We start from the raw sequence: 57,671 nt of genomic DNA on the forward strand, positions 1-57,671 counted from the left end.
AGCAACGGGGCTCACCTCTTCCCATCCCGAACAGAGTAGTTAAGCCCGTTAGCGCAGATGGTACTGCTATCATTGTGGGAGAGTATGTCGCCGCCTTCTTCTTGAAAACCCTTTATCCAAAAGATAAGGGGTTTTTTTATGCCCAAAAATCATCCAAATACTCCAAATGCAACTCAATAATAAAGCAGCCCCAAAGGCTGCTTTATTTGTTTAATATGAGTGATTAATCTACGGAGTGGGTAGATCACCCTCGCCTTTAATAGGCAATTTAGATTTACCTATTAGAAATTTATCTACATGATGCGCCGCCTCACGGCCTTCAGAAATGGCCCAGACGATCAAAGACTGACCTCTTCTCATATCTCCGGCTACAAAAATATTCTTCACATTCGTGCTATAATCTTTTTTGCCTTTTATGTTAGTCCTTTCGTCTATTTCCAAGCCTAGCTGTTCACCTAGGCTTTTTTCGGGACCGGTAAAACCCAGGGAAAGCAGGGCTAGGTCGCAGGGCCATTCCTTTTCAGTATTTGGAATTTCCTTTAACTCCGGTTTTTGACCAGGTTTTTTAATCCATTCTACTTGCACTGTTTTTAGAGCTTTTAAATTCCCAGAATTGTCCTTAATAAATTCCTTAGTTTGTATGCTCCAGTTTCTTTCCACACCCTCTTCGTGAGAAGAACTTGTCTTCAAAGTAAACGGCCAATAAGGCCATGGATTTTCATTTGATCTTTGTTCAGGAGGTAATGGCAGGATCTCAAAATTGGTCGCAGATTTTGCTCCATGTCTATTTGAAGTACCTACACAGTCTGATCCTGTATCGCCACCGCCAATTACAATTACATCTTTTCCCTTTGCATTAAGCCTGTCTTCAACATCATGCAATCCGTCAACTGCCTCGTTATTATGCTTCAGGAATTCCATCGCCTGTACCACTCCTTCAGCGTCAGAACCCGGAATTGGCAATTTTCGCCTTTCCGTGGCACCGCCACAAAGAACTACCGCATCAAAACTCTTTAATTCTTCTATTGAGTAATTTTTACCAACTTCAGTGTTCGGTTTAAATTCGATACCTTCAGCTTTCATCTGATCTAAACGACGATCTATCACCTGCTTCTCCATCTTAAAATCTGGAATACCATATCTAAGTAATCCTCCAATTTTTGCATCACGCTCAAAAACCGTCACATTGTGACCCGCGCGGTTCAACTGCTGGGCGGCGGCGAGTCCGGCAGGCCCTGAACCTACAACCGCAATTTTCTTATCGGTACGATGAGCCGGCGGTTCAGGCTTGATCCAGCCTTCTTTAAAACCTCGCTCTACAATATACTTCTCGATCATTTCAATGGCCACAGGAGGCTCTATAATGCCTAATACGCATGCCGATTCACATGGTGCCGGACACAACCTCCCGGTGAATTCCGGAAAATTGTTGGTCGCATGCAATATTTTTAAAGCTTTTTGCCATTCGTTACGATAAACGGCATCGTTGAAATCGGGGATCAAATTTCCCAACGGGCAACCGCTATGACAAAACGGAATACCGCAATCCATACATCTTCCACCTTGTTTTTTTAATTCTTCGGTAGGAAGCTCTTTATGAAATTCCTTATAATTTCTTACCCTTTCTTCGGGTTTTATATCTTCTTCCTCTTTGCGTTCGTATTCTAAAAATCCTCTTAATTCACCCATTCTTATGCAGTTTTAAGATCTACCTCTTCTTCTTTTTTCTTTTTCTCTTCCAATTGCTGAAGTGCCTTTTTATATTCTGTAGGCATCACTTTTATGAAATTCCCGGCATGTTCTTCCCAGTTATTCAGAATTTCTTTGGCAATGTCACTTTCGGTATATTGATAATGATTCACGATAAGTTCCTGAAGTTCCTGAAGATTTTCTTCGGAAGCTTCCTCGAACTCGATCATTTCCATATTAAAGTTGTTTCGGTCAATTTCATTACCTGGATCAAAAATGTAGGCTGTTCCGCCACTCATTCCGGCGGCAAAATTCCTTCCTATTTTTCCCAAAATCACCGCGACACCACCAGTCATATATTCGCAACCATGATCGCCAATGCCTTCGATTACGGCTTTTGCTCCTGAATTTCGTACACAAAAGCGTTCGCCTCCAATTCCGTTAATATAGGCTTCCCCAGAAATAGCTCCATAAAGAGCCACATTCCCAATGATGATATTTTCATTGGATTTGAAGGTCGCCTCTTTTGGTTTTCTAACCGAAAGTATTGCCCCAGAAAGTCCTTTTCCGAAATAATCATTAGAGTTTCCTTCGATATTCAAGTTGAGACCTTTGGCGGCAAATGCTCCAAAACTTTGCCCTGCTGAACCATTAAAGTTCAATGTTAAGGTGTTTTTAGGCAAACCTATGGCACCGTGGATCTTGGAAATCTCGTTGCTGATGATCGCTCCCGTGGTACGATTGGTATTGCTAATTGGGAAACTGAGCGTTACCGGCTCTTTTCGATAAATTGCCGGATGCGCCTGTTTTAAAATTTCAAAATCCAGCACACCATCTAGATTATGCAACTGCTTTTCGGTATTTGAAAGCGGCACGCCTTCCTTGAAATTCGGTTTATGCAGAATATTGGAAAGATCAATTCCTTGGGCTTTGTAATGTTTAATGGCTCGATTCATATCCAGTTTCTGGCATTGTCCCACCATTTCGTTCATATTTCTGAAGCCTAACTGGGCCATGATCTCCCGAAGTTCCTGGGCAATGAAATACATGAAATTGATCACATTTTCAGGAGTTCCTTTAAAGTTCTTCCGCAGTTCTTGATCCTGGGTAGCAATTCCTACCGGGCAGGTATTCAAATGGCAGGCGCGCATCATAATGCAACCGGTGGCCACCAGCGGAGCCGTAGAAAATCCAAATTCCTCTGCACCTAAAAGGCAGGCTATGGCAACATCCCTACCGGTTTTGAGTTGGCCGTCACATTCCACCACGATCCTGCTTCTAAGATTATTCAGCAATAAGGTTTGCTGGGCTTCGGCGATCCCCAATTCCCATGGCAAACCGGCATGTCGCAAGGAAGTGAGGGGAGAAGCCCCCGTTCCTCCATCGTAACCTGAAATTAAGACTACGTCAGCTTTTGCTTTCGCTACACCGGCGGCGATCGTACCCACACCAACTTTGGAAACCAGTTTTACGTTGATCCGCGCTTCACGATTGGCATTTTTCAAGTCAAAGATGAGCTGGGCTAAATCTTCAATAGAATAAATATCATGGTGCGGTGGTGGAGATATCAATCCAACATAAGGAGTAGAATTCCTGGTCTTTGCGATATCAGGATTTACCTTTGGTCCGGGCAACTGTCCGCCTTCACCAGGCTTAGCTCCCTGAGCCATTTTTATCTGAATCTCTTTAGCGTTGGTAAGATAATCGATGCTTACACCAAACCTTCCGGAAGCGACCTGCTTAATTGCCGAATTTCGCCAGTTCCCATTGATGTCTTTTTGAAAACGATCGGCATCCTCACCTCCTTCACCGGAATTGCTTTTTCCCTTGATGCGATTCATCGCAATGGCCAGATTTTCGTGCGCTTCCTTGCTGATGGAACCAAATGACATGGCACCAGTCTTGAATCGCTTTACGATTTCGGTCCATGGCTCAACTTCTTCAAGAGGAATTGGATTTAGCTCCTTAAATTTGAACATTCCGCGTAAGGTCATGAGCTTTTCGTTCTGCTCATTGATTATTCTGGAATATTCAGTATAGGTTTCATAACTGTTCTGCTTTACCGCCTGCTGAAGCTTGGCCACACTGGCCGGATTGAAAACATGGCGTTCCCCATTTCGTCTCCAGCGATAATCTCCACCCATTTCCAAATCGAGATCGGTTTCGGTTTCTGGGGGAAAGAAAGCATGCTGATAACGTTTCTGAACTTCTTTCTCTACTTCATATAGTCCGATACCTTCAATTCTGGTTGGAGTATTCGTGAAATATTTATTGACGAATTTCTTATTTAAACCTAAGATCTCGAAAATCTGGGATCCGCGGTAGGAGAGGAGTGTAGAAATACCAATTTTGTTCATGATCTTCACGATCCCTTTTCCGATGGCGACATTGAAATTTTCCACGGCCACTTCGGGATCCTGAACATCGATCTCTTTTCTATCAACAAGATCATAGATCACTTCGTTAACCATATATGGATTGATCGCACTTGCACCATATCCGAATAAAGCAGCGAAATGATGCGGCTCCCTTGGTTCAGCAGATTCTATCACGATACCGAAAGAAGATCTTCGGTTATGATCTTTGGCGCGATGGTGAACAAAGGAGCAGGCTAGAAGGGAAGGAATTGGAGCCAGTTTTGGACTCACATTCCTGTCTGAAAGAATGATGATATTACAGCCATCATCTACCGCAGCATTAATTTCGAGTATCATTTCTTCGAGCCTGTCCTCCAGCCCATTCATTCCTTTTTCAGCTTCGTAAAGCATGGAAATAGATTTGGCCTTAAAGCCGGGATAGTCAATATATTTAATTTTATCCAGGTCTTCATTGGAAATAACCGGATTCTGGATCTTCAGTTTTTTACATTGTTCGGGGATGATCTCGAACAAATTGATGTCTTCGCCTATGGAAAGGCTAATGTCGGTAACGATTTCCTCGCGGATTCCATCTAACGGCGGATTGGTTACCTGGGCGAACAATTGTTTGAAATAATTGAATAAAAGTTGAGGCTTATCTGAAAGTACCGCCAGCGGAATATCGATTCCCATAGAGCCGATGGCTTCTTTGGCTTTGGAAGCCATGGGAGAGATGATGGTAGATATGTCTTCGTAAGTATAGCCGAATAGTTTTAGTCGGGTGATATAGGGAATTTCCTCAACGGGAGTTTTATTACCCGTGTAGGGAACATTAGCCAGAGGAAGAAGGTTGTCTTTCAGCCAATCTTCGTAAGGCCTTTCAGAAACGATCTTTTTCTTTACTTCCTCATCTTCCACGATTCGGCCCTCTATCATATCTACCAGGAACATTCTTCCGGGTTCTAATCTACCATGCCGCAGCACATTTTCGGGTTTGATATCCAGGACTCCGGTTTCAGAAGACATGACCACATAACCGTCTTTGGTAACAGTGTAGCGGGAAGGCCTTAATCCATTTCGGTCTAAAAGTGCTCCGATATAATTTCCGTCTGTAAAAGGAATGGAGGCGGGCCCATCCCATGGTTCCATGATACAGGCATTATATTCATAAAAAGCTTTTTTCTGGTGGTTCATGGAAGGGTTCTTTTCCCAGGCTTCAGGAACCATCATCATTATGGCCTCGGGCAGGGATCTTCCGGTTTGCAAAAGAAGTTCCAGAGCCATATCCATAGAAGCTGAATCTGATTTTCCTTCCATGGTTACCGGCAGGATCTTTTTAATATCGTTTCCGAAGAGATCACTTTCCAGAAGCTCCTCCCGGGCTCTCATTCGGCTTAAATTCCCTCTCAATGTGTTGATCTCACCATTGTGGCACATATAGCGGAATGGCTGTGCCAGGTCCCAGGTAGGAAAGGTATTGGTAGAAAACCGCTGGTGTACCAGGGCAAGCTTGGTAATTAGATCAGGGTCGTTAAGGTCTTTATAATAATCATTGATGTCCTGAGGCATCAACAGTCCTTTATATATTAAGGTATTGGTGGAAAGACTTGAAAAATAGAAATAATCACTTTGAGAAAGTCCGGAGTTTTCAATGCTGTGCTCGGCGATCTTACGCGCTGTATAAAGTTTGGCATTGAAGCTATGCTTTTCCATATTTTCAGGAAGGGCTATAAAAACCTGTTCGATGGCAGGCTCTACCCGGCTGGCCATTTTTCCAAGGCAAGTACGATTTACCGGTACTTTTCGCCAGCCCAGGATCTCCAGCCCCTGATTTTGGATCTCTTTTTCAAAAGTAGATTTACAAAGATCTGCCTGATTGCCTACTTTGGGTAGAAAGACCATTCCTACGGCATATTCCCGAAAATTGGGTAATTCAAAATCGCACACTTTTTTAAAGAAGTCGTGAGGAACTTCGATGAGGATACCAGCCCCATCTCCCGTTTTGCCATCGGCGCTAACTGCACCTCGATGTTCCAGGCGTACCAGGATGTCTATGGCGTTATGTATAATTCTATTGCTGCGTTCGCCCTTTAAATTGCAAATAAATCCTGCACCGCAATTATCCCGTTCATTTAAAGGGGAGTAGAGTCCCTGTTCTTTCATTCTCATACGTGTTCAATCTAAATTATTCTTTTAAAGTTAAAGAAAAGCGAAAGAATTTTTAAGGGATCAACAGGCTTTAATTCAATATTTTAGGATTTCATATTTCAATAAATTTTTATTGAGAATTTAAAAATTAACCGGGCTTATTTTTATGAAAAGAGTAATGAATAAAGCTGAAAATTATAGCAGGTAGGGAAATCCCTGTTTTTTCGTATTCTTTAGTTTATCTACACCTATTGATTGAATTTTTTGTTAAATTTAACTGTCTGAAAATAAGATTGTTGGATAGTGAAATTTGTTTCTTGGAACTTGTTAAATTAGAATTAGCCTTCTTTTTTACGGCATGAACGAGTAAGCTTGATAATTTTATTTTTAATTACCCCTCATTTTGCAATAGCTTAACTTCATAAGCTTTTAGATTTTTTTTGAATTTCATGTTTATAAGGTGAATCAATTCACCTGGATTTTAGATTCTTCCCCCCGATTGATTCTGTATACAGGATATAAAAAAACCAGATTCTGAATATCTGGTTTGTTCTCTACTCGATTAATTAAGAATAGACATTTTTCCCCCAATTCTTACCTGGGCTAATTGAGTCCCTACATGCTACTGGCCTAACCTTAAATACTAATGATTATGAAAGAAGTTACTTTATTCAGGAAAATTTTCCTGAATTCACCTAAACAACGAACCCGAGGTGCCCTTAGAGTTTCTTTGTTTACTCTAATCGCCATTTTTTCATTCTCTAATATTCTTGGGCAGGGTACTCCGCCACTACCACCACCTGGAGATTGTGTCTCTCAGGATTTGCTGGTTGTTGAGGCCAGATTAGATGCACCTCAATGTGTAGAATGTGAAGAAGGTGATGAACAAAGTTTCCCTTTAATTTTATCAATAAACAATAAAACAGGTTCATTTAGACCGACATTTGCTTTTTTTGGGACACTCGAGGTGAGGGATGCAGAGGGTAATCTAATATCTTCTGAAACTATTTCCGGATGTAATGATACAGATGGTTTACTTCCAAATACCATTACAGAACTGCCTTATCCTCCTATTGAATACACCTGTGGGACTAGTTTAAAAATTACTAACCTATACCTGGCCTGGACCGATGCGTCTAAGGTTGATGATGATAGTAGTAAAAATAGTTGTGCGAATTTAACAACAAATACCACCTCTCAAGGATTTTTAGATATATCTCCTAAATGTGGAACCTTGGGTGAAATTAATGTTGATACTCCACTTTCTGGAGGAGTGAGTTCCACAGATTCAAGTTGTTTCCAGTTTGATGATGGAGAGCTGGAGGCATTACCAATTGGGGGGTTGGCTCCTTATACATATTTATGGAGCAATGGAGAAACTACAAAAACTATCACGGGCTTGTCGCCTGGTACTTATTTTGTTACCATTACAGATTCAAACGATTGTACCTATGATACTCAAGGTACTGTTGGCGAACCCACCGAATTGATTTCTACTGTTGAATCTGTTTCTCATGTAAGTTGTAATGGCTTCTCTGATGGTGCTATTGATATTAGTGTGACCGGCGGAACTCCGGAATATACTTATCTGTGGAATACAGGCGCGACTACCCAGGATTTGTCGGGAATCGCTGCAGGCACCTATTCTGTAACTGTTACCGATACCAATGGCTGTACTGACACCATAGAAGGTATTGAAGTAGGAGAGCCAGATGAGTTGGTGGCTAGTGTTGAAGCTATTTCTGATGTAAGTTGTAAAGGCTTCTCCGATGGTGCTATTGATATTAGTGTAACCGGTGGAACTCCGGAATATACTTATCTCTGGAATACAGGTGCGACTACCCAGGATTTGTCAGGAATCGCGGCAGGCACCTATTCTGTTACTGTTACTGATGCCAATGGCTGTACTGACACCATAGACGGAATCGAGGTAGGAGAACCAGATGAGTTGGTGGCCAGTGTTGAAACTATTTCTGATGTAAGCTGTAATGGCTTCTCTGATGGAGCTATTGATATTAGTGTAAGCGGCGGAACTCCGGAATATACTTATCTGTGGAATATAGGCGCGACTACTCAGGATTTATCGGGAATCGAGGCAGGTACTTATTCGGTACTTATAACCGATGCGAACGGGTGTATTTTTAACCTAAATGACATCGAGATAGGAGAACCAGATGAGTTGGTGGCTAGTGTAGAATCTGTTTCTGATGCCAGTTGTAATGGCTTCTCCGATGGTGCTATTGATATTAGTGTGACCGGTGGAACTCCGGAATATACTTATCTCTGGAATACAGGTGCGACTACCCAGGATTTGTCAGGAATCGCGGCAGGCACCTATTCTGTTACTGTTACTGATGCCAATGGCTGTACTGACACCATAGAAGGTATTGAAGTAGGAGAACCAGATGAGTTGGTGGCTAGTGTTGAAACTATTTCTGATGTAAGCTGTAATGGCTTCTCCGATGGTGCTATTGATATTAGTGTAACCGGCGGAACTCCGGAATATACCTATTTGTGGAATACAGGCGCGACTATCCAGGAATTATCGGGAATCGCGGCAGGTACCTATTCTGTTACTGTTACTGATGCCAATGGCTGTACTGACACCATAGAAGGTATTGAAGTAGGAGAGCCAGATGAGTTGGTGGCTAGTGTTGAATCTGTGACCAATGCGACCTGTAATGGTGAATTGGATGGCGCGATCGATATAAGTGTCACTGGCGGAACTCCGGAATATACTTACCTATGGAGTAATGGTGTAACTACCCAGGATCTTAGTGGTGTAGCCGCAGGACTTTATTCTGTAACTGTTACCGACGCCAATGGCTGTACAGATACGATCGAAAACATAGAAATTGAAGATCCTTCCACCCTTGAAGCAGAAGTGGTTTCGACTTCTGATGTAAGTTGTAATGGCTTCTCTGATGGAGCTATTGATATAAGTGTCACTGGCGGAACTCCGGAATATACCTATCTGTGGAATACAGGTGCGACTACCCAGGATTTGTCAGGAATCGAAGCAGGTACTTATTCGGTACTTATAACCGATGCGAACGGGTGTATTTTTAACCTGAATGACATCGAGGTAGGAGAACCAGATGAGTTGGTGGCTAGTGTAGAATCTGTTTCTGATGCCAGTTGTAATGGCTTCTCTGATGGAGCTATTGATATTAGTGTGACCGGCGGAACTCCGGAATATACTTATCTGTGGAATACAGGCGCGACTACCCAGGATTTATCGGGAATCGCGGCAGGCACTTATTCTGTTACTGTAACCGATGCTAACGGCTGTACTGACACCATAGAAGGTATTGAAGTAGGAGAACCAGATGAGTTGGTGGCTAGTGTAGAAACTATTTCTGATGCCAGCTGTAATGGCTTCTCCGATGGTGCTATTGATATTAGTGTAACCGGCGGAACTCCGGAATATACTTATCTGTGGAATACAGGCGCGACTACCCAGGATTTGTCGGGAATCGCTGCAGGCACCTATTCTGTAACTGTTACCGATACCAATGGCTGTACTGACACCATAGAAGGTATTGAAGTAGGAGAGCCAGATGAGTTGGTGGCTAGTGTTGAATCTGTGACCAATGCGACCTGTAATGGTGAATTGGATGGCGCGATCGATATAAGTGTCACTGGCGGAACTCCGGAATATACTTACCTATGGAGTAATGGTGTAACTACCCAGGATCTTATTGGTGTAGCCGCAGGACTTTATTCTGTAACTGTTACCGACGCCAATGGCTGTACAGATACGATCGAAAACATAGAAATTGAAGATCCTTCCACCCTTGAAGCAGAAGTGGTTTCGACTTCTGATGTAAGTTGTAATGGCTTCTCTGATGGAGCTATTGATATTAGTGTAAGCGGCGGAACTCCGGAATATACTTATCTGTGGAATACAGGTGCGACTACCCAGGATTTGTCGGGAATCGAGGCAGGTACTTATTCGGTACTTATAACCGATGCGAACGGATGTATTTTTAACCTAAATGACATCGAGGTAGGAGAACCAGATGAGTTGGTGGCTAGTGTAGAATCTGTTTCTGATGCCAGTTGTAATGGCTTCTCCGATGGTGCTATTGATATTAGTGTGACCGGCGGAACTCCGGAATATACTTATCTGTGGAATACAGGCGCGACTACCCAGGATTTATCGGGAATCGCGGCAGGCACTTATTCTGTTACTGTAACCGATACCAATGGCTGTACTGACACCATAGACGGAATCGAGGTAGGAGAACCAGATGAGTTGGTGGCTAGTGTAGAAACTATTTCTGATGCCAGCTGTAATGGCTTCTCCGATGGTGCTATTGATATTAGTGTAACCGGCGGAACTCCGGAATATACCTATTTGTGGAATACAGGCGCGACTACCCAGGATTTATCGGGAATCGCGGCAGGTACCTATTCTGTTACTGTTACTGATGCCAATGGCTGTACTGACACCATAGAAGGTATTGAAGTAGGAGAGCCAGATGAGTTGGTGGCTAGTGTTGAATCTGTGACCAATGCGACCTGTAATGGTGAATTGGATGGCGCGATCGGTATAAGTGTCACTGGCGGAACTCCAGAATATACTTACCTATGGAGTAATGGTGTAACTACCCAGGATCTTAGTGGTGTAGCCGCAGGACTTTATTCTGTAACTGTTACCGACGCCAATGGCTGTACCGATACGATCGAAAACATAGAAATTGAAGATCCTTCCACCCTTGAAGCAGAAGTGGTTTCGACTTCTGATGTAAGTTGTAATGGCTTCTCTGATGGAGCTATTGATATTAGTGTAAGCGGCGGAACTCCGGAATATACCTATCTGTGGAATACAGGTGCGACTATTCAGGATTTATCGGGAATCGAAGCAGGTACTTATTCGGTACTTATAACCGATGCGAACGGGTGTATTTTTAACCTGAATGACATCGAGATAGGAGAACCAGAATTTCTGGAAGTAGATGTTCAGGTACAGGATATTAGCTGTCCAGGATTTTCAGATGGAAAAATCACCTTTACAGCTAGTGGAGGAACGGCTCCTTATAGTTCAGATTTAGGTGATTTTAATGTAGATGGAATTTTAGTTCTTGAAAACCTGGGACCTGGGACTTATGGAAATCTTATTTCAGATGCCAATGGCTGTACAATCGCAGTTGATGACATAATCTTATCTGATCCAGATGAAATTGAGATTCCAGAAATTCAAACCACACAGGCTACCTGTATTGCAGATTCTCAAGGTTCTGTAGCGCTAAGTTATAATCCTGTAAGAGAATTCTATTATAGTTATAAGGCAAGTGGAGAGGAGATCTTCTCAGATTATTTCCTTTACGAGGGGCCAATCCCATTAAGTCCAGGGGCTTATGATTTCAAGGTAAAATATAGTTTAGAAGGATGTGAATCAGAAGAATTTGAAGTTATTATTTTAATTCCTCCTGCGACTGTCTTTACATTAACACCTGAAATTGTCCAGCCAGACTGTGATACCGGTTTTGGAAGCATAGCCATTAGGATTGGAGAAGCAACAGAATTGGATACAGAATTTTTCAACTATACTGTTAGCAGTGGAGGTGTCGATTATTATGATGGGGTAAAACAACCTATTGGAGGTTTTACCAACCTTCCTCCTGGGGACTACGTGATATTTGGATTGAGTGACAATGAATGCGATTCAGGTAGAATTGAAGTAACCTTAGAAGAGCCAATTTGTGAAAACTTTGAAGGTTGTACTTTAGGTTATTGGAAAAATCATACAGATAGATGGGAATGTTATTCAACCTGTACGTTGTACTCCGATGTATTCGGTGATTCTACACCATCACAACTTCAGGATAAAACCTTACTTGAAGTGCTCAACCAGGGTGGTGGAGGCATCTACAACCTCGGAAGACAGTCGGTGGCTGCTTTGTTGAATATCTGTAACGGAGACGTGAACTATGAAATTGGTTCGGAAGCTGACTTGATTGCTTATGTTCAAGAGAACTTTAGTAATCCTGGGCCTGCTGGAAGTTACCTTGACGAATTGAACAACGCTGGTTGTACGCTTGGCGGCTCAAGGGCAACTTCAGAACCATCTGAAGGTTGTGAGTCTACTGAAGATAGTAAACCAGGTAAAGGAAACGGAAGAAATAAAAAATCTGTAGCCGGAAACTTCAAGGCTTCTCCTGTACCATTTAATCAAAAATTAACTCTTCAGTATGATTTCGATTATACTTCGAAAAATGTGGAGATCCAGGTGTTTGATCTGAATGGTAGACTACTTAGAACTTATAGAGATAAGAAGGTGTCTAAGGGAGATACTAAAGTGTTGGATATTGATTTTGCTCTAAAAACAAATCAGGTCTATATTATTAGAATGCAGACAGATCGTGAGGTAATTACTAAAAACGTGGTCTCTTCTAAGCGTAAATAAAATGTATACTTTAATAATAAAAAGAGCAGCCAACGGCTGCTCTTTTGCTATATATAAAAAGAAAATCTTAATCTTTTAAGATACTTCTGGAAATTACGATCTTCTGGATCTCAGAAGTTCCTTCGTAGATTTGAGTTATTTTTGCATCTCTCATCAATCTTTCTACGTGGTATTCTTTTACATAACCATTTCCTCCATGTACCTGAACGGCTTCCACGGTCACATCCATGGCGGTTTGCGATGCATGTAGCTTAGCCATAGCTCCGGAAAGATCATAATTATTACCCTGATCTTTATCCCATGCTGCTCTCATTACCATATGACGGGCAGCCTCAATTTGAGTATGCATGTCGGCTAATTTGAACGCGATCGCCTGGTGGTTACAAATCTCGGTTCCAAATGCCTTTCTTTGTTTTGAATAATCTTTAGCCAGCTCGTATGCACCGGAGGCAATTCCTAAAGCCTGGGCTGCTATTCCAATTCTTCCTCCGGAAAGTGTTTTCATCGCGAATTTGAATCCGAAGCCGTCCTCTCCAATTCTATTTTCTTTAGGAACTTTTACATCATTAAAGTTTAAAGAATGAGTATCACTACCTCTAATTCCTAGTTTTTGTTCTTTTGGACCAATTTCAAAACCTTCCCAGCCTTTTTCAACAATAAAGGCATTAATTCCTTTATGTTTTTTCTCCTTATCGGTTTGCGCGATCACAAGAAAGTAATCGGCAGAGCTACCGTTGGTGATCCAGTTCTTGGTACCGTTAAGTACATAATGGTCACCTTTATCTATAGCGGTGGTTTTTTGAGAAGTAGCATCACTTCCTGCTTCTGGTTCAGATAAACAAAAAGCACCAAGTTTTTCTCCGGTAGTAAGTTTAGAAAGGTATTTTTTCTTTTGCTCCTCGTTTCCGAAAGTATCAAGCCCCCAGCAAACTAAGGAATTATTTACAGAGACCATAACTGAAGCCGATGCATCGATCTTCGATAGCTCCTCCATGGCCAGGATGTAGGAAATGGTATCCATTCCGCCACCGCCATATTCCGGTGAGGCCATCATTCCTAAAAATCCAAGGTCACCCATTTTTTTAACAAGTTCCTTTGGAAATTCCTGCTTTTCGTCTCTTTCGATCACCCCCGGCAATAATTCCGTTTTAGCGAAATCACGGGCGGCATCACGAATCATTATATGTTCTTCTGTAAGTTTAAAATCCATTTGAAAAGAAATTTATAAAAAACTAATTTTTGGACGGCAAAGATAGCTTTTTGATACCTATTTTTCAATTGATATTAAGTATTTTTACGAATATGGAAAAAACTGAATACAGAGTTGTAGGAGTCATGTCTGGAACATCCCTGGATGGTATAGACCTTGTATTTGTTGAACTTGATTTTGAAAAAGATGTAGAATTTTCCATCATTGCTTCAGAAACTTATCCTTATTCTTCTGATTGGCGTACATCATTGAACGATGCAATTAACCTGGAAGCAATAGAGCTTAATAAACTGGATAATGATTATACAGATTATCTGTCTGAAGTGATCCTTGATTTTATTCAAAAGAATGATATAGATCTTTTAGATGCAGTATGTAGTCATGGCCACACTATAAAACATAGACCAGAAAAAGGTATCACTTTGCAAATAGGAAATCTTCCTAAACTGGCGAAAACCTTAAATATACCCGTGGTTTGCGATTTCAGGGTACAGGATGTTGAACTGGGTGGACAGGGAGCTCCTTTAGTTCCTATTGGTGACAGACTTCTTTTTGGAGACTATAAATATTGCATCAACCTGGGAGGATTTGCCAATGTTTCCATGGAATCCGGTTCCGGAAGAGTCGCTTTTGATATTTCCCCGGTGAATACTGTTTTTAATCATTATATGCGGAAACTTGGGAAAGAATATGATAAGGATGGTAAGCTCGCCAGGTCTGGTGAAGTCAATGTAGAAATGTTACAGGAACTTAACTCATTGAAATTCTATAAAAAGGAACCTCCAAGGTCATTAGGCATTGAATGGGTGAATTCCCTAATACTTCCGCTTATTGATAGCTGTGAACTTGAAATAAAAGATATTCTTCGAACTTTCGTTGAACATGTTGCTATCCAGATCGCATCATGCCTCGATAATGAATCTTCCTCAGGGGTTTTGGTTACCGGAGGTGGGGCATTTAATGGTTTTCTAATTGAACGCATTAAAGCGCATTCGGCCTGTGATTTCATTATTCCGGAGAAAAAGCTGATCGATTTCAAAGAGGCACTAATATTTGCCTTACTTGGAGTCCTTAAATTAAGAGACGAGGTCAATGTGCTTAGTTCTGTTACGGGTGCAAAAATTGACCATTCTTCAGGCAGGATTTATGAACCCTGAAAATTTTGCCAAATTCCAAATCTAGGCTGCTTAGTTTTTTATATTTGCTGCAAAATATTCCAAAAATGAAAGAATTACTCAAAGTATACGAGAATAAAGAACCCGAAATTGTATTTAACTGGAAAGATTCTGAAACTGAGGCTGAAGGCTGGACAGTAATTAACTCTCTTAGAGGTGGGGCTGCCGGTGGAGGGACCAGGATGAGAGTAGGATTAGATCAGAATGAAGTGCTTTCCCTGGCCAAAACCATGGAGGTGAAATTTACAGTTTCTGGACCCCCAATTGGTGGAGCAAAATCTGGAATAAATTTCGATCCGGCAGATCCTCGCAAAAAGGGAGTTCTGGAACGTTGGTATAAAGCAGTTTCTCCACTTCTGAAAAGTTACTACGGAACTGGAGGCGACCTAAATGTTGATGAAATTAATGAAGTGATCCCTATTACTGAAGATTGTGGTGTTTGGCATCCGCAGGAAGGAGTATTTAATGGTCATTTTCAACCAACCGAAGCAGATAAGATCAATAGAATTGGGCAGCTGAGACAGGGTGTGATCAAAGTACTTGAAAATACTCATTTTTCACCGGATGTAAGCCGCAAGTATACCGTGGCAGATATGATCACTGGTTACGGGGTAGCTGAAGCGGTACACCATTATTATGAAATTTATGGTGGCGATATTAAAGGAAAAAAGGCGATCGTTCAGGGATTTGGTAATGTAGGTTCTGCAGCTGCTTACTATCTTGCTCAAATGGGAGCGAAGATCGTTGGGATCATTGACCGTGCTGGGGGATTGATCAACGAGGAAGGATTCAGTTTTGAGGAAATAAAAGAAATGTTCCTGAATAAAGATGGAAATTCTTTAAGACATGACGATGTAATTCCTTTTGAAGAAGTAAATGAAAAGGTTTGGAAACTGGATGCTGAAATTTTTGCTCCCTGTGCAGCTTCAAGACTGATTTCAAAGGAACAGATCACCAATCTTATCGATCGAAAACTTGAGGTAATTTCATGTGGTGCAAATGTTCCTTTCGCCGATAAAGAAATTTTCTTCGGCCCTATCATGGAATATACCGATGATCGAGTTAGCCTGATCCCAGATTTTATTTCCAACTGCGGGATGGCCAGGGTTTTTGCCTACTTTATGGAAAGAAGGGTTCAGATGACCGATGAAGCGATCTTCAACGACACCTCCATGACCATAAAGAATGCTATTCAGAATACTTTCGATAACAACAGCAGTAAGACCAATATTAGTAAAACAGCTTTCGAAGTTGCTCTAAAACAGCTTGTTTAAAAGTTTGTGTAAACATTTTATGAAGGCAGGTAAAACAAGACTACCTATTAATTAAATTTGGTTTACAATTAAAATCGCGAAAGCACGTTACATTAAAAAACCCATTTATACCTATGCTTAACTTTTTACAGGAGGACGAGGTGGTAGATGCTGCTCAGGCAGCAGAGCCGGTCGTAGAAGAAAAGACATTATCCCTTTTCGATCTTATGTTTAGTGGTGGTCTTGGCGGCCAGATCATCATCATTATTCTTTTCATTCTATTGTTTGCTGCGGTCTATATTTATTTTGAAAGACTTTTTGCGATAAAAGCAGCTAGTAAAGTCGATAAAAACTTTATGCTGCAAATTAAGGACAGCGTTCTTAATGGGAATATTGAATCTGCAAAGATGCGATGCGCTCAGAGTGATTCCCCGGTGGCAAGACTTACTGAAAAAGGTATTTCAAGGATTGGTAGTCCACTGGAAGATATCAATACCGCTATTGAAAATGCTGGTCGTCTTGAGGTATATAAACTGGAGAAGAATGTGAGTATTCTGGCTACAGTGGCTGGTGCCGCACCTATGATCGGGTTCCTAGGAACTGTGATTGGTATGGTGCTTGCTTTCCATGAACTGGCTACAAGTAGTGGTCAGGCTCAAATGGGTGCTCTTGCAGAAGGTATTTATACAGCCATGACAACTACGGTTGCAGGTTTGATAGTGGGTATTATCGCTTATATAGGTTATAATCACCTGGTTGTAAAAACCGATAAGGTGGTTCATCAAATGGAAGCTACCGCAGTAGATTTCCTTGACCTTTTAAACGAACCTGCTTAATATGAATTTAAGAGGAAGAAATAAAATAAGCCCTGAGTTTAGCATGAGCTCGATGACAGATGTGGTTTTCCTGCTGCTCATCTTTTTCATGCTAACCTCTCCGGTGATCACTCCTGAAGCTTTGGATCTTATCCTGCCGAAGGCGAAAGGTAAGACTACCAGTAAGCAAACACTTTCGGTAAGTATTACCAAGGATCTACAGGTGTACATAAACAGCGAAAGAATTAGTAATAGCGCTTTGGAATCTACTTTGAAAAGCCGACTTGCTGGAGAAGAGAATCCTACTATTATACTACGAGCTGAAGAAGGAGTACCGATTGAAAAAGCGGTAAATGTAATGGACATCGCCAACAGGAACAGTTATAAGATCGTTCTGGCGGTAAAACCTGAATAATATGTCTTTGCTGGAAACTAAACATGAGAAGAAGTCCTTTACGATCACGGTAGTATTACATGTGATCCTTATTCTTCTTTTGATCTTTTTCGGCCTTACCTATTTAGATCCACCGCCTGAAAGTGGTATTGCCATAAATTTTGGAACTTCTGAAGTTGGATCGGGAAATGAACAGCCTAAAGAGCCTGTAAAATCGGCGCCAAAAAAAGTTGCTGCACAACCTGTGAAATCTGAACCTGTGATCGAAAAAGAGGTGGTTACCCAGGATATCGAGGAAGCACCGGTTATCGAAAAAAAGAAAAAGGAGCCTACGCCGGTAGAAACTAAGCAACCTGAACCTAAACCAGATCCTAAACCCGTTAAAAAGCCCGATCCGAAACCTGACAAATCTACCAATGATGCCTTAAGTAGTATTCTTAATGGTCCAGAAAAATCTGGAACAGCTACTGGCGGAGAAGGCAATGATAATCAGGCCGGGGATATAGGAAGTCCGGACGGTGACCCTAATGCCAGTTCATACTATGGTCAGGGTGCTGGATTGGATGGAGATGGAAATTACAGGCTGGGAGGAAGAAAAGCCTTGAATAAGGAGAAATTTGTTCAGGATTGTAATGAATCGGGGATCGTTGTTGTGAAGATCGTGGTAGACCAGTCGGGAAGAGTAATAAGCGCACAACCGGGAATGAAAGGAACTACCAATAGCGCTGCGTGTCTTACCGGTCCTGCAAAAAGAGCTGCTTTGGCTACCAGATTCAATAGTGACTCCAATGCGCCTTCAAAACAGGTAGGAACAATTATCTACGACTTTAAACTTACCGAATAGGTGAAAACTTACCAAGATACTGTTGAATGGATGTTTCAGCAGTTACCCATGTATCAGAGAATAGGAAAGCAGGCCTTTAAAAAGGATCTTTCCAATACTTTAAGCCTTGCAGAACATTTAGATCATCCTGAAAAGGCCTTTAAGAGTATACACGTTGCGGGAACCAATGGGAAAGGATCAGTTAGTCATATGTTGGCGTCGATATTTCAATCTGCTGGTTATAAAACAGGTTTATATACTTCTCCGCATTTAAAGGATTTTAGGGAACGTATAAGGATCAATGGGCTTGAGATCCCACAGGAGGATGTTATTTCTTTCATTGATGAAAACCAGATATTTTTAGGTCAGCATAAACTTAGCTTTTTTGAGATGACCGTGGGTATGGCGTTTAATTATTTCGCTAAAGAGAAGGTAGATATCGCTATTATTGAAACCGGAATGGGAGGAAGGCTGGATTCCACCAATATCATTACTCCACAGCTATCCGTGATCACGAATATTGGAATGGATCATACCGCATACCTGGGAAATAACCTTGCAGAGATCGCAGGTGAAAAAGCTGGTATCATAAAGAAAAAGGTTCCAGTTGTTATTGGTGAGAGGCATGAAGAAACAGCTTCGGTATTTCAAGCAAAAGCTAAAGATTTGGAATCTGAAATTTACTTCGCTGAAGATTTTGAGTTTTCTGAATATCATACAGACTTAAAAGGAGAATATCAGAAAAAGAATCTGAAAACGGTTCTTGCATCCATTAAAGTCCTCAAAGGAGATGGATGGAAGATCACTGAAGAAGCTGTGATAAATGGCTTGAATAACGTAAAATTACATACAGGTCTACAGGGTAGATGGGAAGTCATCAGGGAAAAGCCTAAAGTGATCTGTGATACCGCTCATAATACTGAAGGCTTAAAGCTTGTAATTGAGCAATTAAAAAAAGAAAAATTTCAACATCTGCATATTGTACTGGGTGTGGTAAGTGATAAGGATCTTAACGCGGTACTCCCATTATTCCCGAAAGAAGCCAGGTATTACTTTGCCAAGCCAGATGTACCCAGGGGACTTTTAGCGACTATTCTGAAAAAAGAAGGGTTAAAATATGCTCTTGAGGGTGAGGTGTATGAATCAGTTTATGAAGCATTTCAGGCTGCAGAAGAAGAGTCCCTGGATGAAGATCTTATATTTATTGGTGGAAGTAATTTCACCGTTGCTGAAGTATTGTAACTGCAAATATTAGATGTGTTTAAAATTTAACTTATCTATTTAATGCTCTGTTAATCATTTTTTCAAGTTTCCTCAGTTATTATTCAATTTGCTTTTGATAAAACCCATCCCTACTGGTTTATTTGACTTTTTAGCTACGATTTTTTTAATTAAAAAATCAACTAAAAATGAAAGCAATTACAAATTTATTAATCATGGTATTCATGCTATCCTTTTATGGAGTAGCTATGAGCCATGAGGAAACCAAACTGTCACAGGAAGAGGGCAGCAGTCCTGAGTACATTTCCATGACTAAAACGCACTGGAACGATGATCCTGAAACAGATTTTTCTGATTGGCTAGAAACCGAAAGGAAATATTTTGAAAAGTTACCATGAAGAATGATCTTATTTTTGGATTTTGGTGTTTATACGCATTTTTTTCCGGAGATAATTCTGAAATAGTTTTGGTTAATGTTTACCGTACCTGGGAAGATATTGGAAAAACAAATGAAGTGAATTAAAAATTAATTGAAGAGGCTTGGCCAGATGAAGATGGGAGGGATGCTTTTATGGCAGATATGAATAAGCATTTTACAGGTAAACATTCAGATTATATTTATCGAACAGTGCTGGAATTAATTAAAAGTTCTCCATAAAATATTGGTCCTGAGCTTAGTGGCTTTGGAATCTATTTTTTTAATACCTCGATCAAATGGAATCAGGAAAATAATTTAATTTTTCGATGAAATTGTTTTGTGTAATTGAAAATCTGGTCTATATTTGCATCCGCAATCACGCAAGGGCGCGTAGCTCAGTTGGTTCAGAGCACTTGGTTTACACCCAAGGGGTCAGGGGTTCGAATCCCTTCGCGCCCACAGAATCGAAAAAGGCTTCCAGTTTTGGAAGTCTTTTTTTATGAGGTGAAAATAAAATTAAAATCCTTTAAATTTTGTGTTTTTGATTGGCGATTTTTGATATATTTGCACCCGCAATCTTGCAGGGCGCGTAGCTCAGTTGGTTCAGAGCACTTGGTTTACACCCAAGGGGTCAGGGGTTCGAATCCCTTCGCGCCCACAGAAAATAAAAAGGCTTCCGGTTTTGGAGGTCTTTTTTTATTTTAGAAGGAATTGATGATTATTAGATGTATGATAATTCCTTTTTAATATCTTGCTATTAATTGGAGTGTTAGCTCAGTTGGTTCAGAGCACTACCTTGACAGGGTAGGGGTCACTGGTTCGAATCCAGTACACTTCACTATTTTCATCCTTGTAAATCAAGTAGCCTGGAATTTAACTTATAACCGATCATCATGAAAAAATTACTTTTCTTAAGTTTCCTTTTCCTTACTTGTCATATTCAGGCGCAGAGCTCTGATGAGCAGCAATTGAAAGCTTTGATTCAGAATTCCTTTGACGATATTTTTTCCGATGCTATGCTGGAAAATCTGGATAAATATTATACAGAAGATTTTTTACTACTTGAAGTTGGAGAAGTCTGGGGTATGGATCGGATAAAAAAAGAGCTTTCTTCTTATGATTTAAGAGGCGCTGAGCGAATTAATGAATTTGAATTTATTGAAGTAAAGATTAAAGGTGAGTCGGCATGGATCGCCTACCATAATAACGCTATTTTTAAGAAGGATGGAAAACTTGTTGGCGAGCGAAATTGGCTAGAAAGTGCAACAGCTATTAAGACTGAAAATGGCTGGAAATTGGATATGTTACATTCTACCTTGAAAACTGAGGAGATGGACTAAGATTCCTTTTGGATGGCTTTTAGTGCTCTTTCCATGGTCATTCCTCGTGATCCTTTTATAAGAAAATAGCTATTTTCAAATTTGCTATCCTCCAGGTGTTCCAACAAGTGATTTGTGTCTCTGAATTTGAATATCTGGTGGCTTTTAATTTCTGTATTCATAAAATTTCTACCTACGAGGTAGGTCTCTGAAAAAGCACTATTGTTCGTGTAATTCGCAATGACCTGGTGTTCTACTGGGGAGGATTTTCCTAATTCGAACATGTCTCCCAGGATAGCTATTTTTTGTTTGGAAGTTTTAATGTTTTTGAAATTCTCCAGGGCGGCGTGCATGCTTGTAGGATTGGCATTGTAGGCATCCATTATTATGGTATTGGATCCATCCTGTATTATCTGTGAACGATTATTTTGAGGGACATAATTCTCAATCGCCTCTTTTATTGTGTTGAATTCAACCTTAAAATATAGGCCTATACATAATGCAGCGGCCATATTTGTGGCATTATAACTTCCGGTAAGCTGACTTTTGAATTCGGTGTTGTTATAGTTGAGTTCCGCTAAAGCGCTGTTCTTAGTGTATTCTAATTTAACTTCTGAACGGGCATTTTCACCAAAGCTAAACGTATGATTATAGTTTGCTTGTTTTTTCTGAATTTCATCATCAAGATTCAGGAATATTAACTTCTGGTTTTCCTGAAGATGTTTGTAAAGTTCGGTTTTTCCTTTAATAACGCCCTCAACCCCTCCAAAACCTTCAAGGTGGGCTTTACCGAAATTCGTTATATATCCATAATCCGGATTTGCTATAGTGCATAAGAATTCGATCTCCATGAGATGGTTTGCGCCCATTTCTACGATCCCAAATTCAGTTTGATCATCCATGGAAAGAAGAGTGAGCGGTACGCCAATATGGTTGTTGAGATTTCCTTTTGTAGCAATGGTTTTGAATTTTCTTGAGAGCACAGAATTAATTAGTTCCTTGGTGGTTGTTTTTCCATTGCTTCCGGTAATTGCTAGAATGGGAAGGCCCAGGTAATTTCTATGGAAAAGTGCAAGCTTTTGTAATGTCTCAAGGGAGTTTTTTACAACAATATAGTCTTCTTTGTTCCTGGCGAATTTCTTGTCATCTATAACAGCATACCGAGCTCCATTCTTTAAAGCTTCATCTGCAAATTCATTTCCATTGAAATTTTCTCCTTTAAGAGCAAAAAACATACTGTCCTTCTTTATGTTCCTGGTATCGGTATCTGCGCCGGAACAAAGAAGGAAGCGCTGGTGGATTCTGGCTGTGTTCATAAAATAAATCTATAAAAAAAGCCCTAAACTAGTTAGGGCTTTAAGTATAATTTAGGTAACAAATCTTAATTGCTCCTTGCTGTTTTATTCTTGTCTAGTGATTTTGAACCTACTCTGGACATAGCATTTCTAAATCCTATATAATCTGTTGCCATATCCTGAGGGAAATAACGGCGTTGAGCAGGATCCAGCCAATAGGCACGGTCTCTCCAGCTACCTCCCTTGTAAACTCGAACTTCGTCGCTTACAAGAGTTGTTCTTTTTTCCTTATCGTATCCTCTTTCCGTTATACCTTCTGAAGTACTATCAGAGTAAGAGAAGTTATCATAAGTTGGTGAGTTGTACATTCTTTTAGAAGCTTCACCGTCTGTATCCTGGAAAGGCTGATAATATCTGCTTGAACTTTTATCTCCATCACGGAAATCTCTCTGGTCGCTTTCTGTAAAGTTCGTTCTCATGTAAGTATCTTCATCGGTAACCGGTACCTGAGCGATCTCACCTGGAAGATTTCTTGCAACTAATTTACCGTTGCTTAAGGTATCGTATACGATATCATCTGTTCCTACAACTTTAACGGTGCCATCTTCATTGATAGCATGTTTGGTATATACGTTACCACGGTAGTAGTTGAAATCATTAAATTCGTCATCTACAATAGGACGATAAACATCAGCAACCCATTCAGAAACGTTTCCAGCCATATCATAAAGGCCGAAATCGTTTGGCTCGTAACTTTTTACTTCGGCGGTAATATCTGCACCATCATCACTCCATCCGGCGATCCCGCCATAATCACCATCTCCCTGCTTGAAGTTGGCAAGCTGATCCCCCATTTTCTTTACGTCTCCATTTCTGGTATACTGGCCATCCCATGGATATTTTTTTCTACCTCTGTAGGTATTGTAATTTCGAATTCCTACCAAACCTAAAGCTGCATATTCCCACTCTGCTTCCGTTGGTAGTCTGTATTCAGGGTAGATAAGTCCGCTTTCGCGTCCAGGATATACCTTTTTCACCGGGTTACCAGCTTCATTCGTTTCGCTAAGTCTATCCTGGGATTCATCACCACCCTGGCTTATTTCTGTATTTCCTCCATAAGCCTTGCTCGGAGTATGAATATAAGTTTCAGTGTTGAATGTTGAAGAGGCTTCTACATCAGATAAATGAGCTCCTTCCTTTATAAATCCTTCGTCCTGTAAACGATGTTCGTTCACACGATCTGTTCTCCATTTACTAAATTCAACTGCCTGGATCCAACTAACTCCTACTACAGGATATTCAGCATAGGCCGGGTGACGCAAATAATTTGTCACCATAGTTTCGTTATATCCTAAGCGGTTTCTCCATACCAGGGTGTCTGGAAGAGCTCCGTCATATATATTCTTATAGTTTTGCTCGCTAGGAGGGAATACTCTTCTTAGCCAGTCTAGGTATTCCAAATACATTTTATTGGTAACCTCTGTCTCATCCATATAAAAGGACTGAACATGTTGCTGTGTTGGAGTATTATTCCAGTCATGCATAGGATCATCCTGTACACGTCCCATAGTGTAAGTTCCTCCTTCAACAAATACTAATCCCGGGGCAGCTTCCTGCTCCTTATAATCTGTGTTGTACTGGAATCCACCTTCGTCAGAATTTATATCCCAGCCGGTTGCTCTGGAGGTATTTTTGTAATTGTTGGATTTGTTACAGCTAAGTAAGCTAAGGCCGCAAACTACAGCAATAACGCCTTTTAAAGCTACATTCAATTTCATATGATTTCCTTCTTTATGATAGAAATTTAGGCTCTGCAATATACTAATTAACGATAAATGTACAAGATTATTTTATTATTTCTGAAACTCTCAAAAACCCTATAACTCTCTGATATGCTATAACCTATCTATGATTTATATTTGGTTTATTTTTAGTGATTTAGACCTAGAAAATACTAGTATATTTTAACGTAACTTTTCTTTGAATATTGCGGTTTCGATTGAAAGTTATCGAATTTTCATTCCTCTTGTCCATCTATTGCAATAAATTCAAATTATTTGAGTTATATTCAATAGCCTCAAATTTTTATATGTCCATAAATTTTGAGGTTTCTTTGAATACGAAAGCTTTTTCGGGCGTAGGTTCTTTCTTAACAGGAATATTACTATATATTTGTTTATCATTAACGACTATAATGAAAAAAATTACATTCTTATTGGTAACGGTGATTTTATTTGCCGATTTTTCAGCATTTGCTCAGGATGAAAGGGATAGGGTTATAACCACGGCCGTACCATTTCTATTAGTTGCTGCAGATGCACGAGGTGCGGGAATGGGTGATCAGGGAGTTGCGACTTCTCCTGATGTTTTCTCGCAACAATGGAATCCTGCGAAATATGCTTTTGCTACACGTGAAAACGGAATTGCAGTTTCTTACACCCCATATTTGAGTGAGATTGTAAATGATATATTCCTGGGAAGTCTTAATTATTACCATAAACTGGATGATAGAAGTGCTCTTGCTGCGAGCTTGAGATATTTTAGCTTAGGATCTATTGAAACCAGGGGGAGTTTTGAAGAAAGCCCTATCCTGGTAAATCCAAACGAACTTACTTTCGATCTTTCCTATTCACTCAAATTAAGCGAGAATTTCTCTATGGCTGTGGCCGGGAGATATTTAAGGTCTGATCTTGGTCTTCAGGATAATGAAGATCTTGGTGCGGCTTCAACTTTTGGAGTTGATGTAGCTGCATTTTATGAAGGAGATCAGATAACCTTTAATTCTTTCGATGCAAGGTGGAGATTAGGTGCAAATATTTCCAATATCGGTCCCAAAATGAAATATGACGATGCCGGACAGGAAAATTTCATTCCTACAAATCTTAAGTTAGGAGCAGGATTCGATTTTATTTTTGATGCAGATAACCGCCTTGGAACTTATGTGGAATTCAATAAACTTCTAGTTCCAACTCCTCAGGATTTTGATGGAGATGGTGATATAGACGGAGAGGATGATGAAGAATATAATGAAATTGGAGCTATCGAGGGAATATTTAAATCTTTCGGAGATGCTCCAGATGGATTTTCAGAAGAACTGAAGGAAATTACTTTGGCCCTTGGAGCTGAATACTGGTACAGAGATAAATTTGCGCTTCGAGCTGGTTATTTCAATGAAAGTGAAGAAAAAGGTTTTAGAAGATTCTTTTCTTTAGGTGCCGGGTTTGCATATGAATCTGTAGTGATAGATGCTTCCTATCTATTTTCCACATCTTCAGTGCCCAGTCCTTTAGAAGGCACCCTTAGATTTGGCCTTAGCTTCCATTTTGGAGATAACTATAATAATTAGGAGGGTTACAAATCTTAAATCTATCTTATAGAGACCCAATTCCATAATGGTTTCTTTTATATTGTCTTCCCAATATTTAAATATGAAAGTACTTACCATTACTTCCAAGTTGGAGGTTTATGATGATATACAGGAGGTTTCGAAAGATATCCAGGATTTAATGAAAATTGCTATCGAGACCAGGGATAAGGCTTATGCCCCTTATTCTAACTTTAAGGTTGGTGCCGCGCTACTACTGGAAAACGGGGAGATAGTTGAAGGAAGTAATCAGGAGAATGCCTCATATCCTTCCGGATTATGTGCTGAAAGAACTGCTGTGTATTTCGCCGGTGCTAAATATCCAAAAACCAGAATTCTTAAGATGGTTATTTCTGCCAAATCGATGAAGCATAAAACCGAAGCACCAGTACCTCCTTGCGGTGCATGCAGGCAGGCTTTGGTGGAGTACGAGGTGAAGCAGGAAAACCCAATAGAAATGTACTTTATGGGTGGAACCGGGAAGGTAATGAAAGCTAATTCTGTGAAAGATCTGCTGCCTTTAGTTTTTGACAGCAACTGTCTATAAGGTTTTCGTGATTTTTTGCATTAAAACTGTTTTCGTTTCTTAACGAAAATAGTATTTTTGTTATCCGCTTGGCAAAACCAATCTGTCTGGCCTTTTAAATATAAATTTTAGATGAAGAAAATTACAAAAGCCACATACTTAAAGTGGTACGAGGATATGTTGTTTTGGCGCAAATTCGAAGATAAGCTTGCGCAGGTTTATATTCAACAGAAAGTTAGAGGGTTTTTACATTTATATAATGGGCAGGAAGCCATTTTGGCCGGAGCACTTCATGCGATGGATCTTGAAAAAGACCGTATGATCACCGCTTACCGAAATCACGTTCAGCCAATCGGGATGGGAGTAGATCCTAAAAAAGTGATGGCCGAGCTTTATGGAAAGAAGACTGGTACCTCAATGGGTCTAGGTGGATCTATGCATATTTTTGCAAAAGAACAGAGGTTTTATGGTGGTCATGGAATTGTAGGAGGACAAATTCCTCTTGGAGCTGGTCTTGCCTTTGCAGATAAATATCACAAGAGAGATAACGTTACCCTTACTTTCATGGGAGATGGAGCGGTGAGACAGGGTTCTCTTCATGAAACTCTTAACATGGCCGTAAACTGGAATCTTCCAGTAGTTTTCTGTGTAGAGAATAACGGTTATGCCATGGGTACTTCAGTGGCACGTACTTCCAAGGATACTGAGATCTGGAAGCTTGGAAATGGTTATGAAATGCCATGCGGTCCTGTAGATGCTATGGATCCTGTAAAAGTTGCTGAAGCATTTGATGAGGCCATTACCAGAGCAAGAAAAGGTGATGGTCCAACTTTCCTTGAATTAAAAACCTATAGATATAGAGGTCATTCAATGAGTGATGCTCAGAAGTATAGAACCAAGGATGAAGTAGCTGAATACCAGAAACTGGATCCTATTACAAAGGTTCGTGAAGTTATCAAAGAGAAAAAATACGCTTCAGAAAAAGAAATAAAAGAGATCGATAAACGCGTTAAGGAAAGAGTTTCAGAATGTGAGAAATTCGCAGATGAATCTGATTTTCCAGATACTAACATAATGTATGACGTTGTTTACGAACAGGAGGATTATCCTTTTCTAGCACATAAATTAGACTAAACTATGGCAGAAGTGATCAAAATGCCACGTTTGAGCGATACCATGGAAGAAGGTACCGTAGCAAAGTGGCTGAAACAAAAAGGAGATAAAGTAGAAGAAGGTGATATTCTTGCCGAGATCGAAACCGATAAGGCAACAATGGAATTCGAATCATTCTATGATGGGACCTTGCTTCATATTGGAATTGATGAAGGTGATTCTGCTCCTGTAGATTCTTTACTTGCCATTATTGGTGAAGAAGGAGAAGATATTTCAGGTTTGCTTGAAGGAGGTGATGATGATTCTTCAAGTGATGATTCTTCAGATGATGATAAAAAGGAAGACAGGAAAGAAGATAAAGATTCTGAAGAATCAAAAGAGGAGGAAAGTTCTGAGGATAGCGATGATGAAGGTGATGATGGAGAAATCCCAGAAGGGGTTGAAATCATTAAAATGCCACGTCTTAGTGACACTATGGAAGAAGGAACTGTGGCTGCCTGGCTAAAGCAGGAAGGCGACAAGGTTGAGGAAGGAGATATTCTGGCTGAGATCGAAACTGATAAGGCAACCATGGAATTCGAGTCCTTTTACGAAGGAACGCTTCTGAAAATCGGTATTCAGGAAGGCGAGTCTGCCAAAGTAGATAGTCTTCTTGCAATTATTGGTCCTGAGGGAACCGATGTCTCCAAGATCGATACTTCTGGTGGAGGTAAGAAAAAGGTAAAGAAATCTTCCGATTCAGATAAAGAAAAAGAGACCGATTCTTCGAAGGAATCTGATAAGCAGGATTCCGAAGAGAAGAAGTCATCTAGCCAGACCAAAGATGGAGGAAGGATTTTTGCTTCACCTCTGGCTAAAAAAATGGCGGAAGATAAGGGAATAGACCTGGCTGATGTTTCTGGTTCAGGAGAGAACGGAAGGATCGTTAAAAAGGATATTGAAAACTTCAAAGGAGCTGATAAGCCAGCTGAAGCCAAGAAAGAAAAAGCAGAAGAAACTTCAGCAGCACCACAGTCTTATGTGCCTGCAGGGGAAGAGAGTTTTGAGGAGAGGAAAAATTCGCAAATGCGTAAGACCATTGCGAAACGTCTAGGTGAATCTAAATTTACCGCTCCACATTATTATCTTACCATCGAAGTTGATATGGCTAATGCAATGGCATCGAGAAAGCAAATCAATGAGATGCCAGATGTAAAGGTATCTTTCAATGATATGGTGATCAAAGCTTCGGCAATGGCTCTTAGGAAGCATCCGCAGGTGAACAGTCAGTGGACCGGTGATACCATGAAGATCGCAAAGCATATTCATATGGGAGTTGCGGTAGCGGTTGAGGAAGGACTTGTAGTTCCTGTACTTAAATTTGCAGATCAAATGTCATTAACTCAAATTGGGGGAAATGTGAAGGATCTTGCAGGTAAGGCCAGAAATAAGAAGATCCAGCCTTCAGATATGGAAGGAAGTACCTTTACGGTTTCTAACCTTGGAATGTTCGGTATTGTTGAGTTCACAAGTATTATCAATCAGCCAAATTCAGCCATCCTTTCAGTAGGAACTATTGTTGAGAAACCAGTGGTTAAAAATGGTGAGATCGTGGTAGGAAATACTATGAAGTTAACCCTGGCTTGTGACCATAGAACCGTAGATGGTGCAACTGGAGCAGCATTTTTACAAACTTTAAAAACTTATCTTGAGAATCCAGTTACTATGCTGGCTTAAGATTGTAAATATCAAACTAACTCAAATCCCGCTTAATCGCGGGATTTTTTTATCTTTAGCAGTATGAGAAAATACAAATGTTTCCCCCGATTTTTTGCAACATTTCTATTGCTGATTCTGTTTCAAATCAATTTTGCCCAGGCTCCTAAGAATAACTCTATCGAGGTTTCCGTATCCGAAATCAAGGAGGACCTGGATTTTCTTTCTTCAGATAAGCTGGCAGGAAGAGAAACTGGTTCAGAGGGAATAGAAAAAGCCGCGGAGTATATTGAAGCACATTTTAAGGAAATAGGAGTAACTCCATATTTTGAAAATTACCGGGATAATTTCAAGATTGAAGATAAGGATGCTTTTAACGTAGTTGGTTGGCTGGAAGGAAAAGATGAAGAGCTCAAAAATGAATTTATCATCATTGGTGCCCATTATGATCATATTGGTCATGGAAAACCTGTAGATGGAGATGAGATTGCTAACGGTGCCAACGATAACGCAGCAGGTACTATAGGAGTGATGCATATTGCTGAGCAACTTTCAAAAATAAATGACAATAAGAGGAGTGTTATTTTCGCCCTTTTCTCTGGAGAGGAAATGGGATTGAAAGGTTCAAAGCATCTCGCTGAAAAACTGAAAAAGGAAGATTTGGCACTTTATACGATGATCAATCTTGAGATGATAGGGGTTCCAATGAAAGCCAAGGATTATATGGCTTATATTACAGGTTTCGAAAAGTCTAACCTTGCGACCAAATTCAATGAATATTCTGAAAAAGAAGTTTTAGGATTTTTACCGCAGGCAGAGCAAATGAACCTTTTTAAAAGAAGTGATAATTATCCATTTTATGAACAATTTGGAATTCCGGCACAAACCATATGTACCTTTGATTTCTCCAATTACCCATATTATCATCATGTAGATGATGAAGCTGAGTTTCTGGATACTGAACATATGGCAGATCTAATAGAGAATCTGATGCCTGCGTTACATCAGATGGCAAACACCGCTGATAAGGAGATAAAAATGACTGAATGAAAAAGAATATTGTAATTACTGGTACTAGCAGAGGAATAGGCTTTGAGCTTGTTTCAATATTTGCGGGAATGGGCCACAATGTGCTCGCACTTTCCCGTAACGAGAAGCCGATTAAGGATAAGAACCTTGAAAATGTAAAGGCCTTTTCTTTTGATATCATCAGTGAGGATAGTCACCTTAAGGCTGAAAACTATATTACCCATCATTGGGACTCTAAAGTGGATATTCTAATCAATAATGCCGGAGCGCTTCTTAATAAACCATTTTCTGAAAGCAGGTGGGAAGACTTTAAACGAATCTACGAGGTAAATGTTTTTGGTGTTGCCGAGGTAACCAGAAAATTAATTCCTTACATGCATAGTAACTCACATGTGCTAACTGTTAGCAGTATGGGCGGGATTCAGGGGAGTATGAAATTTCCTGGTTTGGCGGCTTATAGTAGTAGCAAAGGCGCGGTGCTCACACTTACTGAATTATTAGCAGAAGAATATAAGGAGGGCGGACCTTCATTCAATGCCCTTGCCCTGGGTGCGGTCCAAACCGAGATGCTTGATGAAGCCTTTCCTGGATATACGGCACCTGTTTCAGCAGCAGATATGGCTGCCTATATTGCCGATTTTAGCTTAACTGGGCATAATTTCTATAATGGCAAGATCATGCAGGTATCCAACAGCACCCCTTAAGGAATGAAAGAGATCCTGGAAAGATATTTACCGTCCAATGCTGTGGAACCCGTTTCAGAACTTATTAAGCTGAATGGAGTTCATCTCAAGATCGTGAATGAGCGGGTTACTCGTCACGGTGATTATCGCAGGATGCCAGATGGAACCCAGCAGATTACTATTAATGCCAATTTGAATAAATACAGGTTTCTAATAACCAGTATACATGAGATTGCTCATTTAGTGGCTTTTGAAAAATATGGCAGAGCGATCAAACCACATGGTGAAGAATGGAAACATTGTTTTAGAAGTCTAATGCTGCCTTTTATCAGGCCAGAGATCTTTCCTAATTCTTTACTTCCGGTAATTGCCAGGCATTTTAAGAACCCAAAAGCAAGCAGTGATACCGATGCAAATTTATCTATAGCCCTAAAAAGTTTTGATCCGGAGAATGGTAAAAGTTACGTTTTTGAAATCCCACCTGGTAGCTTGTTTAAAATTTATAATGGCAAAATCTTTAAAAAAGGTGCCAGAAAAGTGAAAAGATATGAATGTCTAGAGGTAGAAACTGGAAGAATTTATCTTTTTCAGCCAAATGCTGAAGTACATTTATTAAAAGTTTGAAGTTATGACAGGAAGTAAAAAGGATAATTATTACGCGATTTTAATGGCCGGAGGAGTAGGATCTAGATTCTGGCCTTCCAGCAAATCTTCCAATCCTAAACAATTTATAGATGTTCTTGGTTTTGGAGAAAGCCTTTTTCAAACCACCTATAACCGTCTTTTAAAGCTAATTCCGGCAGAGAATATTTACGTCCTTACGAATGAAAAGTATGTAGAAATGATAAGGGAGCAGGTTCCTCAGATTAAATATGAGCAAATCGTTCCAGAGCCGGAGATGCGCAATACTGCGCCAAGTATTTTATTAGGTGCTTTAAAGATCTATAAAGCCAATCCAAAGGCTCTTACCATAGTCGCGCCTAGCGACCACTGGTTAAAAGATGAAGACGCTTTTATAGATTCTATTCAACTGGCTTTTGATAGCGCCGAAAAGAAAGATCGCCTCATCACTCTTGGAATAGAACCCACCAATCCAAATACTGGTTACGGTTATATAAAATACGATCCCGAAGAAAAAGGTAAGGTTAAAAAAGTTGAAAAATTTACGGAAAAACCAAACGAGAAAAAGGCTCAGGAATTTCTAGACGCTGGTAATTACGCTTGGAATGCAGGAATATTCATTTGGAGTGCAAAATTTATAATTGAGAATTTCAAGAAATACCTTCCTGAGATGTATAGTATTTTTGAAAAAGGAGAGGAGATCTGGAACACCAGTGAGGAAAAAGAATTCCTGAACGAAAATTATGCAAATGCTGCAAATTTATCCATAGACTACGGAATTATGGAGAAGTCAGACTCGGTTTATGTTATTCCCGTGAAATATCACTGGAGCGACCTTGGTACCTGGTCTTCTGTACAAACTGAATTACCATCAGATGAAGAAGATAATACAGCTGTGAATTGCAGGCTGCTGGCATATGATTCAGAGAATAATATTGTTTCAACGAAAGAAAAAAAGATTGTAGTTTTAGACGAACTCTCAGGATACATAGTAGTAGAAGATAAAGATGTACTTATGATAGTTCCAAAATCAAAGGAGCAGGAGATCAAGGAAATCAGGGAACGTGTTATGAAAGATTTTGGCGAAGACCTAGGTTAACAAATATGGTAAATAAAGAAAAAAAGGAAAAGGACCAGAAGGATGCTGGTCGGGAAAATCTGCGGGAAGATGCCAAGGATCTTCATATAAAAACAAAGAATTTTATTGGTCGGCTTCTGGATATCAGGGAGGATACCGATAGAGAGTCAACTGTCGCTGCGGTTCAAAAAGATATTTCCTTCAAGGGACACAATGCATGGATTCTCATATTTTCAATTTTTGTCGCTTCCATTGGATTAAACGTAAGCAGTACCGCAGTAGTTATTGGTGCCATGCTTATATCTCCTCTTATGGGACCTATAGTAGGTGTTGGGATGGCCGTAGCGATCAACGATGTGGATACCCTAAGACGTTCCCTATCGAACCTGGGTATTATGGTTAGTTTAAGTGTTTTAACAGCGACCGTTTATTTCTTTATTTCACCAGTTAAACATGAAACTCCGGAGATTATTGCCAGAACCTATCCAACGATTCTGGATGTGCTTGTGGCAATCTTTGGTGGGCTTGCCCTTATCGTGGCGAAAACCAAAAAAGGAACTATCGCAAGTGTGATCCTGGGTGTTGCAATAGCAACGGCCCTTATGCCACCATTATGTACGGTGGGGTATGGTCTGGCGAATGCGAAATGGGATTTCGCTTTGGGGGCGCTTTATCTATTTTCGATTAATGCAGTATTTATCGCACTCTCGACCTTCGTGGTATCCAAGCTTCTTGGTTTCCCGCTCGTGAAATATGCCAATAGTAAAAGGAGAAAGCGAACTGCGCAAATAGCCTCTACCATTGCTATAATTGTTATGATACCTAGTATTATATTATTTGTAAAACTGTTAAGGCAACAGGTTTTTCAAAGTAAAGCCAATGAATTTGTAGAAGCTTCAATAAGGTACAATGGAGCTGAGATTTTAAAGTCTACCAACGATTTCAAGGAAAATACGATTGATGTTTATATGATAGGGGAGCTTATCCCCCAGGGGACTATCGCGACCTGGCAAGAGGAACTTAATGAGATTGAAGTATTAAAAAAAGTTGAGCTTATAGTGCACCAGGGGAGCGAACAAAACCAGGACATAAATGAATTGTCTTCTCAGGTGAAAAGTGGTATTCTGGAGGATCTTTATGTGAAGAATCAGGAAGCTATGGAAAATAAAGATAAGCGGATTCAACTGCTGGAATCTGAACTTTCTAAATATCGAGGGGACGCCTTTTCATTTGAAGAACTTAGTAAGGAAGCCAAGATAAATTATGAAAATATAGAAGAGATAGGTTATTCCAATTTAATCACTACTAATTTCCAGAAAACAGATACGATTCCAACCTTTACAGTTAACTGGAATGATGCAGTAAAGAAAAGTGATCTGGCATTGCAGCAGGAAAAATTCGCCAGCTGGATGAGGTTAAGGTTAAAACTGGATACGCTTGCAATAAAAAATGTAAGGTAGGTAATTACAGGCCTTTAAGCTGAGCCTTTCTAACTTTCTGAAAAAGGTTGGAAGAGTAAACAAAATCGGTAACGCTTGCGTCATCTGTTTTAAAGATCTCCTCTTTGGTTCCTTTCCAGGCAAGTAATCCATCCTTTAAAAATGCGATCCTTTCTCCTATTTCAAGAACCGAGTTCATATCGTGAGTAATCAGCACCGTAGTGATATCATTTTCCACTGTAAGCTCCTGGATCAGATTATCGATCACCGTGGCAGTTTGAGGATCTAGGCCTGAATTGGGTTCGTCACAGAATAGATATTTGGGCTTATTTACGATAGCCCTGGCAATGGCAACCCTTTTCTGCATCCCACCACTTATCTCTGACGGCATTTTATTTCCGTTCCCTTCAAGATTAACCCTTTCTAGTACTTCGTTGACCCGGGCAAGCATTTCAGACTTTTTCTGTTTGGTGAACATCCTTAGCGGAAACATTACATTTTCTTCCACGGTCATAGAATCAAAAAGAGCTCCTCCCTGGAATAGCATTCCCATTTCGGTTCTGAGTTCTCTTTGTTCCTCGTCTGAAAATGTAGAATATGGTTTCCCGTCGTATTCAATGGTTCCTTTGTCAGCTTTAAAAAGCCCGAGCATACATTTTAAAAATACACTTTTACCCGACCCAGACTGACCAATGATAAGGTTGGTTTTTCCTCTTTCGAAGGTATAATTGATGCCTTTCAGAATTTCCTGACCGTTAAAACCTTTATGTAAATTCTTTACCTGTATCATTTGTTAACTTAATAAGAGTTGCGTAACAGCATAGTTAGTAATAATTAAAACCACACTGGTCCAAACAAAAGAAGTAGTTGAAGCTTCACCAACTTCCAGCGCCCCACCTTTCATATAGTATCCATGATAGGCAGGAACTGTAGCCAGGATAAAAGCAAAAAGGAAGGTTTTTATAAAGGCATAGGTTAGGTGAAACGGAATGAATTCATCCTGAAGCCCGGATATAAATTGATCTGAGTTTACAAAACCTCCAAGAACTGCCGCAGAATATGCCCCGGCTATTCCAAGAAACATCGAGATCGCGATCACGAAAGGATAAGTTAGCATCGCAATGATCTTAGGAAAAATAAGGTAGTTCTTCGAGTTTATTCCCATTACCTCTAAGGCATCGATCTGTTCGGTTACCCTCATCGAACCTATACTTGAAGTGATAAAAGATCCCACTTTACCTGCCATAATGATGGAGATAAAGGTTGGAGCGAATTCAAGTATAACAGATTGTCTTGCAGCGTAGGCAACAAGGGATTTCGGTATCAATGGGTTATTGAGGTTGAGTGCGGTTTGAATAGCTACTACCGCTCCAATGAAGAAGGAAAGGAAAGCTACAATTCCTAATGACCCCATTATTAAATCATCTATTTCTTTTAGGATAAGATTTTTGAGAACCGAACCTTTGGTCATTCGGCCAAAAACTCCTTTAAGCATTAAAAAATATTCCCCAATGGAGTGCAGGTAGGTCATTAATTGAATTTTGAAAAGCTAAAATACTAAAATTTCATTCTAAAGTATTTAAGGCTTAATTAAACTTTAGCGTTTGAAGTTTAGTATTTTTGAGCTATATCTAAAAATTGAAATGAATGAAACGATATTTTTCAGCCTTACTGATGCTAATTTGCTTTTTTCCTTTGAGAGCTCAAATTATTGAGGAGAAGCCAAAATTAGTTGTCGGGATAGTGGTAGACCAGATGAGATATGATTACCTGACCCGGTTCTGGGATCGGTTCGGGGAAGACGGTTTTAAAAGATTGGTGAATAATGGATTTAATTTTAAAAACAATCACTTTAATTATGTGCCTACTTATACGGGACCAGGTCATGCTTCAATTTTTACGGGTACCACCCCAGCCAGTCATGGTATTATAAGTAATAGCTGGTATAACAAGTTCGAAAATCAATTTGTTTACTGTGCCGGTGATGATTCAGTAAAATCTTTGGGAACCGAAACAAGGGCCGGAGAAATGTCGCCTTCAAGAATGCTTTCCACAACTTTCGGGGATGAAAACAGGCTGCACACCCAAATGAAGGGTAAAACCATAGGTGTTGCCATTAAAGACCGTGGAGCGATATTGCCGGCAGGTCATTCGGCCAATGCTGCTTACTGGTTTGTTGGTGGTACCGAGGCAAACTGGATCACAAGCACCTATTATATGGAAGAACTTCCTGGCTGGGTAAAAGATTTCAATAAATCTAAGAAGGCTGAGTCCTATCTGAAAACCTGGGAGCCTTTGGAGGATATTAAAAGTTATTCTGAAAGTGGTAGCGATATTAATAATTTTGAAGGAGGCTTCAACGGAATGGAGAATGCTTCTTTTCCTTATGACCTGGAAAAGATCGCTCCTGAAAATGGGAATTATGAGCTTATAAAAGCTTCACCATTCGGAAATGATCTTACCGCTGAATTTGCTAAAGCAGCGATAAAGGGAGAATCTCTTGGGCAGGATAATATTACCGATGTGCTTACAGTGAGCTTTTCAAGTACAGATTATGTTGGGCATAATTTCGGTGTAAACTCTAAAGAGGTTCAGGATACCTATATGCGACTGGATCTGGCTATTGGAGACTTGCTTAAATACCTCGACCAGGTAGTAGGTCAGGGAGAATACACCGTTTTCCTTACTTCAGATCACGGTGCTGTTGATGTTCCTGGATACCTGAGTTCAAAAAAAATACCCTCAGGCAATTTTCAGGATTCAGATCTAATTCAAAAGACCAATGATTTTGTTGCTAACGAATTCAAATCAGATTTGCTTATCGAGAATATTTCCAATGGGCAGGTTTTCTTTAATTACGATGAATTGAATAAAAAGAAGATCAATGCTTCAGAATTACAGAATAAGGTCGCTCACTTTTTACTTCAACAGGAAAATATTGCCAGAACTTTTACCAGAAATCAATTACAAGCTGGTTCCTTCGGTAAAGGAATTGGAAGTCTTATAGAAAACGGATTCAACCAAAAAAGAAGTGGAGATGTGGTTTATGTTATGGATCCTGGATATATTGTTTTTCCGGAAACAGGAACTACACATGGTAGCGGATTTTCATATGACACCCATGTTCCGCTGATATTTTTTGGTAAGGGTATAAAGAAGGGGAGTACTTTTGAATATTCTACCATTCCAGATATTGCACCTACAATTTCTGCAATGTTAGGAATTTCTTTCCCGAATGCAGCGACGGGTAAACCGCTAAAAGCTGTACTGGAAAAATAAAAATCAGGCAATTTTCTTGCGAATATTCGCCCAGCGTAATTTTCTTATAAAACGGCCTTCTTCTTCGGAAACGAGAAAAGGTCGTTTTTTTCGTTTTGCCTGAAAATATCCTGAAGTGTAATGAAGAAAAGCAAAAGGATTCATTTTCATGGCAGCAAGTTTGGCAGAAGCGATCAAGCTAAGAAGAGTGCCATATCTAAGCCTGTAAAAAGCCTCACCCTGTTTGCGTCCTGAATGTTCGAAATAATTCATTCCAGTTGGTCTTAGGTGTTTTACCAGCAGAGATTCATCAGTTATCACTTTCCATCCATGGAAACGCGCTAAAAGTTCATCTGCAGTATCCCAGCCCATCGCGGGCTTAAGTTCACCAATTTGGATAAAACAGTGCTTTCGATAAGCTTTTAAGGCTCCTCGTATATGGTCTTTCCCGGTAAGATTTTCAGGAACCCATTTGTTCTTTCTTTTAACGCTACAAAAACCACCTACCATGCCGGCTTGAAAATCTTTCTCAAAATGCTCTGCGATGGTTTCCAGATAGTTTTTGGGGAAAATAAGGTCTGCATCAAATTTACAAATGACATCAAAGTCGTTTTGTAACTTATAATAGCCTTTATAAAATGCGTTAATAACTTTACTCCCCGGAGCGTGCTCGGTGGAAGAATTATTTTTTACCAGTTCCACAAAAGAATAATCCTTTGTGAATCTTTCTACAACCTCAGAAGTATTGTCTGTTGAGCTATCATCAACTACCACGATCTTATTTGGAGTAAGGCTTTGGTCGATAAGAGACTGAAGGCTTTCACCTATAAAATTCGCTTCATTATGGGCAGGTATTACAATATCTATTTTCAAGCGAGATCACTTTTTCTATCTAATGCTAATATAGAATTATAGTTGAGGATGCTAGTTTCTTTTAGCGTAAACTGCGTAATAACGCGGAGTAATCTTTCTAAGTAACGGGCGTACTCCAATTTTATTTACAGGATTTGTCCATTTCATTGTTTTTTTGATCTGCCAGCCACTTTTCTCAAATAACCAGTCGAACTGCCAGTCTTCAAATTCGTGATAATGACGATCCCACATATCGGTTTTACTACGGTAGGCAGGGGAGAACCATAATTTAAGAGGAACGCTGGCTATGATCTTCTCTGCTTCAATTTCCTTCAGAATATTATACGGGGCAAGCAGATGTTCAAAAATTTCAAAAGCTGTTACCAGATCGTAGTTCTCATTTTTTACAGCGGAAAAATTATCGTCAAGATCTTCACCTGCAGTATTTGTTACATCATAACCATTTTTGATCATGATCTCAGAAAATGGATTTTTCACCCCGAGGTCAAGAACCTTGGCAGGTGGAGGTACGTGCTCCATCAAAAAATCGAGGGTTTTTTTATAACGCTTTTCAGGAAATGTATTCTCGTACATCCTAGACCTGATAAGTGATCGCGTTAATGTTCATTCCTGCGCCCACACTGGCAAACATAACAACATCACCTTTTTTAAGCTCCTGATTCTCTATTTCACCCCTCTGAACCAGGTCGAAAAGAGTAGGGACTGTCGCAACGCTGCTATTTCCAAGTTCATGGATGGTCATGGGCATTACATCTGCAGGAGGAGTCATTCCATGAAGTTTGTAAAACCGGTGAATAATAGCATGGTCCATTTTTTCATTTGCCTGGTGGATAAAGATCTTCTTAAGATCCTTAATAGACTTTCCACTATTCTCAAGGCATTCCTTCATCGCTTTAGGAACATTTACCAGGGCAAATTCATAGATCTTCCTTCCATGCATTTTTATGTACTTAACTTCTTCCGGAGCGGTGGAATGATTTGATTTTCCGAAATAGATATAATCAGATTCCTGGAAGGAGAACGTTGCCGATTCATGAGATAGAATTCCAGGTTCCTTATCTGAAGCTTCAAGAATTGCCGCACCTGCGCCATCTGAAAAAATCATGGAATCACGATCATGCTTATCTACAACTCGGGATAATGCTTCAGCTCCAATAACCAGGCATCTTTTTGCCAGGCCTGCCTTTATAAAAGCCTTAGCCTGGATCATGCCTTCAATCCATCCCGGACAACCAAATAATAGGTCATATCCCACACATTTTGGATTCTTTATTCTTAAATGTGCCTTTACTCGCGTTGCAAGACTAGGGACCGTATCACTTTGTATGGAATTAGATTTCACATCCCCGTAATTATGCGCAACGATAATATAATCCAGTGTTTCCGGGTCTATTCCGGCACTTTCAATAGCTTTCTGGCTCGCGATTACGGCAAGATCTGAAGTGTTAAGGTTTTCGTCAAGATAACGTCTTTCCTCGATTCCAGTAATAGCTTTAAATTTCCTTATGGTAGTTTTATTGTCATGAGGGAAAGTAGAACCATCAAGGTTATAGAATTCGTGTTGGTCGAAGTCAGCATTCTTAGTTACCACATTTGGTATATAGCTTCCCGTTCCGGTGATTTTGCAGTTCATCTGACTTTCTTAATGTTAATTTTACAATTTAAATAATTAGTAATAATAGCCACTTAAATTAGCTAAATTTTTTGGTCGAAAAAAAACCTGCCATCTGACAGGTTTTTCTATTTCTTAATATTTGATCGTTAAGCTTCAATATATTCCTCGGTAGGAGGGCAGGTACACATTAAATTCCTGTCTCCAAAAGCCTCGTCTACTCTTCTAACACTTGGCCAGAACTTATTATCATGTAAATGGCTCAAAGGATATGCAGCTTTTTCTCTTGAATATGGAAGTTCCCATTCGTCTGAAGTAAGCATATGAATGGTATGAGGTGCATTCTTCAGAACGTTATTTGGTTCATCTGCTGAAACTTCCTCGATTTCCTGTCTTATGGAAATAAGGGCATCACAGAAACGATCTAATTCCGCCTTGCTTTCACTTTCAGTAGGCTCGATCATCATGGTTCCAGATACAGGGAATGACACGGTTGGTGCATGGAAGCCATAATCGATTAGTCGTTTTGCGATATCCACCACCTCGATTCCTTTGTCTTTGAAAGGACGGCAATCAATGATCATCTCGTGAGCTGCACGCCCTCTTTCTCCAGAATAAAGGGTTTTGTAATGATCTTTAAGTCTTTCTTTAATATAATTTGCATTCAAAATAGCATATTCTGTAGCTTTTTGAAGGCCTCCCGTTCCAAGCATCTTTATGTAGCCATAGGAGATAAGGCAAACTAAAGATGATCCCCATGGTGCTGAAGAAATAGCTCCAATAGCCTGTTCTCCTCCTGTTTTGATTATAGGATTACCAGGAAGGAATGGTTTTAATTGCTCGGCAACACAAATTGGTCCAACTCCCGGTCCACCACCTCCATGAGGAATGGCAAAGGTCTTGTGAAGATTCAGGTGACAAACGTCAGCTCCAATTCTTCCCGGATTTGTTAGTCCCACCTGGGCATTCATATTGGCGCCATCCATATAAACCTGTCCGCCGTTTTCATGAATGATATTGGTGATCTCGCGAATTGCAGATTCAAATACTCCGTGTGTAGATGGATAAGTAACCATCAAAGCGGCCAAATTATCTTTATGCTTTAGAGCCTTTTCTCTAAGGTCATCAACATCTATATTTCCATTTTCAGAAGCTTTGGTTACAACTACTTTCATTCCGGCCATTACTGCGGAAGCAGGATTGGTTCCATGGGCGGAAGACGGAATAAGGCATACATTTCTATGTCCTTCGCCATTTGCCTCGTGGTAAGCCCTAATAACCATTAAACCGGCATACTCCCCTTGTGCACCCGAGTTTGGCTGCAGAGAAGTAGCTGAAAAACCGGTAATCTCAGTAAGCTGATGTTCAAGTTCCTTGAGAACGGTTTGGTATCCTTCTGCCTGTTCTACCGGTACAAATGGGTGAAGATTCCCCCATTGCGGGTTACTTAACGGAAGCATCTCTGAGGCTGCATTAAGCTTCATGGTACAGGAACCTAGCGAAATCATGGAATGATTCAAAGAAAGATCCTTACGTTCAAGCTTCTTGATATAACGCATCAATTCAGTTTCTGAATGATACAGATTGAAAACCTCATGAGTAAGGAATTCAGTTTTTCTTTCTAGGTTTTGCGGAATTGCAGATCTTTCTGAAAGTTCAGTGATCTCAGAATTTTGTTTTTCTGCCAGTTCAGCAAATACCGCAACGATTGCGTTAAGGTCGTCTGTAGTGGTAGTTTCGTTAATAGAAATACAAACACTTTCAGCATCTGGATAATAGAAATTGATCTCATTCTTTTCAGCAATTTCCTTAAGTTTTTCAGCTTCTGCCTTAACATGGATAGTATCGAAATAAGCTGAATTCAACTGCTCAAAACCAAGAGATTTAAGTTTGTCTTCTAATGATACAGTAGATGCGTGAACAATATTAGCGATATATTCCAAACCTTTTGGCCCATGATAAACGGCGTACATACCGGCCATTACTGCCAGTAAAACCTGAGCAGTACAGATATTCGAAGTTGCTTTGTCTCTTTTTATATGTTGCTCCCTGGTTTGAAGAGCCATTCTTAAAGCATTGTTTCCGTCAAGATCTTTGGTTAATCCAATGATCCTTCCAGGTAGGTTACGCTTATATTCTTCTCTCGTAGCGAAATAAGCCGCGTGTGGGCCGCCATAACCTAGTGGAATTCCAAATCTCTGAGTAGTACCTACTACCACGTCTACGCCAAGTTCACCTGGGGCCTGAAGTTTTACCAGACTAAGAATATCTGCCGCTACCGCAGTTTTAATATTGGCATTTTTACAGTTCTCAACAAATTCAGCATAATCGAAAACCTGCCCGAACTTTCCTGGATACTGAACAAGTGCACCAAAATATTCTTCGGAGAAATCGAATTCTTCATGATCTCCCACTACCATTTCAATTCCAAGGAAATTAGCCCTGGTTTCCATTAAAGAAATAGTTTGTGGCAAGGTTTGCTGAGAAACAAAGAACTTATTTACATTATTCTTTTTCTGCTTTCTATCGCGAACAGCATGCAATAAAGCCATTGCTTCAGCAGCAGCTGTAGATTCGTCAAGTAATGAGGCATTGGCGATTTCCATTCCGGTAAGATCGCTTACCATAGTCTGGAAATTTAGAAGAGCTTCTAAACGTCCCTGGGCAATTTCAGCCTGGTATGGGGTGTAGGCGGTATACCATCCCGGGTTCTCCAAAATATTACGCTGAATTACAGCAGGAAGAATTGCCTGGTGGTATCCTAACCCAATATACGTTTTAAAAACCCTGTTCTTCTCAGAAAGCTTTTTGATATGCTCTGCATACTGGTATTCACTCATCGCCTTTGGAAGGTCTAAAGGGCTGTGTAGACGAATATCATCCGGAAGAGTTTCATAGATTAGTTGCTCTATAGACTCAACCCCGATAGTGTCCAGCATTTCTTGTAGATTTTCAGCTTTAGGACCAATATGACGTAATGCGAAAGAATCTGTTCTCATTAAAATAAAATAGTTGTGTTTTCGTGGCGCGAAAATACATAATTTCATGCTAATTTTTTAAAGTTTAGGCGTATACAGTTGTTAAGATTTTTACTCTGAAATATTTAGTATGATTTTATATGTAATTTCGTAGCATGAAGTATTTAAAAAATGCTTTTGAATTATATATCAATAGCAGCATTCATGTTTCTCTGGCCATTGTTTCGTTTACCATCATTACTATACTGGAACATGATCTATTGATTGATGAAAACCTTTTCTACTTTATATTTTTTGCCTCCATAACCGGTTACAATTTTGTGAAATATGCCGGGATCGCAAAACTTCATCATTTAAGTCTGGCTAAAAATTTACGGTTCATTCAGCTGTTTTCTTTATTGTGTTTTGTAACCCTGGTTTATTTCAGCTTTAAGCAATCAACCGAAGTTTTAATTTCAGCAGGAATTATGGGTTTCCTTACCTTATTTTATGCAGTGCCTTTTTTAGGCTTTGAAAAGAATTTGCGTAGCCTACCAGGTTTAAAAATCTTTATAATCGCGTTGGTTTGGGCCGGTACAACTGTAATATTGCCAATATTGAATGCCGGGAAACTTCTGGATCAAAACATTATTATTGATTTTCTTCAGCGCTTGATTCTTGTAATTGTTCTCACACTTCCATTTGAAATAAGGGACCTGGATTATGATAATGAGAATCTGGGAACCATACCTCAAAAACTTGGAGTTCATAAAACCAAAGTATTTGGAAGCATTCTAATTTTTTTGATCTTTTCTGTAGAATTATTTCAAAGCAATTTCAGCTCCAATGAATTCTTAGCTTTAACGGGACTTTTGATTTTAACAAGTATTTGTCTGTGGTTCTCGAAGAGGGAGCAGGCTAAGTATTTTGCCTCTTTTTGGGTAGAGGGCCTTCCGCTTATATATCTTGGATTTTACCTTATCTTGAGGTTCGTTCTTCCGCGTATTCTTTCTTAATTTCCTCCCGCCACTGTTTCTTCTTTTCTTCCGGACAGGTTTCAAGTCTGGCCTCTTTCATTAGGTGAGTGAGTCTGGAATTCCGGTCAGAAAATTTTTTGCATGTTTTGCAGAAAGCCAGGTGAAGCATCAGCTTTGCCTTTTCCAGAAAATTTGCTTCGTCATATTGAGATTTGTCACAACACTCAGCTGCTTCTGAACAATCAATAAAAAAAAGCTTTCGATTTTTACTCATAATTAAAACCAGTTTTTCTCTAAACAAGCAGCCAGTGCGGTTCTGGCCCTATGTATAATAACCCAGAGGTTAGACGGGGTGATATTGAATTCATTACAGATAGCTTCGGTATCTGCACCATCAATTGTTTTTCTTTTAAAGATCTCGGCATGTTTTTCATTGATAGAGTCAAGACAGTCCAGGATGGCAAGACCTAGTTCATTATTTTCCATTTCATCTTCTGCCGTCCGGTCAAACTGATCTGCTACCTGTTCTTCCAGCCATTCACCTTCATTATAATCATCAGAATAATTTATTTTGACCTCTGCCTGACCTTTTCTGGAATTGATCTTTCGATAGTAATCTATGATTTTTCTCTTTAAAATCGAAATTAACCAGGTTCTTTCACTTGCTTCTCCTTTAAAATTCTTTGCAGATTTAAGGGCTGCCAGAAAAGTTTCTGAGATAAGATCATTGGCTATCTCCCGGTTGTTCACACGAACAATCGTATAATTGAATAGATAATCTGAGTATTTATCTACCCATTTGTTTGGGTCGAGAGTGTTAGCGGGCATGATCTAGAAAAATCGGTTCTACTCAAAATTAGCAAAAGAAAGTCTATCAATAGTTATAGAAAAGATAAGATTTCTAGATAGGCCAACTGTTTACAGCTATTTCGAGATCAAACCTGCTCTTCTTAAAAGCGCGTCTGGCTTAGGTTCCTTGCCCCTAAAACGTTTATAAAGCTCCATTGGATGCTCGGTGCCGCCCTTAGAAAGTATATTTTCTCTGAATTTATCGGCAATATCCTTACTGAAAATTCCATTTTCGGCAAAGTACTCAAAGGTATCTGCATCCAGGACTTCTGCCCATTTATAAGAATAGTAACCTGCAGAATATCCTCCCTGGAAAATATGAGAGAAGGCTGTGCTCATACAATTGGACGGTACATCCGGATAAAGCCTGGTAGGCTTGAAAGCTTCTACCTCAAGCTTCTTTACGTCGGTAATATTTGAAGGATCTTTTGCATGCCAGCTAAGATCTAACATTCCGAAGCTTAACTGCCTTAATGTGGCCATCCCTTCAAGAAAATTAGATGATTCTTTTATCTTTTCAATAAAATTTTCAGGGATAGGCTCTGCTGTTTGGTAATGTTTTGCAAAAAGCTGTAATGACTCTTTTTCATAGCACCAATTTTCCAGTACCTGGCTTGGCAGCTCAACAAAATCCCAGTATACATTAGGACCTGAAAGGCTAGGGTAAGTAGTATCAGCTAACATTCCATGAAGAGCGTGACCAAATTCGTGAAAAAGGGTGGTTACCTCATTAAAGGTTAGTAAAGAAGGTTCCTTTTCTGTAGGTTTGGTGAAGTTGCAAACTATAGAAATATGAGGCCTCTCATTTTTGCCATTTTGGACATATTGATTTTTATAAATGGTCATCCAGGCCCCATCTCTTTTTCCTGGTCTGGGATGGAAATCGGCGTAAAAAAGGGCAATATCTTCTCCTAACTCGTTGGTTACTTCGAATGTTTTAACATCTTTGTGGTATTTATCGATATTGTGGACTTCTTTAAAATTGAGGCCGTAAAGCTTTTGAGCAACGATGAAGACCCCCTCAATAACATTTTCAAGTTTAAAATAGGGCTTCAGCTTTTCATCATCCAGGTCGAAACGCTTTTGTTTTAATTTCTCACCGTAATAGGCTGCATCCCATTTCTGTAACTTATCTATTTTATCGAGTTCTCTGGCGAATTCTTCAAGTTCTTTAAATTCCTTTTCTGCAGCGGGTTTTGCTTTTTCCAGCATTTCATCAAGAAAAGAATCAACTTTTTCAGGTGTCTCTGCCATCCTTTCTTCCAGCACGAATTGTGCATGAGAGTCAAAACCGAGAAGTTTTGCTCTTTTATATCTTAGTTTGGCGATTTGCAATACATTTTCCTGGTTGTCCAGGTCATCATTATGAAAACCTCTGGATCCGAAAGCAAGGGATAACTCTTTACGAAGTTCCCGGTCTTTTGCATATTTCATGAAGGGGATATAGCTAGGATATTCCAGAGTGAAGATCCATCCATCCTTTTTCTTAGCCTTAGCTACCAATTTTGCTTCATTTTTAAAACTTTCGGGTAGTCCATTAAGTCTTGATTCATCGGTAACCTGGAGTTCATATTTATTAGTCTCGGCAAGAACATTTTCGCCAAATTTCAACTTCAGTTTCGCTAATTCTTTGTCTATTTCCCTCAGGTCTTTCTGTTTTTCATCCGGGAGATTCGCCCCGTTTCTTGTAAAAGCCTTGTATTTTTTTTCGAGAAGGGTAGTCTGTTCTGCGTTAAGATCTAAAGATTCTTTCTTCTGAAAAACCTGCTTCACTTTTTTGAACAGTTCTTTGTTTAGAATTACATCATTCTTGAATTCTGATAACACAGGTGAAACTTCCTGGGCGATCCTTTGGATTTCTTCATTGGTCTCAGCAGAATTTATATTGAAAAAGATGCTGGAAACCCTATCCAGTTTTTTACCTGAAAATTCCAGGGCTTCAATGGTGTTTTCAAAAGTTGGGTTTTCATCAGAATTCGTAATACTTTCTATATCCTGCTTCGCTAGCTCCACCGCCTGCAAAATGGCGGGTTTGTAGTCTTCCGTTCTTATTTTGGAAAAGGGAGCGTATTCAAATTCTTTAAGTAATATATTCTGAGAACTCATTGCTTGAAATATTTTATTAACGTTAATGGTACATTTAATTAACGTAAATGATGATTTTTAAGAAAATTTTGATAAATTAGGCGCTCTATTAAGAGTTGAAAAAATATAGAAAAAGTAGTTTACAAAGTTCTGGTTAAATATTTAGAATGGTTAATAAATAATTTTACAGATTAAATAGTTTACTACTCGAAGGGCCGCAATTGCGGCCTTTCTTATTTTTTCACAGATTTTGCTCCGTCTATCACCTTTTGTTTTAGGCCTTCCTTATAGACCAAAATCTTATCCAGTACACATTTATCTGAGGCACCAATGATTTGCGCTGCAAGTATTCCTGCATTTTTAGCTCCGTCTAAAGCAACAGTCGCTACCGGAACACCACCGGGCATTTGAAGAATAGATAGTACAGAATCCCAGCCGTCGATAGAATTCCTGGATTTTACCGGAACACCTATTACCGGAAGGGGAGACATTGAAGCAACCATGCCTGGTAAGTGAGCAGCACCTCCGGCACCAGCTATGATCACCTGGATTCCTTTTTCGTGGGCGGTTTTACTGAAGTCGAAAAGTTTTTCGGGTGTTCTATGGGCTGAGACTATGTCTACTTCTACCTCAATATCGAATCCTTCTAAAATATCTATGGCATCCTGCATTACAGGTAGATCACTTGTGCTGCCCATTACTACTGCTACTTTTCCCATTCTAAATTTATTTTTTGCTAATAACTTTTATACTGTTTTTTACTTTCTCGGCTATTTTTCTTGCCCTGGCTATATCCTTATCTACAATGGTCACATGTCCCATTTTTCTGAAGGGTCTTGTGATCTTTTTTCCGTAAATATGTGGGGTCACCCCATTCATCTCCATGATCTTTTCAATATTCTCATAAACAACCTCACCCTCATGATCTGGGTCTCCTACCAAATTTACCATTATTCCGCCTACCTTACTATCGGTATTTCCTAATGGAAGGTCAAGAATAGCTCGAATATGCTGTTCGAACTGATTGGTGTAGGAAGCTTCAATGGAATAATGACCACTATTGTGTGGTCTTGGAGCAACTTCATTTACCAGAATATCATCCTCTTCAGTCTGGAACATTTCAACTGCCAGTAAACCTACGTGCTCAAATGCTTCAGAAACCTGTTTTGCAATAGCGCGGGCTTTTTCAGCTACTTTTTCTTCAATCCTTGCCGGGCAGATCACATATTCCACCTGGTTTGCGGTAGGATGAAATTCCATTTCCACAACCGGGTAAGTTCTTACTTCGCCAGATGGAGTTCTAGCAACGATTACTGCCAGTTCATTCTTGAAAGGAACCAGTCGTTCTGCGATGCATTCACCCTCTGAAAGTTCTTTGAGGTCCTCTGCTTTTTTAATTACTGAAACTCCTTTTCCGTCATAACCGCCCGTAGCGCTTTTCCAGACAAAGGGAATTTCAACTTCTTTTTTCTGAACGGCATTCTGAAGAGCAGACAGATCACTGAAAACCTTAAAATCTGCAGTTGGAATTTTTTTCTCTTTATAGAATTTCTTCTGTACTGCTTTATTCTGGATCTTTTCCAGAGTCGCGGCAGAAGGAAAGGTTTTTTTTCCTTCAGACTCCAATTGTTTTAAGGCTTCCACATTCACGCCCTCAATTTCAAAAGTGACTACATCTGCCTTTCGACCAAAATTGAGTACTGTTTCATAATCCATAAGGTCGCCCTGTTCAAAATAATTGCTGGAGATCCTGCATGGAGCCTCTGAACTTGGATCCAGTACTAGGGTCTCGATGTCATATTTTCGGGTTTCATATAACATCATTTTTCCTAATTGTCCTCCACCAAGAATGGCGAGTTTAAAGTCTGAAGAGAAATAATTTACCATAAATTAAAATGCCTTTTGGCAAAAATAATCTATTCGAATTTCCTGCCATACATAATCGGGAAGAAATCGGGAGGTTGGGCTTATTCAGATTGCTTATCTTTGCCACTTAAAATTTTACCGTTTTGATAAAACTACATGATCTTGAATTCGAGCCCTATATATCTGAAGAGGAGATCACGCAGGCGATAGAGCAAATTTCAGAAAAACTGAATAAGAAATATGATGGCCAAAACCCGGTTTTTATAGGAGTTTTGAATGGTTCTTTTATGGTTGCTTCAGAAATAATCAAAAGATTTAATGGAGATTGTGAAGTTAGTTTTGTGAAAATGGGGTCCTATGAAGGAACTAAGACTACCGGAAAAGTAAAAACTCTGGTTGGATTAAACCAGGAACTTAAGGGCAGAAAGGTGATATTGCTGGAAGATATAGTTGATACCGGGAATACCCTTGTAGAGCTTGATAAGATTCTCAAGAATGCAGGAGTAGAGAGTTATGAAGTTGCTACTTTATTCTTTAAGCCCAAAGCTTATAAGAAAAATGTACCGGTACAGATTATTGGAATTGAAATACCTAATAAATTTATTGTTGGTTTTGGCCTGGATTATGACGGTTTAGGACGAAACTTAACGCAAGTATATAAACGCAAAGATAATAAGATGACAAACTTAGTATTGTTTGGCCCTCCGGGTGCTGGCAAAGGAACTCAGGCTACAATTTTAAAAGATAAATATGAGCTTATTCACATTTCCACCGGTGATGTATTTCGCTATAATATCAAGAATAAAACAGAGCTGGGGCTTAGTGCCAAATCTTTTATTGATAAGGGACAGTTAGTTCCAGATGAGGTGACCATCAATATGCTAAATGCTGAGGTTGAAAAAAACGAAGGTGCAAACGGTTTTATTTTTGACGGATTTCCACGGACGGAAGCCCAGGCTGAAGCTTTGAGTACTTATCTCGAATCTAAAGGAACTGAAGTTCATGCAATGATCGCATTGGAGGTTGATGATGAAATTCTTGTAGAACGTTTACTGGAAAGAGGAAAAACCTCTGGAAGAGCCGATGATGCTGATGAAGCCGTGATTAGGAACAGGATCAAGGTTTATTATGATGAAACTGCAATCCTCAAGAATTATTACCAGGCTCAGGATAAATATTATGGAGTTGATGGCGTTGGAAGTATTGATGAGATCACAAATAGGCTTAGCGAGGTGATCGACGAATTAATGAAATAGAATATAATGACTGAAGGGAATTTTGTTGACTATGTAAAGATTCATGTTTTTTCCGGAAAAGGAGGGAAGGGCTCAGCTCATCTCCACCGGGAGAAATATATTGCAAAAGGTGGACCAGATGGAGGTGACGGAGGTCGAGGTGGTCACGTGATCGTAAAGGGAAACAAAAATCTCTGGACTTTATTCCATTTGAAGTTCAAGCGACACGTAAAAGCGGAGCACGGTGAAAATGGAGGGAAGCAAAGAAGTTCTGGTGCTCAAGGATCAGATGAATACATAGAAGTGCCATTAGGAACCGTAATACGGGACACCGAAACCAATGAGATCATTAAAGAGATCACCGAGGATGGCCAGGAATATATTGTGGCTGAAGGAGGAATGGGAGGTAGAGGAAACTGGCACTTTAAAAGTTCAACGAATCAGACGCCAAGATATGCCCAACCGGGAATAGATGGTCAGCAGGTTGATATTACTCTGGAGCTAAAGGTGCTTGCAGACGTGGGACTGGTTGGATTTCCTAATGCAGGAAAATCTACTTTGCTATCAGTAATCACCGCGGCAAAGCCTAAAATTGCCAATTATGAGTTTACCACTCTGAAACCGAATCTTGGAATCGTAAAATATCGGGATTTTAAAACTTTTGTGGTTGCAGATATTCCCGGTATCATCGAAGGTGCTGCCGAAGGAAAGGGTCTTGGACATCGCTTCCTTAGACATATTGAGCGTAATTCAACATTATTGTTCCTTATCCCGGCCGATGCCAGGGATATCAAAAAGCAATATGATATTCTTTTGGATGAGTTAAAGCGCTATAATCCTGAATTATTAGATAAAGACCGGTTGGTCGCCATATCAAAAAGTGATCTTCTGGATGAAGAGTTAAAAGCTGAAATGGCTTCTGAACTGGATAAAGAACTTAAGCTTCCTTATATCTTTATTTCTTCAGTAGCTCAGATGGGATTAACCGAATTAAAGGATAAATTGTGGCAGATGCTTAATAAACAGCCTGTTTAAATCCTGTTAAAGCACTGACTTTCCGAACTGATTTTGCTTATTTTTAGTAAAAATCAGTTTATGAAAATTTTCAAATTCTCCATTTTAATACTATTCATAGCTGCCTGTAACGCACCTCAGGCAGTATATGATTATGATCAGGAAGTTAATTTCGATCAATATTCTACCTACCAATTATTTCCAGATTTCAGGACAGGATTAAGTCAGCTGGACGAATCCAGACTTACGGAAAGTCTGGTTTCGGCATTGCCGCAGAAAGGTTTCTCTAAAGGGGACGCAGACCCGGATATTTATGTTAATGTTTATACTGAACAATACCAACAAGATAATCGTAGTAGGGTAGGTGTCGGTTTTGGCGGTGGTGGCGGAAATGTTGGAGTAGGAGTATCAGGTGGGATTCCCGTAGGTCAAATGGATACCTATTTAAGGCTTACTTTCGATTTTATTGATGTAGAAAAAGATATTCTTGTCTGGCAGGCGGTGGTTGAAAGTCCATTTAAATTCGATGCTGATCCAAAATCAAAACAGGAACAGTTTAATAAAATAGTTGCTGAAGCTATGGAAGGTTACCCTCCTAAAAAATAAGCTTTATAATTATGTAAATAGAAAGCCCCATGCATTTGCATGGGGCTTTTCATTTCTGATTGGTTAGTCAGTATATTTCGAAGAATTATTCTTCTTCGTTTTCTTCCACTTCAGTTTCTTCGTTCATCGAACCATCACGGTTTGATACTACGAATACACTTCTACGGTTTTTAGCATATTGCTCTTCAGTACATCCGGTTGGCTCAGTACAGTCATTAACTGGTCTGCTTTCACCGTATCCTTCAGAGATAAGTCTTCCTTTGTCGATTCCGTTTTCTACCAGGTAGTCAACAGTTGAAGCAGCTCTTCTCTTAGAAAGATCAAGGTTGTACTTGTCAGAACCTCTCGCATCGGCATGAGACTCAACCTTAACTTTAATGTTAGGATAGTCGTTCATGTAAGTCACAACTGAATCAAGAACTGGCTTAGACTCTGGCTTGATTGTAGCCTTGTCGAAGTCGAAGTAGATCTTGCTTCCATCGATAGGAATGATATCCTGACCGCTAGTCTCATCAGTTACAGTTGGAGCTTCTATGATCTCATTTTCTTCACGGGTAAACTGGTAAAGGTTATCGGTTCCTCTTCTGTTTGAAGCGAAATATCCCATCTCCTCGTTTTCCTTGATCACGAAAGCAAAATCATCACTTCCACTGTTAATAGATGCTCCAAGGTTTTCTACTTCAGAAAAATCTCCTTCAGTTCTGAAAATATCAAGATTTCCGAATCCCTGGTGGCCGTCTGAAGTAAAGTAAAGAATTCCTTCATCACTAATGAATGGGAATTGCTCTCTGTGAGCCGTGTTCACTGAACTTCCAAGGTTTTGCGGAGTTCCGAAAGTACCGTCTTCGTTCACATCTACAACGTAGATATCGAAAGAACCGCTACCGCCAGGCATATCACTAGAGAAGAATAGTTTAGTCCCATCAGCACTTAAGCTTGGGTGTTCAACAGAATACTCTTCACTGCTGAAAGGTAGTTTCTCAACATTTGTCCATTCACCGTCTACATTTTCTGCACGGTAAAGGCTAATGTGAGATACACGAACATCGTCCTCGTTCTTCACTCTGTCTTCGTTCGTTCTGTCAAAATACATGTACTTTCCATCTTTGCTAAAAGTAGCAGAGCTCTCGTGCTCGTCGGTATTAATGGCATCAGAGAAAAGAATAATATCGGTCATTTCACCTTCATCATTCATTTCAGCACTGTAAAGATCAAGAGTTGGAAGTTTGTTCCATGGATAAACCGGACGCTCCTGGTTTCTTGTAGAAGCAAAAGCAACACGGTCTCCGTAGAATCCGATTCCAAAATCTGAAGAAGACTGGTTGTTCATTACCTGGTCATAGTTGAATTTATGAGGAACCATAGTATCCAGTTCACTTGCAAATTCTTCATGATCCCAGTTTTCACCAGTTAGTTCATTCATAAGTTCATCAGCCTTTACGTAGTTGCCGGCAGCCATCAAAGCGTGGGCATATCTAAACTGATACTCAGGTTCAACGGCTCCTTCATTTCTAAGGAATAACAACTCATATACTTCCACAGCATTTTGCATCTGGTTAGTATAGAAATATGAGTCTCCTAAGTTCTGAAGAACTTCCTGAGATTTATTATTTACGTTTTCATATGCATCGGCAGCGTCTATGTAGGCTGCCTGAGCAAAGAATTTGTTCCCATCCCTGATATCAGATTTCTGTCCGAAGGCAGTGATGCTCACAAAAATTATTAAAAGTGTACTATATATATTTTTCATGTTAGTCTGGTTTTAGAAGAATCTAGGTGATTTGTCATAGCCTTTGTTAAGTCCGAATAGATCGAAATCAAATAAAAGCATGATCTCATGTGATCCATCGTTACTTAGGTCGTAGGTTGGATAGTCATAAGCATATCCAATTCTAAGTCCCTGGGTAATTCTAAAGTTTACCAAACCTGTAATGCTTTCGTCGAACCTGTAGCCTAAACCTGCTTCAAGTTTATCATACAATAGAACGTTAGCATTTACATCAACAGAAAGCGGAGCTCCTTTTACACCTCTTACCATAGTAGAAGGCTTTAATTTGAAGTTTTCGCTAATGTTGAAAACGTAACCTCCAGTAAGGTAGTAGTGAATTTCTTCAGTACCACGATCTCTTAGCAGCTGACTGTTGTCAAGGTGTTCAGATGTTAACAGGTTAGGAGCAGAAACACCTAAATAGTGATTGTCTCCAAACCAGAATGCTCCAACTCCAAAAACAGGAAATATCTCATTGATGTTTTCGAATGCAGGGTCATTAGGATCATTTAAATCCAATCCTGCGAGGTTAGCATCGAAAGTGGTTAAACCAGCTTTAGCACCGAAGGAAAGGTCTGTGTTCTCACCTGTAGGTATAACATATGCGAAATCTGCGGTGATATTATTCTGTTTTTCAATATCTCCAATTTCGTCATGAACTACTGTAATACCAAGTTCAACTCTTTCACTTATTGGTGTGTGGGCAAAGAAGTTGAGGGTGCGAGGTGCACCATCAACGTCTGTCCATTGCATTCTATAAATTGCTCCAAGATCTAACATTCCTGGATCGTCTGTTGCATACGCAGGATTCACTACACTCATGTTGTACATGTACTGAGTGAAAAGTGGATCTTGCTGGGCCATACCTTTAATAGAAAAAAGGATAATGCCTGCGAATAGTAAATATTTTGTTATTATTTTTTTCATTTCTTTCTCTTGTTTATCCTGATTATCTACTTAAGTATACTTTTCCTCTCCTTGGCTCGGTGCTTCCATCGTTAAAGTCCAGGTAATAGAAGTATACCCCTGCAGGTAATACATTGTCTCCTAAAGAACTTTCACTGCTAAAGCCATCCCAGTCTGGAGTGTTGGCGTTTCCTTTGTATACTGAATCTCCCCATCTGTTGTAGATTTCAATAGTATAATTAGGATATTCATCTTCAATATTCTCTATGTCGAAGGTGTCATTAATTCCATCACCATTTGGTGAGAAACCTTCAGGGAACAGAAGTGGGCAATCTGTTATGTTTACAGTTACTGCAAGTCTAACCGAACTTTCACAACCTGTTTCAACATTGAAAAGAGTAGCGTAATACGTTACACCATTCTGTAGTGGAGTACCTCCATTTAAAGCGTTGTCTCCATCAGCTGAATCATACCAGGTGATGTTATCAGTTTCGTTAACTGCGTCTGTAAGATTTGCTACAGTAGCATCATCATATTCACAGAACTCCTGTGTTGAATTAGCTATTGTAGGTGTATCTGCATCATTGATAGTAACGGTAATTTCTGCAGCGGCAGATTCACAAGAACCATCATCATTTCTTTGAGTAACGTAGTAAGATCCTGTTTCTAAAGCGTCTTCGGCAGCAACCATCATGGTCAAATCTGCATCCGAATAAAAAGTCAGGTTAGTGCCTGTCGCAGAAAGGTCGGCTACGGTAGCAGCGTCTGTCGCACAGAATGTAAATGGATTCCCATCTACAGTTGGTGCTCCAGGAGCATCTTCAACAGTAATATTGAATGTTGCAGTATCTGCACCACAATCATTGATTTCTGGCACTGTGTAAATAACTTCATAATCTCCAGCTGCAAAATCAGCAGGATCCATCATTCCGTCTGAGATTACATTACCATCTAGAGTAAACTCTCCATTCGTATCAGCATCTTCAGATAAGAATCCAAATAAATCCTGAACTCCTGCATCCATACATACATTTAGATCCATGTCCATGCCTGCAAAAGCAGACTCGATAACAGTTACTGTAAATGTAGCAGAGGCTTCTCCTTCAGTACATGGAGAATCATCTGTTAAAGTGTAAGTGATCTCGAAAGAACCTTCACCTTCCATAGTCGGGCTGAAGATTCCATCTTCATATCCTTCGAAAGTACCGTTAGGATTTGCATCTGCAGGTAAGAAAGAGTAGAGGTCTACATCCTCAGCATTTCTACAAATTGGATCTGGATCTGTGATGTCTCCAATTTCAGCTGGAATTGAATCATAAATGTTGATTGTTAGTTCAACGCTGTCTGAACAACCACCATTGGAAATAGTATATGTAGTTGTGAATGCTTCCTGATCTGGATTCGTATTATAAGCATCTATCACATCTTGGATAGTAGGGTTGAATACACCATCTTCTGATACACCATCACTTAAAAGGCTTAAATAATACCTTCTTACAGAGGAATTATTTGGGAAAAGGTCGCTAACATTCTCTCTACAAACATCACCACTATTATCCTCGCCTGCATCAACTGTATCATCCACAAAAATTGTAAATGTTTCAGAGTCCGTAGTTCCTGGTGTAACACAATCGGCCGAGTCATCAACGTTGTAAGTTACAGTATAGCCGTCATCATTAGAACCTACACTAGTATCGAACATACCATCAGTAACATTATCTCCGCTGAATGTACCTCCAGTCATGGAGTCAGCTCCTAAGAACATAGTTAGGTCAATCATTCCGTCAGAAACACAAACATTCTGATCATCTATAGTTCCTGCTTCAGCATCCTGAAGGTCGTTTATAGTAATAGCAATATTTATGATCCCATCATCACAAGAAGAAGATGTTGATTCATCTAAATAGCTAAAGTTGAAAGTCTCAGAGTCTGAATCGGGGTCATCTACAAAATCAAGTAATCTCATTCCTTCAGCCAGGTCATCTGCATCGAAACCTGCTGGGTCTACTGTATCAACTCCAGCATCGGTAAGGAGGTCATTAAGGAATATTTGTAGAGCGATTTCATCAGTTAGCAATGTTTCAGCTTCTGTGATACACAGAATTCTTTCTATGTTAGTTGTTACTGGCGCATCATCAACTGTAATTGTAAAAGTAGTTGAATCTTCTCCAATAACACAAGGTGTGGAATCATCTACGCTATAAGTTATAGTATATGTGCCTTCACCGATAGATGGATCAAACATATTATCGGTAACTCCTTCTCCTGAAAAAGTACCTCCCATTGAAAAATCTGGATCATTGTTTGGAAGATCTGAAAGGTCGATCATATCTTCGTCTGAACATACATCAGCTATATCATCAAAACTTCCTGCATTGGCAGGAGCCTCCTCAACAACTCTAACAGTTAAATCAACTGAATCTTGACAATCAACGGTTCCGATGGTGTAGGTAATAGTGAAATCACCCAGGCCATCTTCGTCATCTTGATAAATATCCACTATATCATCAATAGAAGGGCTAAATGTTCCATTTGTTGCAACACCATCATCTAATAAATTCAAAAAGTATTTTCTTGTTTCATCTATACTAGGGAAAGTTGCTGGTACATCTGCTAGGCAAACAATTCCTACATTATCTGATCCTGCATCAGGAGGAGTTGCACATTCATTAACGATTACCGTTACAGTTGCGGAGTCTGTTCCGCATGCATTATCTACGCTGTAAGTGAAATCACCAGGTGTATCAGTTGTTGGGTCAAAAGTGCCATCTCCTGGAGACCATGTGCCTCCCATGTCTGGAGTTCCATTCAAGAAATCAAAAAGATTAATTGGATCATCACTAGGGCTTAATGTTACCGTACTGTCGTCTCCGGCATCACCATTCCTTACCGAAACTATAAATTCAGTAGAATCATTGCCAATAGTACAAGGTGCTGAGGTTTCGTCAACCATATAGGTGATAGTATAATCCCCGGCACCAGTGGATGGGTCAAATTCGTTATCTGTTACTCCTGTACCCGTGAAGGTTCCTCCTGCAGTTGCATCAGAATCATTATTTATAAGGGTGGCTAAATCGATAACCGCATCTCCCGTACAAATATCAGTTAGATCGTCAAAATCTCCAGCATTGGCAGGAGTTTCTTCTATTACGCTAATTGTTAAATCTACAGAATCCTGACATGCACCAGAACCAATAGTATAAGTAGTTGTGAAATCTCCCAGTCCATCATCATCAGACCCGTAGATATTCACTAATTGAGAAATACTCGGGCTGAATGTACCGCTTCTGGAGACACCAGGTTCAAGTAAGTTTAATAGGTAATTTCTAATAGCATCTTCGCTTGGGAAAGTTGTACCAACATCTGGAAAGCAAACGACTCCGGTGTTGTCTTCTCCTGCGTCTGGAGGTCCAACTAAAGTTACTGTAACAGCAGTTCTATCCTGGCTTTCGCAAGGAGGTAACGATGAATTAGTTCTGTTTACAATCCTAGATGCATAATAGGTCTGGCCATCAACAAGAGGTGTTGAAGGGTCTAGAGCTGGATTAGATGTTTCAGTACTATACCATCTGTTTATTCCTTCTGCTT

General features: G+C 39.8%; 43 protein-coding genes, 3 tRNA genes and 1 rRNA gene (1 of these 47 running past the window's edge). 28 read left to right on the top strand and 19 right to left on the bottom strand.

Annotated elements, in window-relative coordinates; genetic code table 11:
* Positions 1-99: ribosomal RNA gene (gene rrf, locus ML462_RS12050) — 5S ribosomal RNA — on the top strand; the annotation flags it as partial.
* Between the two features lie 129 nt (positions 100-228).
* Here rrf and ML462_RS12055 read toward each other — a convergent pair.
* Together ML462_RS12055 and gltB are read right to left on the bottom strand one after the other, a co-directional pair.
* Positions 229-1,689: a glutamate synthase subunit beta gene (locus ML462_RS12055; RefSeq protein WP_240714080.1), complete on the bottom strand. Its 1,461-nt coding sequence runs from the start codon at positions 1,687-1,689 to the stop codon at positions 229-231.
* A 2-nt stretch (positions 1,690-1,691) separates the two neighbouring features.
* Positions 1,692-6,215, bottom strand: a complete 4,524-nt coding sequence (gltB, locus tag ML462_RS12060; RefSeq protein WP_240714081.1) for a glutamate synthase large subunit — start codon at positions 6,213-6,215, stop codon at positions 1,692-1,694.
* A 631-nt stretch (positions 6,216-6,846) separates the two neighbouring features.
* Between gltB and ML462_RS12065 the strand changes: the two genes are divergently transcribed.
* On the top strand, positions 6,847-12,606 hold the full coding sequence (locus ML462_RS12065) for a hypothetical protein (protein ID WP_240714082.1): 5,760 nt from the start codon (positions 6,847-6,849) through the stop codon (positions 12,604-12,606).
* A gap of 67 nt (positions 12,607-12,673) precedes the next feature.
* Here the strand turns inward: ML462_RS12065 and ML462_RS12070 are convergent, their stop codons facing one another.
* Positions 12,674-13,816, bottom strand: coding sequence for an acyl-CoA dehydrogenase (locus ML462_RS12070; RefSeq protein WP_240714083.1), 1,143 nt, complete (start codon positions 13,814-13,816; stop codon positions 12,674-12,676).
* Positions 13,817-13,908: 92 nt separating this feature from the next.
* Here ML462_RS12070 and ML462_RS12075 point away from each other — a divergent pair, with 92 nt between their 5' ends.
* The 12 genes from ML462_RS12075 (at position 13,909) to ML462_RS12125 (ending at position 21,255) form a co-directional block, all read left to right on the top strand.
* Positions 13,909-14,973 (top strand): anhydro-N-acetylmuramic acid kinase, encoded by a 1,065-nt coding sequence (locus tag ML462_RS12075; protein WP_240714084.1) that lies wholly within the window; start codon positions 13,909-13,911, stop codon positions 14,971-14,973.
* A gap of 65 nt (positions 14,974-15,038) precedes the next feature.
* On the top strand, positions 15,039-16,265 hold the full coding sequence (locus ML462_RS12080) for a Glu/Leu/Phe/Val dehydrogenase dimerization domain-containing protein (RefSeq protein ID WP_240714085.1): 1,227 nt from the start codon (positions 15,039-15,041) through the stop codon (positions 16,263-16,265).
* A 113-nt stretch (positions 16,266-16,378) separates the two neighbouring features.
* Positions 16,379-17,080: a MotA/TolQ/ExbB proton channel family protein gene (locus ML462_RS12085; protein WP_240714086.1), complete on the top strand. Its 702-nt coding sequence runs from the start codon at positions 16,379-16,381 to the stop codon at positions 17,078-17,080.
* A gap of 1 nt (position 17,081) precedes the next feature.
* The gene (locus tag ML462_RS12090; RefSeq protein WP_156274261.1) at positions 17,082-17,474 is read left to right on the top strand and encodes an ExbD/TolR family protein; all 393 of its coding nucleotides are present in this window, start codon (positions 17,082-17,084) and stop codon (positions 17,472-17,474) included.
* Between the two features lies 1 nt (position 17,475).
* A complete protein-coding gene (locus ML462_RS12095) occupies positions 17,476-18,297 on the top strand; it encodes an energy transducer TonB (RefSeq protein ID WP_240714087.1) in 822 nt (273 codons plus the stop codon).
* Positions 18,298-19,518, top strand: a complete 1,221-nt coding sequence (locus ML462_RS12100; RefSeq protein WP_423738481.1) for a bifunctional folylpolyglutamate synthase/dihydrofolate synthase — start codon at positions 18,298-18,300, stop codon at positions 19,516-19,518.
* Between the two features lie 167 nt (positions 19,519-19,685).
* Positions 19,686-19,895: a hypothetical protein gene (locus ML462_RS12105; protein ID WP_240714088.1), complete on the top strand. Its 210-nt coding sequence runs from the start codon at positions 19,686-19,688 to the stop codon at positions 19,893-19,895.
* Positions 19,892-20,020 carry a hypothetical protein gene (locus ML462_RS16100; RefSeq protein ID WP_262914762.1) on the top strand — a complete coding sequence of 43 codons (129 nt, stop codon included), beginning with the start codon at positions 19,892-19,894 and terminating at the stop codon, positions 20,018-20,020. Before ML462_RS12105 ends, ML462_RS16100 begins: the two co-directional genes overlap by 4 nt.
* 279 nt (positions 20,021-20,299) lie before the next feature.
* Positions 20,300-20,374: transfer RNA gene (locus ML462_RS12110), tRNA-Val, on the top strand.
* Positions 20,375-20,498: 124 nt separating this feature from the next.
* Positions 20,499-20,573: transfer RNA gene (locus ML462_RS12115), tRNA-Val, on the top strand.
* Between the two features lie 105 nt (positions 20,574-20,678).
* Positions 20,679-20,753: transfer RNA gene (locus ML462_RS12120), tRNA-Val, on the top strand.
* Positions 20,754-20,808: 55 nt separating this feature from the next.
* Positions 20,809-21,255 (top strand): DUF4440 domain-containing protein, encoded by a 447-nt coding sequence (locus ML462_RS12125; protein ID WP_240714089.1) that lies wholly within the window; start codon positions 20,809-20,811, stop codon positions 21,253-21,255.
* Here the strand turns inward: ML462_RS12125 and ML462_RS12130 are convergent.
* Positions 21,252-22,550 (bottom strand): UDP-N-acetylmuramoyl-tripeptide--D-alanyl-D-alanine ligase, encoded by a 1,299-nt coding sequence (locus ML462_RS12130; protein ID WP_240714090.1) that lies wholly within the window; start codon positions 22,548-22,550, stop codon positions 21,252-21,254. The two genes, ML462_RS12125 and ML462_RS12130, sit on opposite strands and share 4 nt — an antisense overlap.
* 65 nt (positions 22,551-22,615) lie before the next feature.
* Entirely contained in the window at positions 22,616-24,307 is a 1,692-nt protein-coding gene (gene gldJ, locus ML462_RS12135; RefSeq protein WP_240714091.1) for a gliding motility lipoprotein GldJ, read from the bottom strand.
* Positions 24,308-24,723: 416 nt separating this feature from the next.
* Here gldJ and porV point away from each other — a divergent pair, with 416 nt between their 5' ends.
* The 9 genes from porV to ML462_RS12180 all read left to right on the top strand — a co-directional run bounded on the left by porV (position 24,724) and on the right by ML462_RS12180 (position 34,098).
* On the top strand, positions 24,724-25,875 hold the full coding sequence (gene porV, locus ML462_RS12140; protein WP_240714092.1) for a type IX secretion system outer membrane channel protein PorV: 1,152 nt from the start codon (positions 24,724-24,726) through the stop codon (positions 25,873-25,875).
* An 82-nt stretch (positions 25,876-25,957) separates the two neighbouring features.
* Entirely contained in the window at positions 25,958-26,440 is a 483-nt protein-coding gene (gene cdd, locus ML462_RS12145; protein ID WP_240714093.1) for a cytidine deaminase, read from the top strand.
* Between the two features lie 111 nt (positions 26,441-26,551).
* Positions 26,552-27,553, top strand: a complete 1,002-nt coding sequence (pdhA, locus tag ML462_RS12150; protein WP_240714094.1) for a pyruvate dehydrogenase (acetyl-transferring) E1 component subunit alpha — start codon at positions 26,552-26,554, stop codon at positions 27,551-27,553.
* A gap of 3 nt (positions 27,554-27,556) precedes the next feature.
* Entirely contained in the window at positions 27,557-29,248 is a 1,692-nt protein-coding gene (locus ML462_RS12155; RefSeq protein WP_240714095.1) for a pyruvate dehydrogenase complex dihydrolipoamide acetyltransferase, read from the top strand.
* A 63-nt stretch (positions 29,249-29,311) separates the two neighbouring features.
* Entirely contained in the window at positions 29,312-30,277 is a 966-nt protein-coding gene (locus tag ML462_RS12160; RefSeq protein WP_240714096.1) for a M20/M25/M40 family metallo-hydrolase, read from the top strand.
* Complete coding sequence (locus ML462_RS12165) at positions 30,274-30,960, top strand: SDR family NAD(P)-dependent oxidoreductase (protein WP_240714097.1); 687 nt, start codon at positions 30,274-30,276, stop codon at positions 30,958-30,960. The genes ML462_RS12160 and ML462_RS12165 overlap by 4 nt, the downstream gene beginning before the upstream one ends.
* 3 nt (positions 30,961-30,963) lie before the next feature.
* The gene (locus ML462_RS12170) at positions 30,964-31,563 is read left to right on the top strand and encodes a SprT-like domain-containing protein (protein ID WP_240714098.1); all 600 of its coding nucleotides are present in this window, start codon (positions 30,964-30,966) and stop codon (positions 31,561-31,563) included.
* 4 nt (positions 31,564-31,567) lie between these two features.
* Complete coding sequence (locus ML462_RS12175; protein ID WP_240714099.1) at positions 31,568-32,659, top strand: mannose-1-phosphate guanylyltransferase; 1,092 nt, start codon at positions 31,568-31,570, stop codon at positions 32,657-32,659.
* A gap of 5 nt (positions 32,660-32,664) precedes the next feature.
* Positions 32,665-34,098 carry a DUF389 domain-containing protein gene (locus ML462_RS12180; RefSeq protein ID WP_240714100.1) on the top strand — a complete coding sequence of 478 codons (1,434 nt, stop codon included), beginning with the start codon at positions 32,665-32,667 and terminating at the stop codon, positions 34,096-34,098.
* 4 nt (positions 34,099-34,102) lie between these two features.
* Here the strand turns inward: ML462_RS12180 and ML462_RS12185 are convergent, their stop codons facing one another.
* Positions 34,103-34,867, bottom strand: coding sequence for an ABC transporter ATP-binding protein (locus ML462_RS12185; protein WP_240714101.1), 765 nt, complete (start codon positions 34,865-34,867; stop codon positions 34,103-34,105).
* A 3-nt stretch (positions 34,868-34,870) separates the two neighbouring features.
* Positions 34,871-35,608 carry an MlaE family ABC transporter permease gene (locus ML462_RS12190; protein WP_240714102.1) on the bottom strand — a complete coding sequence of 246 codons (738 nt, stop codon included), beginning with the start codon at positions 35,606-35,608 and terminating at the stop codon, positions 34,871-34,873.
* 116 nt (positions 35,609-35,724) lie between these two features.
* Between ML462_RS12190 and pafA the strand changes: the two genes are divergently transcribed.
* Positions 35,725-37,356 (top strand): alkaline phosphatase PafA, encoded by a 1,632-nt coding sequence (pafA, locus tag ML462_RS12195; RefSeq protein ID WP_240714103.1) that lies wholly within the window; start codon positions 35,725-35,727, stop codon positions 37,354-37,356.
* Between the two features lie 3 nt (positions 37,357-37,359).
* Here the strand turns inward: pafA and ML462_RS12200 are convergent, their stop codons facing one another.
* The 4 genes from ML462_RS12200 to gcvP all read right to left on the bottom strand — a co-directional run bounded on the left by ML462_RS12200 (position 37,360) and on the right by gcvP (position 42,819).
* Positions 37,360-38,208, bottom strand: coding sequence for a glycosyltransferase family 2 protein (locus ML462_RS12200; protein ID WP_240714104.1), 849 nt, complete (start codon positions 38,206-38,208; stop codon positions 37,360-37,362).
* A 51-nt stretch (positions 38,209-38,259) separates the two neighbouring features.
* Positions 38,260-38,781 (bottom strand): class I SAM-dependent methyltransferase, encoded by a 522-nt coding sequence (locus tag ML462_RS12205; RefSeq protein ID WP_240714105.1) that lies wholly within the window; start codon positions 38,779-38,781, stop codon positions 38,260-38,262.
* 1 nt (position 38,782) lies between these two features.
* Positions 38,783-39,841: a 3-oxoacyl-ACP synthase III family protein gene (locus tag ML462_RS12210; RefSeq protein WP_240714106.1), complete on the bottom strand. Its 1,059-nt coding sequence runs from the start codon at positions 39,839-39,841 to the stop codon at positions 38,783-38,785.
* Between the two features lie 128 nt (positions 39,842-39,969).
* Complete coding sequence (gene gcvP, locus ML462_RS12215; RefSeq protein WP_240714107.1) at positions 39,970-42,819, bottom strand: aminomethyl-transferring glycine dehydrogenase; 2,850 nt, start codon at positions 42,817-42,819, stop codon at positions 39,970-39,972.
* A gap of 134 nt (positions 42,820-42,953) precedes the next feature.
* Here gcvP and ML462_RS12220 point away from each other — a divergent pair, with 134 nt between their 5' ends.
* On the top strand, positions 42,954-43,793 hold the full coding sequence (locus ML462_RS12220; RefSeq protein WP_240714108.1) for a UbiA prenyltransferase family protein: 840 nt from the start codon (positions 42,954-42,956) through the stop codon (positions 43,791-43,793).
* Here ML462_RS12220 and ML462_RS12225 read toward each other — a convergent pair.
* From ML462_RS12225 to ML462_RS12245, 5 genes are all read right to left on the bottom strand, one after another.
* Positions 43,756-44,028, bottom strand: coding sequence for a hypothetical protein (locus tag ML462_RS12225; protein ID WP_240714109.1), 273 nt, complete (start codon positions 44,026-44,028; stop codon positions 43,756-43,758). The genes ML462_RS12220 and ML462_RS12225 overlap by 38 nt on opposite strands.
* Before the next feature lie 2 nt (positions 44,029-44,030).
* Positions 44,031-44,582 (bottom strand): sigma-70 family RNA polymerase sigma factor, encoded by a 552-nt coding sequence (locus tag ML462_RS12230; protein WP_240714110.1) that lies wholly within the window; start codon positions 44,580-44,582, stop codon positions 44,031-44,033.
* Positions 44,583-44,678: 96 nt separating this feature from the next.
* Positions 44,679-46,709 carry a M3 family metallopeptidase gene (locus ML462_RS12235; RefSeq protein WP_240714111.1) on the bottom strand — a complete coding sequence of 677 codons (2,031 nt, stop codon included), beginning with the start codon at positions 46,707-46,709 and terminating at the stop codon, positions 44,679-44,681.
* Positions 46,710-46,921: 212 nt separating this feature from the next.
* Positions 46,922-47,407, bottom strand: a complete 486-nt coding sequence (gene purE, locus ML462_RS12240; protein ID WP_240714112.1) for a 5-(carboxyamino)imidazole ribonucleotide mutase — start codon at positions 47,405-47,407, stop codon at positions 46,922-46,924.
* Between the two features lie 7 nt (positions 47,408-47,414).
* Positions 47,415-48,575 carry a 5-(carboxyamino)imidazole ribonucleotide synthase gene (locus ML462_RS12245; protein ID WP_240714113.1) on the bottom strand — a complete coding sequence of 387 codons (1,161 nt, stop codon included), beginning with the start codon at positions 48,573-48,575 and terminating at the stop codon, positions 47,415-47,417.
* A 122-nt stretch (positions 48,576-48,697) separates the two neighbouring features.
* Between ML462_RS12245 and ML462_RS12250 the strand changes: the two genes are divergently transcribed.
* Genes ML462_RS12250 through ML462_RS12260 form a run of 3 tightly spaced genes read left to right on the top strand, consistent with a single transcriptional unit; the run spans position 48,698 to position 51,409 of the window.
* A complete protein-coding gene (locus tag ML462_RS12250; protein WP_240714114.1) occupies positions 48,698-49,810 on the top strand; it encodes an adenylate kinase in 1,113 nt (370 codons plus the stop codon).
* A 6-nt stretch (positions 49,811-49,816) separates the two neighbouring features.
* A complete protein-coding gene (gene obgE, locus ML462_RS12255; protein WP_240714115.1) occupies positions 49,817-50,824 on the top strand; it encodes a GTPase ObgE in 1,008 nt (335 codons plus the stop codon).
* 60 nt (positions 50,825-50,884) lie between these two features.
* A complete protein-coding gene (locus tag ML462_RS12260; protein ID WP_240714116.1) occupies positions 50,885-51,409 on the top strand; it encodes a DUF4136 domain-containing protein in 525 nt (174 codons plus the stop codon).
* An 85-nt stretch (positions 51,410-51,494) separates the two neighbouring features.
* Here ML462_RS12260 and ML462_RS12265 read toward each other — a convergent pair whose 3' ends face one another.
* The 3 genes in view from ML462_RS12265 to ML462_RS12275 are tightly spaced (at most 22 nt apart) and all read right to left on the bottom strand, a layout consistent with a single transcriptional unit that may run on beyond the window.
* A complete protein-coding gene (locus ML462_RS12265; protein WP_240714117.1) occupies positions 51,495-53,159 on the bottom strand; it encodes an OmpA family protein in 1,665 nt (554 codons plus the stop codon).
* 12 nt (positions 53,160-53,171) lie between these two features.
* On the bottom strand, positions 53,172-54,104 hold the full coding sequence (locus ML462_RS12270) for a PorP/SprF family type IX secretion system membrane protein (RefSeq protein WP_240714118.1): 933 nt from the start codon (positions 54,102-54,104) through the stop codon (positions 53,172-53,174).
* A gap of 22 nt (positions 54,105-54,126) precedes the next feature.
* Positions 54,127-57,671: the 3' portion of a T9SS type B sorting domain-containing protein gene (locus tag ML462_RS12275; protein ID WP_240714119.1), read on the bottom strand. Its footprint extends 661 nt past the window's final position; only the last 3,545 of its 4,206 coding nucleotides appear in the window; its start codon lies off the right edge, out of view — the gene reads right to left on this strand; the stop codon is at positions 54,127-54,129.

It is taken from the genome of Christiangramia lutea (assembly GCF_022489035.1).
GTDB classification, from domain to species: Bacteria; Bacteroidota; Bacteroidia; order Flavobacteriales; family Flavobacteriaceae; genus Christiangramia; species Christiangramia lutea.

Coding starts and splice junctions, on each gene's coding strand:
- ML462_RS12055 (WP_240714080.1), bottom strand. CDS start 1,689: ATGGGTGAATTAAGAGGATTTTTAGAATACGAACGCAAAGAGGAAGAA.
- gltB (WP_240714081.1), bottom strand. CDS start 6,215: ATGAGAATGAAAGAACAGGGACTCTACTCCCCTTTAAATGAACGGGAT.
- ML462_RS12065 (WP_240714082.1), top strand. CDS start 6,847: ATGAAAGAAGTTACTTTATTCAGGAAAATTTTCCTGAATTCACCTAAA.
- ML462_RS12070 (WP_240714083.1), bottom strand. CDS start 13,816: ATGGATTTTAAACTTACAGAAGAACATATAATGATTCGTGATGCCGCC.
- ML462_RS12075 (WP_240714084.1), top strand. CDS start 13,909: ATGGAAAAAACTGAATACAGAGTTGTAGGAGTCATGTCTGGAACATCC.
- ML462_RS12080 (WP_240714085.1), top strand. CDS start 15,039: ATGAAAGAATTACTCAAAGTATACGAGAATAAAGAACCCGAAATTGTA.
- ML462_RS12085 (WP_240714086.1), top strand. CDS start 16,379: ATGCTTAACTTTTTACAGGAGGACGAGGTGGTAGATGCTGCTCAGGCA.
- ML462_RS12090 (WP_156274261.1), top strand. CDS start 17,082: ATGAATTTAAGAGGAAGAAATAAAATAAGCCCTGAGTTTAGCATGAGC.
- ML462_RS12095 (WP_240714087.1), top strand. CDS start 17,476: ATGTCTTTGCTGGAAACTAAACATGAGAAGAAGTCCTTTACGATCACG.
- ML462_RS12105 (WP_240714088.1), top strand. CDS start 19,686: ATGAAAGCAATTACAAATTTATTAATCATGGTATTCATGCTATCCTTT.
- ML462_RS16100 (WP_262914762.1), top strand. CDS start 19,892: ATGAAGAATGATCTTATTTTTGGATTTTGGTGTTTATACGCATTTTTT.
- ML462_RS12125 (WP_240714089.1), top strand. CDS start 20,809: ATGAAAAAATTACTTTTCTTAAGTTTCCTTTTCCTTACTTGTCATATT.
- ML462_RS12130 (WP_240714090.1), bottom strand. CDS start 22,550: ATGAACACAGCCAGAATCCACCAGCGCTTCCTTCTTTGTTCCGGCGCA.
- gldJ (WP_240714091.1), bottom strand. CDS start 24,307: ATGAAATTGAATGTAGCTTTAAAAGGCGTTATTGCTGTAGTTTGCGGC.
- porV (WP_240714092.1), top strand. CDS start 24,724: ATGAAAAAAATTACATTCTTATTGGTAACGGTGATTTTATTTGCCGAT.
- cdd (WP_240714093.1), top strand. CDS start 25,958: ATGAAAGTACTTACCATTACTTCCAAGTTGGAGGTTTATGATGATATA.
- pdhA (WP_240714094.1), top strand. CDS start 26,552: ATGAAGAAAATTACAAAAGCCACATACTTAAAGTGGTACGAGGATATG.
- ML462_RS12155 (WP_240714095.1), top strand. CDS start 27,557: ATGGCAGAAGTGATCAAAATGCCACGTTTGAGCGATACCATGGAAGAA.
- ML462_RS12160 (WP_240714096.1), top strand. CDS start 29,312: ATGAGAAAATACAAATGTTTCCCCCGATTTTTTGCAACATTTCTATTG.
- ML462_RS12165 (WP_240714097.1), top strand. CDS start 30,274: ATGAAAAAGAATATTGTAATTACTGGTACTAGCAGAGGAATAGGCTTT.
- ML462_RS12170 (WP_240714098.1), top strand. CDS start 30,964: ATGAAAGAGATCCTGGAAAGATATTTACCGTCCAATGCTGTGGAACCC.
- ML462_RS12175 (WP_240714099.1), top strand. CDS start 31,568: ATGACAGGAAGTAAAAAGGATAATTATTACGCGATTTTAATGGCCGGA.
- ML462_RS12180 (WP_240714100.1), top strand. CDS start 32,665: ATGGTAAATAAAGAAAAAAAGGAAAAGGACCAGAAGGATGCTGGTCGG.
- ML462_RS12185 (WP_240714101.1), bottom strand. CDS start 34,867: ATGATACAGGTAAAGAATTTACATAAAGGTTTTAACGGTCAGGAAATT.
- ML462_RS12190 (WP_240714102.1), bottom strand. CDS start 35,608: ATGACCTACCTGCACTCCATTGGGGAATATTTTTTAATGCTTAAAGGA.
- pafA (WP_240714103.1), top strand. CDS start 35,725: ATGAAACGATATTTTTCAGCCTTACTGATGCTAATTTGCTTTTTTCCT.
- ML462_RS12205 (WP_240714105.1), bottom strand. CDS start 38,781: ATGTACGAGAATACATTTCCTGAAAAGCGTTATAAAAAAACCCTCGAT.
- ML462_RS12210 (WP_240714106.1), bottom strand. CDS start 39,841: ATGAACTGCAAAATCACCGGAACGGGAAGCTATATACCAAATGTGGTA.
- gcvP (WP_240714107.1), bottom strand. CDS start 42,819: ATGAGAACAGATTCTTTCGCATTACGTCATATTGGTCCTAAAGCTGAA.
- ML462_RS12220 (WP_240714108.1), top strand. CDS start 42,954: ATGAAGTATTTAAAAAATGCTTTTGAATTATATATCAATAGCAGCATT.
- ML462_RS12225 (WP_240714109.1), bottom strand. CDS start 44,028: ATGAGTAAAAATCGAAAGCTTTTTTTTATTGATTGTTCAGAAGCAGCT.
- ML462_RS12230 (WP_240714110.1), bottom strand. CDS start 44,582: ATGCCCGCTAACACTCTCGACCCAAACAAATGGGTAGATAAATACTCA.
- ML462_RS12235 (WP_240714111.1), bottom strand. CDS start 46,709: ATGAGTTCTCAGAATATATTACTTAAAGAATTTGAATACGCTCCCTTT.
- purE (WP_240714112.1), bottom strand. CDS start 47,407: ATGGGAAAAGTAGCAGTAGTAATGGGCAGCACAAGTGATCTACCTGTA.
- ML462_RS12245 (WP_240714113.1), bottom strand. CDS start 48,575: ATGGTAAATTATTTCTCTTCAGACTTTAAACTCGCCATTCTTGGTGGA.
- obgE (WP_240714115.1), top strand. CDS start 49,817: ATGACTGAAGGGAATTTTGTTGACTATGTAAAGATTCATGTTTTTTCC.
- ML462_RS12260 (WP_240714116.1), top strand. CDS start 50,885: ATGAAAATTTTCAAATTCTCCATTTTAATACTATTCATAGCTGCCTGT.
- ML462_RS12265 (WP_240714117.1), bottom strand. CDS start 53,159: ATGAAAAATATATATAGTACACTTTTAATAATTTTTGTGAGCATCACT.
- ML462_RS12270 (WP_240714118.1), bottom strand. CDS start 54,104: ATGAAAAAAATAATAACAAAATATTTACTATTCGCAGGCATTATCCTT.